The 57,671-nt window shown below is 47.3% G+C and carries 46 protein-coding genes, 1 pseudogene and 1 riboswitch (2 of these 48 running past the window's edge); of the genes and pseudogenes, 34 read left to right on the top strand and 13 right to left on the bottom strand.

Features of this window, described 5'->3' with window-relative positions; genetic code table 11:
• From G8759_RS01440 to G8759_RS01430, 3 genes are all read right to left on the bottom strand, one after another.
• Nucleotides 1–1,647, bottom strand: partial view of a xanthine dehydrogenase family protein molybdopterin-binding subunit gene (locus G8759_RS01440; protein ID WP_167204536.1) — the 5' portion only. It extends 573 nt beyond the left edge of the window; the window shows 1,647 of its 2,220 coding nt (coding positions 1–1,647); it begins with the start codon at nucleotides 1,645–1,647; the stop codon falls past the left edge of the window.
• Nucleotides 1,644–2,150: a (2Fe-2S)-binding protein gene (locus G8759_RS01435; protein WP_162385814.1), complete on the bottom strand. Its 507-nt coding sequence runs from the start codon at nucleotides 2,148–2,150 to the stop codon at nucleotides 1,644–1,646. The genes G8759_RS01440 and G8759_RS01435 overlap by 4 nt, the downstream gene beginning before the upstream one ends.
• Nucleotides 2,151–2,263: 113 nt before the next feature.
• The gene (locus tag G8759_RS01430; RefSeq protein WP_167204533.1) at nucleotides 2,264–3,958 is read right to left on the bottom strand and encodes a carboxylesterase family protein; all 1,695 of its coding nucleotides are present in this window, start codon (nucleotides 3,956–3,958) and stop codon (nucleotides 2,264–2,266) included.
• Nucleotides 3,959–4,101: 143 nt separating this feature from the next.
• On the opposite strand from G8759_RS01430, the gene G8759_RS01425 reads away from it, so the two are divergent.
• The 4 genes from G8759_RS01425 (at nucleotide 4,102) to nagB (ending at nucleotide 8,755) form a co-directional block, all read left to right on the top strand.
• Nucleotides 4,102–4,869, top strand: coding sequence for an NUDIX hydrolase (locus G8759_RS01425; protein ID WP_167204531.1), 768 nt, complete (start codon nucleotides 4,102–4,104; stop codon nucleotides 4,867–4,869).
• A 41-nt stretch (nucleotides 4,870–4,910) separates the two neighbouring features.
• Entirely contained in the window at nucleotides 4,911–5,396 is a 486-nt protein-coding gene (locus tag G8759_RS01420; RefSeq protein ID WP_167204529.1) for an NUDIX domain-containing protein, read from the top strand.
• Nucleotides 5,397–5,475: 79 nt separating this feature from the next.
• Nucleotides 5,476–6,618: a Gfo/Idh/MocA family protein gene (locus tag G8759_RS01415; RefSeq protein WP_167204527.1), complete on the top strand. Its 1,143-nt coding sequence runs from the start codon at nucleotides 5,476–5,478 to the stop codon at nucleotides 6,616–6,618.
• A gap of 133 nt (nucleotides 6,619–6,751) precedes the next feature.
• Nucleotides 6,752–8,755 (top strand): glucosamine-6-phosphate deaminase, encoded by a 2,004-nt coding sequence (nagB, locus tag G8759_RS01410; RefSeq protein ID WP_167204525.1) that lies wholly within the window; start codon nucleotides 6,752–6,754, stop codon nucleotides 8,753–8,755.
• Between the two features lie 64 nt (nucleotides 8,756–8,819).
• On the opposite strand, the gene G8759_RS01405 is transcribed toward nagB, so the two are convergent.
• Nucleotides 8,820–9,407 (bottom strand): DUF7010 family protein, encoded by a 588-nt coding sequence (locus G8759_RS01405; RefSeq protein WP_167204523.1) that lies wholly within the window; start codon nucleotides 9,405–9,407, stop codon nucleotides 8,820–8,822.
• Nucleotides 9,408–9,677: 270 nt separating this feature from the next.
• Here G8759_RS01405 and G8759_RS01400 point away from each other — a divergent pair, with 270 nt between their 5' ends.
• From G8759_RS01400 to G8759_RS01360, 9 genes are all read left to right on the top strand, one after another.
• The gene (locus G8759_RS01400; RefSeq protein ID WP_167204521.1) at nucleotides 9,678–10,451 is read left to right on the top strand and encodes a hypothetical protein; all 774 of its coding nucleotides are present in this window, start codon (nucleotides 9,678–9,680) and stop codon (nucleotides 10,449–10,451) included.
• Nucleotides 10,452–10,516: 65 nt separating this feature from the next.
• Nucleotides 10,517–11,674 (top strand): acyltransferase family protein, encoded by a 1,158-nt coding sequence (locus G8759_RS01395; RefSeq protein ID WP_167204519.1) that lies wholly within the window; start codon nucleotides 10,517–10,519, stop codon nucleotides 11,672–11,674.
• The gene (locus G8759_RS01390) at nucleotides 11,671–12,066 is read left to right on the top strand and encodes a hypothetical protein (protein WP_167204517.1); all 396 of its coding nucleotides are present in this window, start codon (nucleotides 11,671–11,673) and stop codon (nucleotides 12,064–12,066) included. Before G8759_RS01395 ends, G8759_RS01390 begins: the two co-directional genes overlap by 4 nt.
• Before the next feature lie 73 nt (nucleotides 12,067–12,139).
• Nucleotides 12,140–14,974 carry a M16 family metallopeptidase gene (locus G8759_RS01385; RefSeq protein WP_167204515.1) on the top strand — a complete coding sequence of 945 codons (2,835 nt, stop codon included), beginning with the start codon at nucleotides 12,140–12,142 and terminating at the stop codon, nucleotides 14,972–14,974.
• A gap of 724 nt (nucleotides 14,975–15,698) precedes the next feature.
• Nucleotides 15,699–16,667, top strand: coding sequence for a ScyD/ScyE family protein (locus G8759_RS01380; protein WP_232074096.1), 969 nt, complete (start codon nucleotides 15,699–15,701; stop codon nucleotides 16,665–16,667).
• A gap of 272 nt (nucleotides 16,668–16,939) precedes the next feature.
• Nucleotides 16,940–17,042: riboswitch (TPP riboswitch) on the top strand.
• A 47-nt stretch (nucleotides 17,043–17,089) separates the two neighbouring features.
• A complete protein-coding gene (gene thiM / locus G8759_RS01375; RefSeq protein ID WP_167204511.1) occupies nucleotides 17,090–17,896 on the top strand; it encodes a hydroxyethylthiazole kinase in 807 nt (268 codons plus the stop codon).
• Nucleotides 17,893–18,513, top strand: coding sequence for a thiamine phosphate synthase (gene thiE, locus G8759_RS01370; RefSeq protein ID WP_167204509.1), 621 nt, complete (start codon nucleotides 17,893–17,895; stop codon nucleotides 18,511–18,513). Before thiM ends, thiE begins: the two co-directional genes overlap by 4 nt.
• A gap of 12 nt (nucleotides 18,514–18,525) precedes the next feature.
• Entirely contained in the window at nucleotides 18,526–19,332 is an 807-nt protein-coding gene (gene thiD / locus G8759_RS01365) for a bifunctional hydroxymethylpyrimidine kinase/phosphomethylpyrimidine kinase (RefSeq protein ID WP_167204506.1), read from the top strand.
• Nucleotides 19,333–19,338: 6 nt separating this feature from the next.
• Complete coding sequence (locus G8759_RS01360) at nucleotides 19,339–19,989, top strand: TenA family protein (protein WP_167204504.1); 651 nt, start codon at nucleotides 19,339–19,341, stop codon at nucleotides 19,987–19,989.
• 389 nt (nucleotides 19,990–20,378) lie between these two features.
• Here G8759_RS01360 and G8759_RS01355 read toward each other — a convergent pair whose 3' ends face one another.
• Nucleotides 20,379–20,615 (bottom strand): hypothetical protein, encoded by a 237-nt coding sequence (locus tag G8759_RS01355; RefSeq protein WP_167204502.1) that lies wholly within the window; start codon nucleotides 20,613–20,615, stop codon nucleotides 20,379–20,381.
• 67 nt (nucleotides 20,616–20,682) lie between these two features.
• Nucleotides 20,683–21,990: an IS110 family RNA-guided transposase gene (locus G8759_RS01350; RefSeq protein ID WP_167218617.1), complete on the bottom strand. Its 1,308-nt coding sequence runs from the start codon at nucleotides 21,988–21,990 to the stop codon at nucleotides 20,683–20,685.
• A gap of 412 nt (nucleotides 21,991–22,402) precedes the next feature.
• Here G8759_RS01350 and G8759_RS01345 point away from each other — a divergent pair, with 412 nt between their 5' ends.
• The 11 genes and pseudogenes from G8759_RS01345 (at nucleotide 22,403) to G8759_RS01295 (ending at nucleotide 37,377) form a co-directional block, all read left to right on the top strand.
• Complete coding sequence (locus tag G8759_RS01345) at nucleotides 22,403–23,230, top strand: transposase (protein WP_232074095.1); 828 nt, start codon at nucleotides 22,403–22,405, stop codon at nucleotides 23,228–23,230.
• A 448-nt stretch (nucleotides 23,231–23,678) separates the two neighbouring features.
• Complete coding sequence (locus tag G8759_RS01340; protein WP_167204500.1) at nucleotides 23,679–24,290, top strand: RNA polymerase sigma factor; 612 nt, start codon at nucleotides 23,679–23,681, stop codon at nucleotides 24,288–24,290.
• 81 nt (nucleotides 24,291–24,371) lie between these two features.
• A complete protein-coding gene (locus tag G8759_RS01335; RefSeq protein ID WP_167204498.1) occupies nucleotides 24,372–25,445 on the top strand; it encodes a FecR family protein in 1,074 nt (357 codons plus the stop codon).
• A 196-nt stretch (nucleotides 25,446–25,641) separates the two neighbouring features.
• Nucleotides 25,642–29,250 (top strand): TonB-dependent receptor, encoded by a 3,609-nt coding sequence (locus G8759_RS01330; protein WP_167204496.1) that lies wholly within the window; start codon nucleotides 25,642–25,644, stop codon nucleotides 29,248–29,250.
• 15 nt (nucleotides 29,251–29,265) lie between these two features.
• A complete protein-coding gene (locus G8759_RS01325; protein ID WP_167204494.1) occupies nucleotides 29,266–29,565 on the top strand; it encodes a hypothetical protein in 300 nt (99 codons plus the stop codon).
• Entirely contained in the window at nucleotides 29,565–31,040 is a 1,476-nt protein-coding gene (locus G8759_RS01320) for a RagB/SusD family nutrient uptake outer membrane protein (RefSeq protein WP_167204492.1), read from the top strand. The genes G8759_RS01325 and G8759_RS01320 overlap by 1 nt, the downstream gene beginning before the upstream one ends.
• 95 nt (nucleotides 31,041–31,135) lie before the next feature.
• Nucleotides 31,136–33,271: an outer membrane protein assembly factor BamB family protein gene (locus G8759_RS01315; RefSeq protein ID WP_167204490.1), complete on the top strand. Its 2,136-nt coding sequence runs from the start codon at nucleotides 31,136–31,138 to the stop codon at nucleotides 33,269–33,271.
• Nucleotides 33,272–33,529: 258 nt separating this feature from the next.
• Nucleotides 33,530–33,658, top strand: a pseudogene (locus G8759_RS01310) (IS256 family transposase); the annotation flags it as partial.
• A gap of 1,478 nt (nucleotides 33,659–35,136) precedes the next feature.
• Nucleotides 35,137–35,733, top strand: coding sequence for a cupin domain-containing protein (locus tag G8759_RS01305; protein WP_232074094.1), 597 nt, complete (start codon nucleotides 35,137–35,139; stop codon nucleotides 35,731–35,733).
• Nucleotides 35,734–35,811: 78 nt separating this feature from the next.
• Complete coding sequence (locus G8759_RS01300; protein WP_167204486.1) at nucleotides 35,812–36,654, top strand: helix-turn-helix domain-containing protein; 843 nt, start codon at nucleotides 35,812–35,814, stop codon at nucleotides 36,652–36,654.
• A gap of 186 nt (nucleotides 36,655–36,840) precedes the next feature.
• Nucleotides 36,841–37,377 carry a pyridoxamine 5'-phosphate oxidase family protein gene (locus G8759_RS01295; RefSeq protein WP_167204484.1) on the top strand — a complete coding sequence of 179 codons (537 nt, stop codon included), beginning with the start codon at nucleotides 36,841–36,843 and terminating at the stop codon, nucleotides 37,375–37,377.
• A 234-nt stretch (nucleotides 37,378–37,611) separates the two neighbouring features.
• Here the strand turns inward: G8759_RS01295 and G8759_RS01290 are convergent, their stop codons facing one another.
• Entirely contained in the window at nucleotides 37,612–38,712 is a 1,101-nt protein-coding gene (locus G8759_RS01290; protein WP_167204482.1) for an MBL fold metallo-hydrolase, read from the bottom strand.
• Between the two features lie 320 nt (nucleotides 38,713–39,032).
• Entirely contained in the window at nucleotides 39,033–39,239 is a 207-nt protein-coding gene (locus G8759_RS01285) for a DUF4287 domain-containing protein (RefSeq protein ID WP_167204480.1), read from the bottom strand.
• 136 nt (nucleotides 39,240–39,375) lie between these two features.
• Between G8759_RS01285 and G8759_RS01280 the strand changes: the two genes are divergently transcribed.
• The gene (locus tag G8759_RS01280) at nucleotides 39,376–40,365 is read left to right on the top strand and encodes a 3-hydroxyacyl-CoA dehydrogenase family protein (RefSeq protein ID WP_167204478.1); all 990 of its coding nucleotides are present in this window, start codon (nucleotides 39,376–39,378) and stop codon (nucleotides 40,363–40,365) included.
• A gap of 55 nt (nucleotides 40,366–40,420) precedes the next feature.
• On the opposite strand, the gene G8759_RS01275 is transcribed toward G8759_RS01280, so the two are convergent.
• Nucleotides 40,421–40,771: an MmcQ/YjbR family DNA-binding protein gene (locus G8759_RS01275; protein ID WP_167204476.1), complete on the bottom strand. Its 351-nt coding sequence runs from the start codon at nucleotides 40,769–40,771 to the stop codon at nucleotides 40,421–40,423.
• Between the two features lie 262 nt (nucleotides 40,772–41,033).
• Here G8759_RS01275 and G8759_RS01270 point away from each other — a divergent pair, with 262 nt between their 5' ends.
• Nucleotides 41,034–41,633, top strand: coding sequence for a YbhB/YbcL family Raf kinase inhibitor-like protein (locus G8759_RS01270; RefSeq protein WP_167204474.1), 600 nt, complete (start codon nucleotides 41,034–41,036; stop codon nucleotides 41,631–41,633).
• A 116-nt stretch (nucleotides 41,634–41,749) separates the two neighbouring features.
• Here the strand turns inward: G8759_RS01270 and G8759_RS01265 are convergent, their stop codons facing one another.
• Nucleotides 41,750–43,693: a histidinol-phosphatase gene (locus G8759_RS01265; protein ID WP_167204472.1), complete on the bottom strand. Its 1,944-nt coding sequence runs from the start codon at nucleotides 43,691–43,693 to the stop codon at nucleotides 41,750–41,752.
• 133 nt (nucleotides 43,694–43,826) lie between these two features.
• A complete protein-coding gene (locus tag G8759_RS01260) occupies nucleotides 43,827–44,651 on the bottom strand; it encodes a siderophore-interacting protein (protein ID WP_167204470.1) in 825 nt (274 codons plus the stop codon).
• Between the two features lie 302 nt (nucleotides 44,652–44,953).
• On the opposite strand from G8759_RS01260, the gene G8759_RS01255 reads away from it, so the two are divergent.
• From G8759_RS01255 to G8759_RS01240, 4 genes are all read left to right on the top strand, one after another.
• Nucleotides 44,954–45,751 (top strand): HipA family kinase, encoded by a 798-nt coding sequence (locus G8759_RS01255; RefSeq protein ID WP_167204468.1) that lies wholly within the window; start codon nucleotides 44,954–44,956, stop codon nucleotides 45,749–45,751.
• Nucleotides 45,738–46,112, top strand: a complete 375-nt coding sequence (locus tag G8759_RS01250; RefSeq protein ID WP_167204466.1) for a DUF3037 domain-containing protein — start codon at nucleotides 45,738–45,740, stop codon at nucleotides 46,110–46,112. The genes G8759_RS01255 and G8759_RS01250 overlap by 14 nt, the downstream gene beginning before the upstream one ends.
• Before the next feature lie 16 nt (nucleotides 46,113–46,128).
• Nucleotides 46,129–47,430, top strand: a complete 1,302-nt coding sequence (locus tag G8759_RS01245) for a serine hydrolase (protein WP_232074093.1) — start codon at nucleotides 46,129–46,131, stop codon at nucleotides 47,428–47,430.
• Between the two features lie 218 nt (nucleotides 47,431–47,648).
• Nucleotides 47,649–49,748, top strand: a complete 2,100-nt coding sequence (locus G8759_RS01240) for an alpha-galactosidase (RefSeq protein WP_232074343.1) — start codon at nucleotides 47,649–47,651, stop codon at nucleotides 49,746–49,748.
• A gap of 48 nt (nucleotides 49,749–49,796) precedes the next feature.
• On the opposite strand, the gene G8759_RS01235 is transcribed toward G8759_RS01240, so the two are convergent.
• The gene (locus G8759_RS01235) at nucleotides 49,797–51,890 is read right to left on the bottom strand and encodes a ComEA family DNA-binding protein (RefSeq protein ID WP_167204464.1); all 2,094 of its coding nucleotides are present in this window, start codon (nucleotides 51,888–51,890) and stop codon (nucleotides 49,797–49,799) included.
• A 130-nt stretch (nucleotides 51,891–52,020) separates the two neighbouring features.
• Entirely contained in the window at nucleotides 52,021–53,316 is a 1,296-nt protein-coding gene (locus G8759_RS01230; RefSeq protein WP_167204462.1) for a hypothetical protein, read from the bottom strand.
• A gap of 166 nt (nucleotides 53,317–53,482) precedes the next feature.
• On the opposite strand from G8759_RS01230, the gene G8759_RS01225 reads away from it, so the two are divergent.
• From G8759_RS01225 to G8759_RS01210, 4 genes are all read left to right on the top strand, one after another.
• Entirely contained in the window at nucleotides 53,483–54,112 is a 630-nt protein-coding gene (locus tag G8759_RS01225; RefSeq protein ID WP_167204460.1) for a thymidine kinase, read from the top strand.
• A gap of 10 nt (nucleotides 54,113–54,122) precedes the next feature.
• The gene (gene porZ, locus G8759_RS01220; protein ID WP_232074092.1) at nucleotides 54,123–56,381 is read left to right on the top strand and encodes a type IX secretion system anionic LPS delivery protein PorZ; all 2,259 of its coding nucleotides are present in this window, start codon (nucleotides 54,123–54,125) and stop codon (nucleotides 56,379–56,381) included.
• Between the two features lie 80 nt (nucleotides 56,382–56,461).
• Nucleotides 56,462–57,490, top strand: coding sequence for a phosphotransferase (locus G8759_RS01215; RefSeq protein ID WP_232074091.1), 1,029 nt, complete (start codon nucleotides 56,462–56,464; stop codon nucleotides 57,488–57,490).
• Between the two features lie 114 nt (nucleotides 57,491–57,604).
• Nucleotides 57,605–57,671, top strand: the start of a protein-coding gene (locus G8759_RS01210; protein ID WP_167204458.1) for a nucleoside hydrolase. It continues 890 nt past the right edge of the window; the window shows 67 of its 957 coding nt (coding positions 1–67); its start codon is at nucleotides 57,605–57,607; the stop codon falls past the right edge of the window.

The raw sequence follows: 57,671 nt of genomic DNA, 5'->3' as shown, positions 1-57,671 counted from the left end.
AAAACACTCGTGCGAGAAGGCCAGCGTCGAACTCGTCACCGAACGCCAGTAGGTGAGCGGAATGTGAACCTCAGCATGCACATAACGTGTGTTCACATTCGGAATCTCGTATTTCTGCTCGTTCGTACCTTCAAGCATGGTGCCATCGGGCTTGGCTTTATCATATTTGCCCGTTTCGCCCATCGTTGCATCAATGGAGGGCGAAATGACCTTATGTTGAAGAGCCACCGCCTGCCCATCACTCGACAATGCTCCGCGCAAAGCCGAATAGGTCATCGGGCGAAAAGGACCGAGCGTTGTATCATCTTCACGCGTCCAAACGACCTTAACCGGCTTCCCAATTGTTTTGGAAAGCAAAGCTGCTTCGCTGGCAAAGTCCTGGGTTAGCCGCCGGCCAAAGCCTCCGCCATTGAACAGCACGTGCACTTTTACGTTACTGGCGGGCACCTTAAGCACCCTGGCAACTTCGTCGATAACCAGGTCACCACCCTGCGATGAAACCCATAGCTCAACCTTGTCGCCGGGCTGATAATGGGCCAGAGCATTCATTGGCTCCATTGTCGAATGACTGACAATGGGTGTTTCATAGAGTGCTTCCAGCTTAACCGGAGCCTCGGAGTAGGCTTTATCGAAGTCGCCCAGACTATGGCCGACAACACCATCGGTTTTGGCTAGTTCACGGAGCGAATTGTCAAAATCAGTTGAATTGAATGTGTCGTGTCCTTGATGATCCCACTTAACTTTAAGTGCTTTTCTTCCTTTTAAGGCAGCCCAGTAATTTGTGGCAATAACAGCTACGCCTTCATATCGGTTTTTGCCAACGACCCTTTCCACCTTCACGGCTTGCTGCACGCCTTTGACTTTCAATGCCTGAGTGGCATCAAAGCTAACCAGTTTGCTGCCAAGCACCGGGCAACGTTCGATCGATGCATATACCATTCCCGGCGTTTTAGCATCGATACCAAACTGTGCCTGTCCCGTAACTTTGAGAGGTGTATCAGGGCGCGGTGCCGATTTGCCCAGAATTTTAAAATCCTTTGGATCTTTTAACGCCGGTGTTTTCGGAACGTCGAGTTTTGACGCTATTTCCGCCAATTCGCCATACGACGTTTTTTTGCCCGATGGTCGATGGATGATTTTCGCGTCTTCCGCGTAGCATTCCTCGATCGGTACATTCCATTGCTGACTAGCGGCTTTAATAAGCATTTCGCGGGCCGAGGCCCCTACTTTACGCATCTGCGTATAGCCGCCCCGGATGGAACCGCTACCACCCACTGCCTGCGACCATAAACCACCGAATTTGCTTTCGCCACCAGTTTGTTTGATCACAACCTTATCCAGCGAAACTTCCAGTTCTTCGGCAATGAGCGCTGGAACCGACTGGAATGTTCCCTGACCAATTTCGGGTCGGGGATTCATGAACGTAATTCGCCCCGATTTTTCGATAATGATAAACGGAGTCAGTTCGACCGATTCAAGCAGGGTTACTCCAGGCTGGGCCAATCCTGGCCGGGCGCTAAGATTCAATACAGGACCTGCAGTGGCTTCAGTTGATGAGAGCCCTAAGGCAAAGGCCGTACCCGTCAAACCGACTGCTTTCAGAAAGCCCCGGCGGTCAATGGCTGTTTGAGTTGGTTTCGCGCTCATCGTTTGCCGATTTTAGGAGTTGACTTAGGTACTTTCGGGGCCGACGCCATATCGGCAGAAGCGGTGTGAATAGCCTGCCTGATGCGATTATAGGTACCACAACGGCAAATGTTACCCTGCATAGCCGCGTCGATATCGTCGTCGGTGGGTTTGGGCGTATGTTTCAACAAGGCAACCGCCGACATGATCTGTCCTGACTGACAATAGCCGCACTGTGGTACCTGATGCTCAATCCAGGCTTTCTGAATAGGATGGTCGCCATTTTTAGAGATGCCTTCGATGGTTGTTATCTTATGACCTACCGCTGCCGAAACGGGTAAACTACAGGAGCGAGTGGGGCTACCATCCAGATGAACGGTACAGGCACCACACTGCGCTATACCGCAGCCGAATTTAGTGCCGGTTAACCCGACCACATCGCGGATGGCCCATAACAGGGGCATGTCGGCATCGACATCCAGAGTATGGGGCTGATTATTGATGGTCAATTTTACAGAAGACATAACCTAAACAGAATAGGATAAAGAGCGATTTCTGCCCGCTATGTTGCGCTGACGGGCAAAAAAACGCAACGAAAGTTAAGCAATTAAGCCCGAAGAACCACCTTGCTTCTTAATTACTTAGTTGATACGATGGGGCCAGCATTTACCGTTACAACGCCAGTTTCGGTGAGTGCTTTGGCCTCGGCATCGGGCACATGCCATGAATGATCAAAATAGCCGGATACAATCGGCGTTTTACTGGATTCTTTAAACAAAACGAAGTCTTTGAAGCCATTGATTGCATCAAGAGCCCGATTGGTGAAATAATTTGGGGTTTCAGTGCCTGCCCACCACGGTTGTCCGGAACTGATGGCTACATAGTGATTATTCATCGGGAAGATGTAAAATAAGCCGTAATCACTGGCCGCTGACGATAGCTGCATGGGCAATCGATCGCTGTATTGGTTCACCAGCTTGTTGGTTTCTTTGGTGCCAAATAGAATCAGATTTGAACTTTCCAGATCGCTTGGCCGAACATCTTTATCGGCCACAACATGCGGAAATACCATAATACGCCCTAGAAACTCCCCTCGATAGGTAGCCCAGTTGGCCGCCTGAGTCGCAATTTCCTGTCGTGTTTTCAGTACATCGGCCGATGGGTTATCGGCTGTGCCATAAACATACAGATGCCGACCGGCAATTGCGGCACTGATAGGCCCTTCTGCCCCTGCGTGTTTAGCTGTAGGCGTGGGTTGGTAAATACCCGCTTCCCAGCCTCCTTCACGTTTGACGAGGGTAAGCGAGTCACTTACCTGAGCACTTATAGCTTTACCATCAATAACGACATCGACTGGCCGTTTCGCTTTGAAGCTAGGATGCCCTGTCAGCTTAAGTGTTAATGCCCCCAGATTTGTCGTCGTGATATCGATGTGGTTGGCTCCAGAAAATTTTGCGTCGACATTGGCTAGCATACCAGGTGTTAGCTGGTCAATTCGAACCCAATAAGCTGATGGATATTTGTATTGCCGGGTCGTAAAGCGTACTCGCTCAGGAAAACGGTTCCGCTTAAACTGATTGAACCAGCCGAAGATAAACTCGTTCTCATAGGCCTGTACCCAACTGTCGTGTTTAACGCCGGGATATTCTTTATAGGTTACGTTGACGCCTAAATCCTGGAAACGTTTCACCCATTGCCGGGTGCCTTCTGGTTTCACCGCCGGATCGGCATCCCCCTGAAATAGATGCACCGGGAAATTGGTTGCATTCGCTGCCAGGTCGTCGGTGCCTCTGGGAGGGGCCGGGCAAACCGGCGCAATAGCCGCCCAAATATCAGGACGACTTAGCCCAATCCAGAGCGTACCGCCCCCGCCCATCGACAGGCCAGTTAGGTAGGTGCGGTCTTCATCGATGTTAAAGCGTTTTTTGACATCCGCTACGACGTCATAAACATCTTTTTCGGGAATTCCCTGATAGCCAGCGGTGCCACGCGCAAAAGGGGAGGCAACAATATAATTCACGTCGGCCCATTCCGGGAAATAGCGGGTGGCTTCGATATCGGTTTCGCCCTGTGCGTTACTCTTGCCAAATACGCGCCGGAGCGACAGCCGATGATTCGAGCCTGCACCGTGGAGCATGATAACAAGCGGGTATTTTTTCCTGGGGTTATAATTCTTGGGGACATATAATCCATAAGGCTGTTCAGTATCATCAACATCCGAAAAGAAGGTTACTACCTGAGGGCCAGCGGGCAGTTTTTGGCTGTAGGACGTTCGTGGTAAAGCCAATGTAGCTGCCAGCGAGAGCATTGTCAAAGACCGAATGAATGGCATTAGGAAGGCGATTTAGGAGAAAACAATTGCAAAGGGTACAAGGAGAATAGCTGATTTCTATTGATTAAACCAGAAATTACAGGTAATTATACATGATTGTCTTATTATGTCATAATAACATAAAGGGAAATTTATATTTTTACATGACCTATTCTGAACAGCTGAATGCCTTTTATAAAATGGTGTCCGATGAATGCGTACAGGGTGTATCGCTCGACTGCGTAATCTTTGGTTTTCATGATACACGCCTGAAAGTGCTGCTCTTACGATGGAAAAACACTCAGGAATGGTGTTTGCCCGGCGGCTTCATTTATAAAACAGAATCCGTCGATGTGGCGGCCGAACGAGTGTTACGTGAGCGGACCGGTTTAGATCAGTTGTTTTTACAACAATTTCATCTGTTTGGTGATGCTGTCCGATATAACCGGGAGGATACCTGGCAAAGGCAGAAAATGCCAATGCCTTTTGAGAGTGGTGGATGGCCCGAGCGTACACTATCAATTGGTTATTATGCAGTGGTCGATCAGACAAAGGTGATGCCAACGGCTGATTTTATGACGGATGAATGCCGTTGGTGGGAAGTAAGCGATTTGCCTTCCCTGCTCTATGATCACCAGCATATTGTGGAAGTAGCATTGCAAACGCTTCGGCTACAGCTTAGCTGGCAGCCAATTGGCCTGAACCTGATGCCAGAAAAATTTACGATTCCTGAATTGCAACGGCTCTATGAAGCTGTACTGGGAAGATTGCTGGATGCCCGAAATTTTCACAAAAAAATCATGGGGCTACATATACTAACCCGATTAGATGAACGCCGAACCGGTAAAGCGCATAAATCGCCCTATCTATACCAGTTTGATCGGGAAAATTACCAGAAAGCCCTTATCAGTGGTAATTTGAGCTTTGTTTAGCCGGCTACTTAATAAGCCTCCGGATACCTGATCTCCTCATCATGGCTCAAATGAATTATTGCCCTCAGTGTGCCAGCCCCTTAGTTTCGGGAATGGCTGGCGGGCGAGAACGCCTTATCTGCTCCAAACCTTGTGGTTACGTACACTGGAACAATCCACTGCCTGTTGTTGGCGCTATTGTTGAATATGATAATGATACCGTTATCCTTATTCAGAATAAAGGCTGGCCTGCCGAATGGTTCGGACTGGTAACGGGATTTCTCGAAAAAGATGAAGAACCCGATGAAGCCATACTGAGGGAGTTGAAAGAAGAGTTAGAATTGGACGGGCAGGTGATTGACCGGGTAGGAATTTATACATTTCATCAGCGAAATGAACTCATTATAACGTACCACGTTCGGGCAACGGGCGAAATCAGGATGGATGAAGATGAGTTACAGGCCTATAAAATCGTATCCATCAGCGAGCTTCAACCTTGGCCTTTTGGTACAGGAAAAGCCGTAAAAGAATGGTTGGCCAACAGGTGATCATTATTCAGCAATCCAGTTTTATGCCAACATAAAGGCTGTTCCAGCGGTTGTCTCTATGGATACAACTCGCAATACTATGGAAACAACCGCGCCAAAAGAACGCGAAATCGGGATCGGAGTCATTGGAATGGGTGGTTTTGGCCTGTTTGCCGTTCAGCAATTTGTACAGACACCACACACTAGACTGGTAGCTATTGCCGGGTCGAAACGCGAAGAAGCTATTCGGACGGCCAAACGCTTCGGTGCTGAGCAATTAGCCAGTCTTGAGGAGTTAGTCAATCATCCGGATGTCGATGTCGTCTACATCGCTACACCGCCCTTTCTGCACTATGAGCAGGCCATGCTGGCGCTGAATGCCGGTAAACACGTTATCTGCGAAAAGCCACTGGCAATGAATCCCGAACAAGGCCGGGAGATGATCGAGACCGCCCGGCAAAAGGGCTTGCTGATGGTTACGAACCTGATGCAGCGGTACAACCCCATGTTTGCCCGAATCAAACACCTGATCGATAAAAAACTGCTCGGTGAATTTCTGCACGGCTATTTTGAAAACTACGCTGGCGATGAAGGGCTCTCGCCCGAACACTGGTTCTGGGATCGTAGTAAAAGCGGAGGTATTTTCATTGAACACGGGGTTCACTTCTTCGATATGTTCGCAGGCTGGCTTGGTGAAGGAACAGTTAAAGCCGCCCAGATAGTGAAGCGGCCAGATAGCAATGATATTGAGGATCAGGTGCAGGCAACTGTTGAGTATGGCGATGATGTTACGGGCCGAAAGCTGGTCAATTTTTATCATGGTTTCACACAAACCGGCCGGATGGATCGCCAGGAAATGCGGTTGCTTTTTGAACGCGGTGACGTTACCCTTTTTGAATGGGTACCTACCCGGATGGTTTTACGATGTGTTGCCGATGAAGAAACAACCCGTGCCCTGATGGACCTTTTCCCGGGTGCCCAGCTAAACGTGACTGCCAACATTGGCGGTAAGGATCAGCCTTTACGCGGACGTCACAAAGAATTTGAGGCTTATCAGCAAATCGAGATACGATTCGGTTTTGAGACTGAAAAGCAGCACCTCTACAGTGAATTGCTCCGGCTCATGTTTCGGGATCAGGCTGGCGCTATTCACTACCCGGATAAACACCGGATCATCCGGGAGGAAAATGGATTACAATCGCTGCAAACAGCCGCTGATGCCGATCAGTTAGCCCGGCAGTAATCGCATTCCTGTGCACACGTTTGCATATTTATAAAAAAATTTAAAAATATGGCCAACTGAACGGCACATAGCATGCGAACTCCCTGATTTTTTGCGACATTTGCGGAGTCTTACTAATCCCTTCGCATAGCGCATGATCTCGGAGTCACAACTATTCGACAATCCAGACGGGCAATTGCCAGGCGAGCCCACGCTGGGCGAATCTACGCTCGGCCTATCCGCCACCGGTGGTCCGATCCAGTCGGCCATCACTTATGAAAAAATTCCTACGCACATCTACGCTGACGCAAAAGATGCGTCTAGGGCGGTAGCACAGGAAATCGCCGAGCTGATTCGGCAGAAACAACGTGAGGGCAAACCTTGCGTATTAGGGCTGGCAACTGGCTCATCGCCTAAAACGGTTTATGCCGAACTGATTCGGATGCACCGCGAAGAAGGCCTGAGTTTCCACAATGTTATTTCGTTCAACCTGGACGAATACTACCCAATGGAGCCTGATTCGCTGCAAAGTTATTGGCGATTCATGCGGGAGCAACTGTTCGACCATGTCGACATTCCTCAGGGAAATTACCATGTTCCCGACGGAACGCTGTCAGTCGATAAAGTTGCCGAATTTACGAAGCAGTACGAAGCCGCCATTGAAGCCGCTGGCGGCCTTGATTTTCAGTTGCTTGGTATTGGTGGTAACGGCCATATCGGATTTAACGAACCGGGCTCACTGATCAACTCGCATACCCGGCTGATGATGCTCGATAACTCGACTCGGGCTGCTGCTGCTGCCGATTTCGGTGGGCTTCCTAAAACTCCGCGTAAGGCCATCACTATGGGCGTTTCCAGTATTTTAGGAGCCCGTCGTGTCGTTCTGCTGGCCTGGGGTGAGCGGAAAGCGCCTGTTATTCGTGGTGCGGTCGAAGGCCTTGTTACTGAGCTTAATCCGGCGTCGTATTTACAAACGCATCCAAACGCGTTGTTTGTAATTGACCAGGCAGCTGCTTCGGAGTTGACCCGTATAAAAACACCCTGGCTGGTAGATTCAGTCATATGGGACAACAATATGAAGAAGAAGGCGGTCACCTACCTGTCGGTAGCACTTGGCAAGCCAATTCTGAAATTGACTGACCGTGATTATAATGACAACGGTATGAGCGATCTGCTGGCTCAATACGGACAGTCGTATGACATCAATATTGACGTTTTCAACCAGCTTCAGCACACCATTACGGGCTGGCCAGGCGGCAAACCGAATGCTGACGATACCAACCGGCCTGAGCGTGCTCAACCGGCTAAAAAACGCTGCCTGATCTTTAGCCCCCATCCCGACGACGACATAATTTCGATGGGTGGTACATTCCAGCGTCTTGTCGATCAGGGCCATGAAGTACACATAGGGTATCAAACCTCTGGCAATATTGCCGTGGCTGATGATGAAGCATTACGCTTTGCCGATTACGTAGTTGATTTCAATACGAAGTTTGGTATTGACAGCCCCGAAGCTACCCGGATTTTCCAGGACGCTGCCGCTTCGTTGCGAGAGAAGAAGGATAGTGAAATGGACACCGTTGAAGTACGGTATGTGAAGGGGCTGATTCGGATGGGTGAAGCCAAATCGACCTGCCGCTTTGTCGGTATTCCGGTTTCGAATGCTCATTTCATGAATATGCCCTTCTACGAAACAGGGAAAGTAGCTAAAAAGCCCCTGAGCGAAGAAGATATCAGGATTACAATGTCCCTGATCGAAGAAGTTAAGCCACATCAGATCTATGCGGCTGGTGACCTTGCCGATCCGCATGGTACGCATAAAGTCTGTTTAGATGCTGTTCTGGAAGCCGTTCGTCGGTTGAAACAGGCCGACTTTATGAAAGACTGCTGGATATGGCTTTATCGTGGTGCCTGGGCTGAGTGGGATATTCACGAAATAGAGATGGCCGTACCAATGTCACCCGATCAGGTGACGAAAAAGAGATTAGGTATCTTTAAGCACCAGTCTCAGAAAGACGGCGTGGTCTATCAGGGCACCGATTCACGGGAGTTCTGGCAGCGTGCCGAAGAGCGTAACCGGGGAACAGCTGAACTCTATAACCGATTAGGTTTAGCCGAATATGAAGCCATGGAAGCGTTTGTGCGCTGGCGGTTCTAAAAAATAGTTGTTACTAAAAAAGCCCTGTATGTTACTCTTGCAGGGCTTTTTTGTAGTCAGCGCTTCAGGCGTTCACCAGCGTTGATTCCGAGCGGAGAACACGTTGTTCCCGAACTTTGGTGACCTCCCACTGTAGCCCCAGAACCGTTAGGGTGTAAACGCCGGAAACAACTAGAGGCAAGACTGTAAAGCGATAATTAGGAAGTAGATACCAGCAGGCAACTACGAGTAAAGCCCGGATTAAGGCGTGCAACTGGCATACTTTACTATCATAAATCCAGCCAATGATGGGCCAGTGGATGCTCATCCCGATGGCGAGGCAAAGCGGTGCCAATGATTTATCGAGACTACTGGCCGGAACGGTAATGGCCCAGCTCAGCATCATCGAAAAAAGTGCATAGGGTATAAGACTTGATAAAGGCGTTTTCACCATCAGGTTTGATTTGAACGGCTTTTGTAGAGCCATCCCCAGCGGAAACAATAAACCACTTGTGCAAAAAGCCAGCAGCATCCAGTAACCGGGTTTTAAATAAAAGCCCGCTATACCCAGAATAGCCCAGTAAATAGTGCCGGCTACAGGTAACGAGAGCCCTGCATTGGCATCCACAAAATAATTCCGTTTCTGATTCGTAAGTGCCTGATCGAAATCCATGATTAGAAGGTTGATAGTGGTTATTAAGAGGATGAGCCAAAAGTAGTTACGCTAAAGCCGGAGTCAGCGCAGAATCTGATGAAGCACGAAAAATGCTGTATAGACTTCCGGCTAAAGCCGACGAAATACCTGTGTGGCAAATTTGATTTTGCTTCGGGAATTGGTCCATAGTCATTAAAATGTCAAATAATTGTTTATTGTAATATAGATTTTAGATATAATTGCACTGATATATAATAGTTGTATTATAATTGGCCCTTTGTCAACAAGATGACGCGACAAAATAAGCAGAGAACGCTCCGACTATTTGCACTCCATGAGTTTATTCAGGATCACTTCACGAAGTCTGACTGGATCAAAGTAGCCTACCTGACCGACAGCCTTGAACTGATCGAAGATCATCCCCGATTGTTGCGCAGTCTGGATTTTAAAGATGATGATTATGAGGGAAATAGCCTTCAGGTTTTATCAAAATTAATCAGCGAAAGCAGCAGCAATCTGTATGAAATTGAGCGCTTCGTCGAAACAAAAAAAGCAACGATGAATCGATCGATCCGGGAAGCACCTGATTTTATTTCTACCGTTCAGGCCGTTGCTCCCGAACGCGTTATTACGTTTGCGCCGGATGTTTTTCGTATTCCGGATAAAGTCGTTGAGTCGAATGTGCTTTCTGTGATGATGCCGTTCGAGGGCAGATTTGCCGGAACCTACGCGGCTATTCGCACCGTGTGTGCTAAACTTGGTATCGAGTGTAAACGAGCTGACGACATTTGGGATAACAGCATTTTAATTCAGGATGTATTCGACTTAATTTATACCTCAAAAGCTGTTATCACCGATTTTACGGATCGAAATCCGAACGTCTTTTACGAAACGGGAGTCGCGCACACACTTGGTAAGATTGTGATTCCTATTACACAATCCGTCGGCGACATTCCGTTCGATTTACGTCATCATCGGGCATTGACCTATCTACCCAATGCTGAAGGTTTATTGAAATTAGAGACGGATTTAGAAAAAAAGCTGGCGAAAGTATTCCGTTAAACTTTTAGCCCTACTTGTTGTATCTTCGGGAAACCCTTCGCTTCGGCGATCCGCCCCGGCTTTTTATGCAATCATTTGTCTCAACAAGTACGGCTAAGTTCCAGAGTATTCCGGTTGCATCCGGACGGTTGCTCTCGCTCGATTTCTTTCGGGGCCTGACTGTCGCAGCCATGATTCTGGTCAACAATCCTGGCGACTGGGGCCACATCTATGCCCCGTTGGAACATGCGCCCTGGCATGGCTGGACACCCACCGACCTTATTTTTCCGTTCTTCCTGTTTATTGTTGGTGTATCGATAACGTTTGCCCTGGGGCGGCCCGATGGGGCCAGGGAAGGAGTGATCATTAAGATCGTAAAGCGAAGTGCAACGCTTTTTCTGCTGGGCCTGTTTTTGAATTTTTTCCCCAGGTTTGACATCTCGATCGTACGAATTCCCGGCGTATTGCAGCGCATTGCTCTGGTGTATCTGGCCTGTTCACTTATTTTCCTGAAAACAACGCCACGGCAGCAAATCACACTTCTCGTTATACTCCTCATAGGATATTGTCTTTTGCTTACAGTCATTCCGGTTCCGGGTGTTGGGTATGCCAACCTTGAGCCCGAAACAAATCTGGCGGCCTGGTTCGATCGGACGTTTATTACGCCGGCTCACGTTTACAAACCCGCTAAAGTCTGGGATCCGGAAGGGCTGCTGAGTACGTTACCTGCTATTGGTACGGGTTTACTGGGCTTGCTGACCGGGACCTGGCTACGTTCCAATCGTTCGGCTGCGGAGAAAATAGCCTGGCTTTTTACCGCCGGCTGTCTAAGCACGCTAGCTGGGTTGATCTGGAATGGATTTTTTCCAATTAACAAAGCCCTATGGACCAGTTCGTTCGTGCTGGTGGCAGGTGGTTTGGCCATGCTCGGGTTGGCGCTAAGTTATTGGCTGATCGATGTTAAAGGCTATCGGCGGGGTGTGCTCCCTTTTGTGGCGTTTGGGGTGAATGCGATCACTGTATTCTTCCTGTCAGGGCTGATTCCGCGGATCATGAACATGATTCATGTTGCTCAGGCTGATGGTACCGAAGTGGGGCTGAAAGAATACCTCTATCGATCATTCATTGTCCCTCTTTTTGGCAATCCTGTCAATGCGTCGCTGGCGGGTGCTCTGACGTTCGTGCTGATCTGGTTTGGGATTTTGTGGTGGATGTATCGAAAAAATGTTATTATTAAGGTGTGAATCAGCACACTACTGATCTTAAATATCAAATTGAACGCATTCTGCTGTGGGAGCCATCGTCGCACTGGCGATCGCAGGATTTTGTACGCTTGAGTGAGCATGTGTTTACCTATACGCAGCGACAAGTAGATGCGCAGCATTTAGAGGCATTCTGGCGAACCTCTGCTATAAAATCACCTGACTTGCTGGATACGCTCGCCCGTTTTGTTGATTACATCGATTGGGATGACTTTTGTGTCCGTAATTTTTATGGTGTCGTTGAAGTTGATGAAGAAACCCAACTGACGCATCCGCCGATGTGGGAAATCCCGATGCGATGGGTAATTATTATTTGCTGGTTTTCTGTTATCGTGTCAATAGCAGTGGCAATTTTGTTAGTATGGAAGCGATAGACGTTTCAACTCTCCTCAGCGTTATTATCCCATAATTCAGTTTCAGATCTATTAACCCAACCCAAACGACCGAATGGTACGTTTTTCGCTCACACTGAGCGCATTGTTCAGTGTTACGCTGGTGCTGGCGCAATCTGCGCCCAAATCATCAGCAGTTAAAGTGGCTACTACAACGCTTAGTAGTCTAATTCCGACTGATCCGGCAGTAAAAGTGGGTAAATTGCCCAACGGCCTGACGTATTATATCCGGAAAAATGCCGAACCGAAAAATAGGGCTGAACTGCGGCTGGTTATCCGGGCGGGTTCGGTACTGGAAAATGACAATCAACAGGGGCTGGCGCACTTCATGGAACATATGGAGTTTAACGGCACAAAGAATTTCCCGAAAAACGAGCTGGTTAATTTCCTGCAATCTGCCGGCGTTCGTTTTGGAGCCGATTTAAATGCCTATACGGGCTTCGACGAAACGGTCTATCAGTTACCCGTTCCGACTGATTCGGTCAAGGTATTTCGGCAAGCATTCCAGATTCTGGAAGACTGGGCTCATAATGCCACCATCGACCCAACTGAAGTAGACAAGGAGCGCGGTGTTATTCTGGAAGAACGACGACTCGGGCGCGGGGCAGGTCAGCGACTGCGCGATCAATACTTTCCGATACTGCTCAATAACTCGCAGTATGCCAGGCGATTGCCAATTGGCACCGAGCAGGTGCTGACTACGTTTAAGACCGAAACGCTGCGGCAGTTTTATCAGGATTGGTATCGGCCCGATCTGATGGCAGTCATTGCCGTTGGCGATTTCGATACGAAAGAAGTAGAAGGGATCATTCGCGAGAAGTTCGGGCGAATTCCGGCGGTTAAAACGCCCAAACCTCGTACAGAATACGAAATTCCTCCCCACAAAGACACGAAAGTTGTCATTCTGACGGACCCCGAACAACCGAACACGGTGGTACAGGTTATTTACAAACGACCTGAAATCAAAGAAAAAACTCTGAATGATCTGCGGGAAAGCATCAAGCGTGGTTTGTTCAATACCATGCTTGGCAACCGGATTCAGGAGCTGACTCAGCGTGCCGACCCACCATTTCTGGGTGGATACAGTAATTACAGCGATTTTCTGGGGAATCTGGACGCATTTACGTCCATTGCCGTTGCCAAAGAAGGAAACGTAGAAAAGGCCATTCGGGCCGTGCTCGACGAGAATGCCCGCGTAAAACAGTTTGGCTTTACATCGACCGAATTGGATCGGGCCAAGCGGGAGTTCATGACAAATGTGGAACAGGCCTACAGTGAACGCGACAAAACCCGATCGGCCAATTATGTTAATGAATACGTTCAGAATTTTACGGACAAAGAACCATACACGAGTATTGAGTTTTATTACAATTTTCTCAAGAAAGAACAGGATGGTATCAAATTGGCCGAAGTGAATACACTGGTCGACCAATTTATTCATAATGATAACCGGGCGGTTATTGTTCTGGCTCCTGAAAAAGACAAAGCAAAATTGCCTACCGTTGAGCAGATCCTGGGCTACGTAGACAATGCGGGTAAGGGCCTGACCGCTTATGAAGACAAAACACTTGACAGCCCCTTGTTAGCAAAGCTGCCAACTGGTTCGCCGGTGGTGAACGAAAAACAAATCAAGGATATTGGCGTGACTGAGTGGCGACTTAAAAACGGAGTTCGGGTAGTACTGAAGCCGACCAATTTTAAAAACGACCAGATTCTGTTTTCGGGTAGTAGTTTCGGTGGCACGTCGCTCTATGATCTGACTGATTTCATGTCGGCCCGGTTTTCGTCTACGCTCGTGGCTATGGGCGGGACTGGCGACTATAACCAGATTCAGTTGGGCAAGTTTCTGTCAGGCAAACAGGTAAGCGTTTTTCCATTTGTGGGCGAATTGAGCGAAGGCATTAATGGTAGCGCAGCTCCCAAAGATCTGGAAACCGCACTTCAACTGCTTTATAGCTATTTTACCCAGCCTCGGAAGGATGTTGATGTCGTAAAAGGGTTCCTGTCGAACCAGCGAAGCGCTTTGCAGAACCAGATCAATACGCCAACGCCAGCACGTGTATTTCAGGACACGGTACAGGTAACGCTAGGGGCCAACAACCCCCGGCGGCAACCGCTTAAACCCGAAGATCTTGACAAAATAGATCTGGACAGAGCGGTGAAAATCTATCAGGAGCGGTTTGCCAATGGGGGCGATTTTATATTCTATTTTGTCGGTAATTTTAAAGAAGATCAGCTAAAGCCGTTGGTTGAGAAGTACCTCGGGGGTTTGCCAGCGACCGAAGCAACCGAGAAATTTAAAGACCTGGGTATTCGTATTCCATCGGGGCAGATCAGCAAGACTGTTTATCGGGGAGTCGATCCGAAAGCTTCCGTTCAACTGGTATATAGTGGCGATTTAAACTGGTCGTCGGAAACGACAACGCAATTGGACGCGCTGGCCGAAGTACTCGAAATCAAACTCATCGAAAAATTACGGGAAGAGGAAAGCGGTGTTTATGGTGTTGGGGCCAGTGCGGCCTACAGTAAATACCCAGTATCGCGGTATACGTTCCGGATTAGCTTCGGTTGCGCACCGCAAAACGTCGAAAAGCTCATTGCTAAAACGCAGGAGTTGATCAATGATCTGAAGGAGAAAGGGGCATTGCCCGCCGATATTGCCAAATTTAAGGCCGAAACCCGCCGTGAAACCGAAGTGCAGTTGAAAGATAACCAGTTCTGGCTTGGCTATCTCCAAAACCAATACTACAATGGCGACGCTCCGGATGAGGTATTGCATGAAAATGAACAACTGGATAAAGTAACCGTCGAAAGTACCAAAGCCGCAGCCAATCTATGCTTCGGGCCGAACTTTATTCGGTTAGTGCTTTTGCCGGAAAAGAAGCAGTAATCAAACAGGAGAAATAATCGATAGTCGTTGGCGAACGGTGCTTTAATCGGGTATCGTTGGCTGACGACTTTTTTGATTTCAGGTGCCCGGCCGAGTAAATTAGAATGCCATAAAACGCATAGAACCGATTCAGAAACAGGGTCCTGCTTTCACCATTTACTAAATTTCGGCTTTCGAATTTCTGGCGAAATAAAGATATTATTCAAGTAATTGATTATCGGAAATCACCGTTGGCTAAGCCGTTGATTCTATATAAATAAGAACTTATTACATTCACAAACTGGTTTGTATGCCCTTTTTTTCTAGCTCAACGCCCATGAGCGCTGTTTGGGAAATGATTCTTAGAGTTTGATTTATCAAAGAAATGCAGAGTAAGATTTTTAGGGATTAAATTACCCTTTACTCAATATGTTCGTTTACATTAATTACAGTTTATAACTTTCTGATAAACAATAAGTGCCTGATTAATCGGCAGTTGATCGTCACGATCAACTATGGAGGCCATTGATCGATTTAAATAATTACTGACGTTGAGCTGAATAAGCCTTGCCTTAATCAATGATTCATTCGTCAGACAGTGCGTAGTATGCAGTATTAACTTATCAGGATACAACCATTATTGCCAGAAAATAGACTTAAATATTCCTTGTTCACCTTTAACTATTCCTGTCAAATGATTTACAACATTACTCGCTCAATTTGTATACTGGCACTTTTTCTCGTTATGAGTTGTCAGGATCACATTATTCCCGCTCCCCCCGCTCCCGCGTTAACACCCCGAACATTAGCCACCAATCTGGTTGCTCCAATTAGTGTTGAGACGGATGCCAGCGGACGAGTTTTTGTGGCTGAGCAGGGCACTGGTCATAATGACGGTAGTGTATCCGAGATCACACAAGATGGTGTACGGCATCCAATTATTACCAACATTTATTCGGTAACCAACACGGAGGGGGATCTTGATGCCGTCGATCATTTGCTGGTCGTTGAGGGAACGCTTTATTTTTTGAATCCGAAGGGGCTTTATAAGTTTGATCTCTCCACTTACAAAACAGGCGCATCGCCCATTATGGCTTCCAGTCTGATCCCTGAAGACATTCGCAAATTTGTGCTCGCCTATAATTTTACGAACGACACCGGTGAGTCACACCTATACAATTTGACCCAAGGTCCTGATGGTGCCCTGTACATTACCGACGCAGCAGCCAATGCCATCATCCGCCGATCAAAAACCGGCGAATTGAGTGTAGTTACTGAAGTTCCGGGCATTGTAAATCCAAATCCGGCGGGCCCACCTCCAGGCCCACCCTTCATTCAGGCTGTACCAACCAGCATTACGCACGATGGTCGCCAGTTTCTGATCACTACATTGCTGGGCTTCCCTTTCCCGGCTGGGCGGTCAATCGTTTATCAAATGGACCTTTCTGGAAAACTCACAATTTATCAGCAAACGTTCAACAGCCTGGTCGATGTAGAGAACGATGGCAATGGCAAACCGCTGGTGCTTGAGTTCGCTCTATTTGGACCAATGGGCTTTACGCCAAATACAGGCCGATTGTTACGGGCAAATGGAACGAGCAGTACGGTTTTACTCGATAAACTGAACATGCCGACAGATCTGAAAATAAGCAATACCCATACCGCTTACATAACAAGCATGGGTGATGGAGCGCTGTTGAAAATTACGTTCTAAAAATGTAGCTTTTACCGGTTTCCGGCATTCGGGGTTAGCGTTGGTTTCAGTCAGGCCATTGCTAACCCCTAATTCGTTTTATGTTGGCGTTCAATATAAAATGAATTTTGTTTGAATAAGCGGCTCAATCTCACAGTGATAAATTAGAAAATACCTAAAATGCCGGTATCGATTAACTTATAGTTTTGCCGAATTGAAGACATCTTGAAATTGTCACAGTAAAAACTAATCAACTAGCTCATATTGTAAAGGAGGAATGGTATACCTTTGCCAGACAACTTTAGGGGTGTCTGTCCCGAAACAGGATAGACTGAGAGAATACCCTCATTACCTGATGCCGTTTATACTGCCGTAGGGAAAAGTTAGCGTCTAGTCGTTCGCTCTCCTCTAAAGTTGCTGATTATTACCTTATTAACAGCAACATGTCTCAGGAAGCCCAACTGATCTGGACCGACGTCGAGCAAATTCGCGCTCAGGCTCCGCTTGTCCACAATATTACCAACTTCGTAGTGATGAATAATACTGCCAATGCACTGCTGGCGTTGGGGGCATCGCCCGCTATGGTTCATGCGCCGGAAGAAGTAGAGGATTTTGTGTCTATTTCAAACGCTCTGGTCGTTAATATCGGTACACTCGATGCTACGTTTGTGGCAGGAATGAAGCTCGCCATGCATCGGGCGAAAGCATTAGGTAAACCCATCGTGTTCGATCCGGTCGGGGTTGGCGCAACGGCCTATCGGAACAGGGTTAGCGAAGAGTTATTGGAGTTAGCCGCTCCTACAATCATTCGGGGAAATGCTTCTGAAATTATGGCACTCGCTGGCCTGAACGCACAAACCAAAGGTGTTGATAGTCTTTATGGCTCAGAGGCTGCCGTTGAGGCTGCCCAGCGGCTAAGTTTGGTATGGGGCTCGGTGGTGGTCATTAGTGGGGCTACCGATTATGTAATTCTGGGTGAACGGGTTGCTACTATCAAAAATGGGCATCCACTTATGACGAAAGTAACGGGCATGGGCTGCACCGCCACCGCTTTGACCGGCGCGTTTTCAGCCATAAATGCCGATTATTTCCAGGCAGCTACGCATGCTATGGCTGTTATGGGTATTGCTGGTGAAATTGCCGTTGAAAAGGATCCGGCTCCTGGTAGCCTACAGGTCAACTTTCTTAATTCGCTTTATGAATTATTAGAAGCGGCTATAACAAATCGGCTTCAGCTAACGCAATCGTGAGCGGACTCTATTTAGTGACTGATAGCGAAGTCGCCCAGGCAGCAGGTCATACATTGCCTTTTGTGGTTGAAGAAGCCTGCCGGGCAGGAGTGAAGTGGGTGCAACTACGCGAAAAGGCGTTATCCACCCGCACTTTTATTGCACTTGGCGTTAAGTTGAAACGCATTACTCAGGCTCACGGTGCCCGGCTGATCGTCAATGATCGGGCCGATGTTGCGCTAGCCATTGATGCCGACGGCGTTCACGTCGGTCAGGACGATATACCGTATCAACTGGTCCGATCGCTGATTGGCCCTGATAAAATCATTGGGCTGTCTATCAATAGTTTAATTGAATTACAGGCTGCGGCTGGTGCAGATGTAGACTATTTCGGCATTGCAACCATATTTCCAACCGGAACCAAGCAGGATACCTCCAGTTTACTTGGATTGGAGGGGCTTCGGCAAATTTGCACCCAGACAAATTTGCTAACATTCGCAATAGGTGGTATAAAAGCCAGCAACATTCAGGACGTCATTCGGGCCGGTGCATCGGGAGTAGCAGTTGTATCAGCTATTTGTGGCCATCCGTCACCGTACGAAGCCACCCGCGAACTGATCCAACTTATTAGTATTTAGAGTTTTGTAAAAATGAAAAGATACATCAGGGCTTTAACGATTGCCGGTTCTGACAGTGGGGGAGGAGCTGGCATTCAGGCCGACCTTAAAACGTTTTCGGCACTCGGCTGCTACGGTATGTCGGTGCTAACAGCGCTCACCGCTCAGAATACAAAAGCGGTAACGGAAATACTATCCGTTCCGCCCGCCTTTATCGCCGAGCAATTGAAAGCTGTTTTGAATGATATTGGTACCGATGCCGTTAAAATCGGGATGCTTCACTCACCGGAAGTTATTGAGCAGGTCGCCAGAACGTTAACGGAATTTGGCGTAACAACTATTGTGCTCGATCCCGTAATGGTAGCCAAAAGTGGCGATAAACTCTTGCAGGATGAAGCTATCGATGCCCTGAAAACTTACCTTCTGCCTATGGCGATGGTGATTACCCCCAATCTACCTGAAGCCAGTGTACTATTGGGTAGACCAGTAGAAACAGCAGCAGATATGCTACCGGCCGCTGTTGAGCTGGCAAAGCTATGTACAGGAGCCATTCTGGTAAAAGGCGGCCATTTGAATACCGCTGAGAGTACAGACTTGCTTTATATTTCTGCCGAAGAACAGCATTGGTTTCCAACAGAGCGGATAAAAACAGAAAATTCGCACGGAACAGGCTGCACACTTTCGTCGGCCATTGCTGCCGGATTAGCCAAAGGATTGTCTATCGTAGAAGCAGTAGCTGCCGCCAAAGTATATCTGACGCAGGCACTTCAGGCTGGAGCCGTTTATCGTCTGGGACATGGACACGGGCCCGTTCATCATTTTTTTAACGTTTGGCAATAGACGCGAATGAAATTTACGGAACAGCTTTGGGAGGATATTAAGCCTGTTTATGATGCCATACTTCAACATGGCTTTGTAGCAGAACTGATGGCAGGTAACTTGCCGGCCGCCACATTTCAGTATTATATTCAACAGGATGCGCTCTACCTGGCCGATTTCAGTCGAGCGCTAAATCAATTGGCTGCGCGTTCGGTCAGGCCGGACGATATGTTGCAATTCACACAGTTTGCTCAGAATGCCATTCTGGTTGAACGGGCTTTGCATGAGACGTATTTTGTGTTGTATGCTATTCAGCCAGAAACGAAAAAAATGCCATCCTGCTTTGCCTATACGAACTACCTGCTGGCAACCACCTCGCTCCAGTCCCTTGCAGTAGGAGCGGCTGCCGTTCTGCCCTGCTTCTGGATTTATCGGCAGGTGGGCAAATTCATCTACCAGCGCGCCATTCAGGAAAATCCATACCGGGCCTGGATCGACACCTATGCCGGTGATGCATTCGATCAGTCGGTCACACAAATGCTTGCCTTAACCGATCAGTTTGCCGAATTAGCGAGCCCATCGGAACTGGTTGCTATGCGGGAGGCTTTTCGCTTATCGAGTCGGCTGGAATGGTACTTCTGGAATGATGCTTATACTCAGAATCGGTGGCTTGTTTGAGTGACTCGTCCTAAATTGTGTTGATCGTTTATTGGCTATCCATCTTTTTATTAACCAGTAATTTAAACTCTATTTTCAGCATTCACCAGACTAGATACCTGCTTTGGTGGATAGTAAGTTCCCATCTCCACTTTAGCTTTTTTTTCGTTGTGTGCCTGATCCGGTACCAGTATAGCGCAACCGCGACGACAGACCGTTTGATGTGGTGGCTTATAGTTGTAAAGGAAAACAGCTTGATCAAGCATCGGTCACCAACGGGATGTACAGACATTCGCACTGGGTAAACCAACAGATGATGTGCGATACCCACAACTGCTCGGGTCTTTTCACTATTAACTCTTCGATCAGGTTAGGATATTTTACGGCAATGATGATCTGAAAGGTAGGCTTTATTGCCTAGTTATCCATCTGATTGATAGTATTTTAGCTGTTTTTGGCTTAAAGAGGGCATCCCGTCCCGTCCTCATTTCCCTTTCCAAGGGCTTGTTTACCAGCATACTGTATTGCTTTCGTCCTCCAATAGGCAGATAATCCTGCCGTAGTTGCTCAGCATAAACCGGATGGCCTGGTAACGGGCGGGGCACGGCGGCCACGATCTGGCGCATGACAGGTTTAGACTGTTTCATGTGTAGTCTAACCAGTCTGCCCATAAATTGGTTATTTATGGTCAATGTTTTTCTATACAACAATCAATTAAATGGCTGACGTAGAATGACTTGCAAATAGTCTAATTAACTCATCTTGACTCAAATCAAGTGCCTTCAAACGCCGTTGCACTTGTCGTAAACCGGCTTCCTTGGCTTTTTGAGCCGTGTCTATAACCTGAGCTTTCTTATAAGGCTCCATCTTGGTAATCATGTTCCAAATAATCACCGCCAGCTTGCGGGCGGTGGCCGTAATGGCAGCGACTCGACCTTTCTTGTAGGCAATTCGCTTGAAGAAGCCGCTTAACTGGTGATTGGCCTGATTGCCAATCGAGTTGGCCGCCTGCCGTAAGGCAATAGCGATAGGAGATTTGCCCGAGGGCGTACGATGAGAAAGGATGCGACCACCACTGATTTTATTATTGGGTACTAACCTTAGCCAACTGGCGAAGCTTTTGGCGGTGGCAAACTTATGAATATCATTTCCTAACGTGGTTAATAAGCACAGAACGGTACTATGTCCCATGCCAGGGATGGCAAACAAGTCGGTTTGAAAATAACTCAGCGCAATCTGGGAGACATCAAAGGCAGGCGTGTTCTTGTTGGTTTTCTTTCGAGTGGCGACTTGGCCAGGTTCGGCTGATGTTGAAATAGACTCCTTCACCGAACGACGTAAAGCCTTTTCAATGACTCCGTCACACTCTAGCAGCGCTTTCTGGTAGAGTTTATAAAATTCTAAAGCCGCCTTCAATTCAAACAACTGTTCCGCTCGCCACCAACCCTGTAGCGATTGGGCGATCTCCTCTTTAGTTTTTTTCATGCGAATGTCCACCAAGGAGGCTAATTCATGCGGATCGCGATTGCCATTCAGAATCGCTTCGATGATGGCCAAGCCGGATTTACCAGTGATGTCCCGAATGGCTATGTCCAGGCGAACATTCATCAATCGGAGTGCTTTCTGCATTTTACGGGTATAGGTGGCTAATTGTTCGATTAAGTGCTGGCGATGATAGTAGTAGGTGCGCAGTTCCTGGAGCGTATCGCTCAGCAAAAAACAACCTGACAATAATCCCAACGAATGGAGCCGCTGAATCCACAGACAATCAATCACGTCTGTTTTGCGGCCCTGTACATTCTTCGTTTGGCTACCGCCTACTAGTAGCACGGCAAAGCCTGCTTGCTGTAAAGCATTGAACAGGGTTTGCCAGTAACTACCCGTGCTTTCCATGGCCACCGTCGTAATACCATACTGCCGTAGATGATCGATGAGAAGTTGGTGGTCACACGTGTAAACCCCAAATGACTGGACGTTTTCCTTATTCTGATCGACGGCTACCCAATGGTTACGGGAGCCGATCCGGGGCGCCCTTTAGGTTTGTGAGCTGGTAAAATTCCAAGATTTGGTCTTTTGCCAGTAATCAACCAGAGTGGGGTACGCTAACGGGCCGCCAAGGAACCAGACCTATGCACCGATTCAGTCCCCACTCTGTTTTAATTGCCTAAGACTCGAATAGAAAATAGGGTTCGCGGCCCACGAAAGGGTTCGAGTAAAAGCAATTTGTTGATTACTCACCAAAACTAAACAGCAACATGGACTTTCGCTATTTCATTGGTATTGACATTGCCAAGGACACACTGGATTGGGCCGTGTTTACTCAGCAACACGGCATCGTGCTGAGCGACCACACTGACAACTCAAAGGCATCAAGGAGGCTCTAGCTCAGTTAAAAGCACTACCAGGCTGGAACTCAGCCCAGGCCGTGTTTTGTATGGAGCATACCGGAATTTATAATGCTCATCTGTTAGAGCTGCTCAATGACTTGAAGCTATCTATCTGGTTGGAGTCATCTCTTCAAATCAAGCAGGCGGGTGGGATGCAACGGGGCAAAACGGATAAAGTCGACGCTCAGCGAATCGCTCAATATGCCTATCGCTTCCGTGATCAGGTCCGACTGTGGACGCCACCTCGCCAGGTGCTGCAGAAATTGGCCTTTTTAAGCGCAACTCGTCAACGACTTAATCAGGCTTACAACTTACTGGCAGTTCCAGTTACCGAGCAGGAAACGTTCATCAGCAAGTCGCTCCAGAAGACCCTTAAAGGCAATGTTAAAAAGTCTTTATCCGCTCTCAAGGAAGAACAAAAAGCGATTGAGGTGCAGATTCATAACCTGATCCAAGCGGATGCTCACCTGAAAGAGTTGTTTGATTTGATGGTCTCTGTACCCGGCGTTGGCCCCGTCATTGCTACTGAATTACTGTTGGCCACCAACGAAATGCAGGCGATCAATGATCCCAAAAAATTGGCTTGTCATGCGGGTGTAGCTCCTTTTGAGTATCGCTCCGGCAGTAGCATCCGAGGCCGCACAAAGGTGAGTCATCAGGCTCGTAAACGGCTGAAAGCCTTGGTCCACTTGGGTACTATGTCGGCGATTCAGATAGCGGGAGACCTTCAAGACTACTACGTTCGCAAGATCAATGAAGGCAAGCCGCCGATGCTAGTCATTAATGCCGCCCGTAACAAGTTGATTCACCGCGTTTGTGCTGTTGTGCGCCGGGGTGAAAAATATGACAAAAATTATGCACCAGCCCTTGCTTAACCCATAGAAATCGGTGCGATCAATTCCGGCAGCATGAGGATTGACGATTGGCAAGTCTACAGTTGGCTTTCCCATGGTTTTGGCTGATTAAAAGCACAAACTGACTTCAGGGAATGGATGAGTGAATCAAGATTTTACTATACGGGATTCTCGCTGAGAGATCACCAGTGAATTCAACAAGTACCTCTTTAGGAGGCATTATCCATTCCAGCCCAGATTTCAGGAAGGACTGATACGTACCATTTATAGGTTGATGAGCTTGGTTCTGAAGTCAAAACAAGGTAAGTAAAAAGCATCAAGCTGCCTACTCCAGTTGTCCTGGGTATTCAATGGTACCCGCACAATCGAGCGATTTCAGGACAAGTCAATAGTGGAGGTTAGTAAACTGTTTTCGTATTGCTCCGATGCATTAGAAGTATATTAGGGAAAAATCGCATTATTTTGTGGCGTGAAAGATATTGGAGCATCTGATCAGGAAGATCGACTCTATTGGAATCGTTTCAGGAATGGTGAGGAGGTCGCTTTCGCCTGGATCTATCAACGCTATGTTCGCGTGTTGTATAGTTATGGCATGAAAATTAACCGCGATTCGACCGTGGTTGAAGATGCCATCCAGGATATGTTTACTGATCTATGGCGTACCCGTTCTCAACTGGCTGAAGCCAAGTCCGTTCGATTTTACTTATTCCGTTCATTGCGACGTAAAATTCATCGATCGCTCCGTCCCGAAGAGGAATTCACCCAGCCATTTAATCCAGAAACCGACTATAGGCAACCTGCGCTAGCCTCGGTTGAAGCAGATATAATTTCCGAGGAAGAAATTGAGATACAAACCGCTCAGCTTAAATCCTGGCTGACCTGTTTACCTGCTCGCCAATATGAGGCTCTACTTCTACGCTATTACCAGGATTTTAGTTATGCCGAGATAGCTGCCATCATGAATATTAGCGAACAGGGAGCTCGTAATATGATCCAAAAATCATTGCATACCCTGCGACGACTAGCACTCATGGTTTGCCTTTTAGGGATTAGCTGGGGGCTTAAATTTTTTTTTAGTTAAATAGGTTTAAAACGAGTTAAAGCAGTCTCTTTCTTAGTGGGTTGAAATAATACAATAATCTCGCTAAAAAGAACTGTTTTAATGTACCAGAATTTTTCGACTGATGATTTTTTGCAGGATCCTGCTTTTCGTAAGTGGGTGCTGCAGGGAACGCCCAGTGACGATGCTTTCTGGGCGGACGTATTGCTAAACTTTCCCCATCAACGGGTTACTATTCGGCAGGCACGGGAATTTCTACTTACTTTACACGACCAGGCCGAGGCCGATTTCCCATCGGAACAGCAAGTTGATTCGATCTACAAACAAATTTTAGAAAATAGCCAGGAAACGCCTGTTCGACCGTTACATCGATGGTCGGGTTGGTGGGTAGCTGCCTCCGTTGGTCTACTGATTGCTATAGGTGGCTGGTGGTTTATGCAGAAAAATACCCCCCGAATCGCCTATTTTGATGCATCAAGGCCGCTTGATTCCAGGCTGTTTGAACAGGTCATTAATACGTCTGCCACCGTTCAGATAGTCAACTTGCCTGATGGAAGCCAGGCGTCACTGGAACCCCGTTCACAACTTCAGTATCGAAAAGCATTTGCCGATACCATCAGAGAGGTTTTCCTGGTTGGAGAAGCTTTTTTTGAGGTACAAAAAAATCCCGATAAACCCTTTCTGGTTCGTGCGAATGCAATTACGACAAAAGTATTGGGCACCAGTTTTCGCGTGAGCGCCTATGAACAGGATCAGCAAATCAAGGTGATGGTGAAAACGGGGCGAGTATCTGTTTTCCCGACCCAAAGCCAAAAACATCCTGACCCTGAACAGGACGGACTCATTCTGACTCCTAATCAGCAAGCCGATTTTACGAAGACGGACGCTCATTTTACCCGCTCGCTCATCGACAAACCAATCCCGATTATTCCGCAAACCGAGTTGCTGCAGTTCTCATTTCGGAATGCACGCCTGCCTGAGATTTTTCAGGCCATTGAAAAAACGTATGGGGTAGAGCTCATCTTCGACGAACAACAGTTGAGCAATTGCCGACTGACAACCTCGCTCGAAAACGAAAACCTATTTGAAAAAATGGATATACTCTGCGAAGCGATTGGAGCCACTTATAAACTAGTAGATGCCCAAATTATTATCAACAGTAAAGGCTGTGACTAATCCAATTATGAACGCATGTAAAAACCACCTGCCTATGGCACTATAGCTCAATTAGTTTATGCATTAAAAAAACCGGTAACGGTTCCAGCGTTACCGGCTTCTAAATGACCTTCTCTACTAACACAAGCAGTATCCCGTTCCAGCGGGTGTGAAGGTTCGTTTTTGTGTCTTTCACTTACAAAAACCTGTCAAATCAATGAAAAAAACAGTACGAATCAAAAAAAAACTGATTCACCTCATGAAACTATCGCTCCTGCATATTTCGATAGCGATCATGTTCGCAGGGGTGTCTTTGGCTCGGGAAGTTACAGCCCAGGAACTCTTGGATCGAAAAATAAACATACGGATCACTAACCAGGACTTTATCAGTGTCCTGAGCAGTATTGAGAAGCAGGCGGATGTAAAGTTTACCTACCGACCAAAACTCGTGATGGCCACCCAACGGATGACGCTCACGGTCGTCAATGAATCCTTAGGGCAGGTTCTTGATAGGCTACTTCACCCCTTACAAATCAAATACAAAGTCATTAAGAATCAGATTATTTTATCGCCCTTAACAACGCAATCCGATGAAGTAAGGATGCAGTATCAATCAGATTCCCCGACCGAATCCCTGGCGGATATAACTGTTGCCGGGACGGTTACAGATGAAAAAGGCGAACCACTACCCGGTGTCACGGTGGTGGTTAAAGGAACTGCCCGGGGCACAACAACTGACGCGCACGGTGTTTACCGGATTAGTGTTCCCGATGCGAACTCGATTTTACTGGTCAGCTTCGTCGGCTATACGACAAAGGAGGTTTCGCTTGGTAACCGAACCGAAATCAATGTTCAACTGGAAGCGAGTAATAATCAGCTCACCGAAGTAGTCGTCACAGGTTATACCACCCAGCAGAAAAAAGACATCATTGGGGCCGTATCCGTCGTGAAAGCCAGCGACCTAACTGCTACACCATCTGCCAATCTGGTCGCCCAATTACAGGGGAGAGCCGCCGGGGTTACGGTTAGCAGTACGGGCGATCCTGGTAGCTCGGCCTCTATCCGTATCCGTGGCTTTGCCTCCTATGGAAACAACAACCCACTCTACGTAATCGACGGTGTTCCAACAACCGATGCCTCGCGAATTAATCCGCAGGATGTAGAATCGATTCAGGTGCTGAAGGATGCGTCCTCGGCATCGATCTATGGGGCCAGAGCTGCCAATGGCGTCATCATTATAACGACAAAAGGCGGAAAAATGGGCAAAACGACCCTTACCTACGATACCTATTATGGTGTCCAGTCGACCCCGCTCAACCGAATTCCCAAGCTATTAAACACGAGTGAATTACTAACGTATCTGGATAAAACGACCGCAACCACGTTTGTGGACCCAATTTTTGGCCAGCATGGCTCGTTTGCCATTCCTGATCGTTACATCGTTAGCAATGGATTTAAAGGGGGCGTCTCGGCGAGTGATCCCCGCGCGAATCCAGATCTATATACAATCGCTGATTATACGAATCCTTACCAGATTTTTCAGACCAGTCCAGGCACCAACTGGTTCGATGCCATGTCACAAAAGGGCATCATTCAGAGTCATCAGCTAACGGCTAGCGGTGGCAACGATAAATCGACCTTTTCGCTGGGCATGAATTATTTTAATCAGCAGGGCACTTTTAAAAACACGGGCTACGATCGCTATTCGCTACGACTTAATTCCAGCTTTAGCCCCACATCTTTTTTAACCGTGGGCGAAAACCTTCAGGTATCGTACGACAACCGGCGGGGCGATGCTACCGTAATTGGCGAAACCAGTGCCTGGGCGTATGCGCTCCGAAGTGCGTCGTTTATACCTGTTTATGACATTAAGGGTGGCTATGGAGGATCGCTGGTGGGTGGAACTGCCGGTGTTGGCTATAATCCGGTATCGTATCTGGAGCGTCGGAAAGACTGGACCAACCAAAATCTAAGAGCATTCGGGAATGTCTTTGCACAGGTGAACATCAACAAAGACCTGGCCCTGCGAACATCTATCGGTATTGATGCGCGCAATGGAACGCTTCAGCGGGCCTTTTTAAAAGAGTACGAGGCCAGCCAGTCACGACGAGTGACCCAGTTGACCGAGGCTTCGAATAATTACCTGAGCTGGACGTGGAGTAACACGCTGACGTACCAGAAAAAGATTGCTCAGTTGCACGACATAAAGGTTTTGCTCGGTACCGAAGCCATTAAAAATACGGGTCGCGGTTTGTTTGGGGCCAAGAGTAACTATGATTTTGAATCCAACAATTTCCTTTCGCTCAATACGGGTTTGCCGCAGTCGCTGGGCGATGTTAGTGCTAATGACGCTGATATTAACCGGAATACGCTACTGTTCAGTAATTCGCTTTTTTCCTATTTCGGTCGGCTCGATTATATCTTAAAAGATAAGTATTTGTTTAATGCTACCTTTCGCCGGGATGGTTCATCGCTCTTTGGCCCAGCTGTGCGCTATGCCAATTTCCCATCTCTTGGGGTCGGCTGGCGCATTTCCGACGAAGCATTCCTGAAATCGGTTAGCTGGCTCAATGAATTAAAACTACGCGCTGGCTGGGGGCAGATGGGCAGTATTTCCAACGTACCCGCCTTCAATCAGTATTCAACCTACAGCGCTGCGCCGGGTAGTAACTACTACGATATTAATGGCACCAACATCGGCTCAACGCAGGGCTACGGGGCTAGTTCTCAGGGTAATTTGCAAACCAAGTGGGAAACCACAGAAACCACCAATATTGGTCTGGATGCCAACATTCTGCAAGGCAAATGGAGTTTCGCGGTCGACGTCTATACAAAAAACACGCGCGACTTACTGGTGCCGAGTCTGCGAAATGGACTGGAATTACTGGTAACCAAGCCATTGGTCAATTTGGGAACCATGCGTAACACGGGTATCGACCTGCAGATAACGAATCAGGGACGTATTACATCGGAGTTGAAATATGATGCAACCCTGACATTTACCCATTACAAAAACCAGTTGACCAAACTCAACGACGAGAATACCGCGCAGCTGGTAGCCGCTAGCCGGATAACCAATGCCCTGATTACAACACAGGGGCAGGCTGTCTCATCCTTTTACGGGTATCAACTGGATGGTTTTTATAATAATCAGGAGGAGGTCAATGCTGGTCCTAAAATCAATGGAGCGCCGGGTGTTGTAGGTTCCTGGAAATACAAAGACGTGAACGGAGATGGTAACATCACTACTGCCGACCGAACTGTACTCGGATCTCCTCATCCCAATTTTCAAATGGGACTGAACCTTGGCTTCAGTTGGAAGGGTTTTGATCTGAGCACTTTTGTGTTCTGGAACCAGGGAAATCAACTTTATAATTACACCAAGTATTTCACCTATATGGGCGTATTAGGCGGTTCTGTAGCTTCCGGGAAATTACATGATGCCTGGACACCCGAAACTGCCGCTACCGCCAGGACACCCCAATTGGGTGTAGGAGCCACCAATGGCTATACGGCCTTCGTGACGGGTAATTCGAGTTCATTTTATGTAGAAAATGGGTCGTACCTGCGGGGTAAAACCATCCAGTTGGGCTACAGCTTTCCCAAAACGTTGCTGAAAACCATCAAACTGAGTAACCTTCGTATCTACGCGCAGGCGCAGAATTTCTTCACCATTACCAAATACACCGGAGCCGATCCCGACTTAGGACTCGTATCGGGCGCATCAGTTGAACAAACGGCCAGCAGCGACCAGAATCTGGGCGTTGACTACTCCGGCTATCCCAATCCGCGTCAGTTTTTATTGGGCCTAAACGTATCCTTTTAACTCCGCCATTCCGCTATGAAACCGATTCTAACTTATACGGCACTCACCTTACTGCTTTCCCTGGCTACACTTTCGGCCTGCAAGCAGCAATTTCTTGACCTGGGGCCCCAGGGTGTTTATAATGAAAGTGATTTGCTCAGCAAAAAAGGTATCGATGGTTTTTTAATCGATGCTTATGCTACGCTGGATGGGAACTTGTCGGCCAATTTCCTGGGTCTGAGTGGAACATACAACTGGATATGGGGAAGTATAACCGGGGGAGATGCGTATAAGGGGGCACTAATTTCACCGACCAAAGCGAAATTAACCAGGTGATGCAGTATGCAACTCCCACCACAAACTCACAATTACTGGCCCGCTGGAATGGTATTTTTGACGGTATTGGCCGGGCCAATATCGTCTTGAAAGAACTGGCCAAAGCAACCGATCCCGCTCTGACGGATGTCCTGAAAAAACAGATCGAGGGCGAGGCTCGTTTCCTCCGTGCTTTCCATCATTTTGAGGGGAAGAAGATCTTCGGCAACATTCCCTTCGTGGATGAAAAAGCTACCGACTACAAAATCCCGAATACCGATGCGAGTGGTAACTATGTCAACATCTGGCCCCAACTGGAAACCGATTTTAAATTCGCTTACGATAATCTGGACGAAGTAAAAACGGGAAAAGGCCGGGTCAACAAATGGACCGCCGGTGCGTATCTGGCTAAGGCGTATTTGTATCAGAATAAATTTACGGAGGCCAAGGTGTTATTTGACATCATCATTGGCCAGGGCAAAACCAGTCAGGGCGTAAAGCTGGACTTAACGACGGGCTTTGGCGAGAATTTTCGCATCGCGACGCAAAACAGTAAAGAGTCGATGCTGGAGGTACAAAGTGCCATTGGTGATGGGGCCAGCGACAATACGAACGGGTTTCGGGAAGCGATCCTTTGTTACCCGAACGGTATTGCGGGTGGCACGAACTCCTGGTTTTATCGACCATCGCAGAATCTGGTCAACGCGTTCCGCACCGACGAAAATGGCCTACCCCTGCTGGATACGTATAATGATGTAGATGTTACCTCGAATGAGACGGTTCCGGACGCCAGCCCGTTCACACCCTATGCGGGTAATCTTGACCCTCGTTTAGATCATACCGTTGGGCGCCGGGGTATTCCCTACCTGGATTGGGGTATGATGACGGGTGTAGCTTTCACGGCCCCTCCTGGCGAGTCGATTACCAATGGTGGACCCTTCACAGGCAAGAAGCACGTTTTCTCCTCAGTCGAGTATAGTTCGGGGCAGGTCGTTCGGGCTAGTTTTGGCATTGCCAGCGCCTTGAATTATGATCTGATGCGGTTTGCCGATGTATTGTTGATGGCGGCTGAATGTGAAGTAGAAGTCGGTAGCCTGGATAAAGCGCGTGAATATGTCAATCGTGTTCGTGCCCGCGCTGCGGCTTCTCCCATCAAAACGCTTGACGGAACTGCTAATGCCGCCAAGTATGTGATTAGTCCCTATGCTACGGCCTGGGCCAGCAAAGATGTTGCCCGAAAAGCCGTTCGTTTTGAACGAAGAATCGAGTTAGGAATGGAGGGGCACCGCTTCTTCGATCTGGTTCGCTGGGGCATTGCCGATCAGGTAATTAACAGCGAGTATTTACCTAAGGAAAGCGTGCGTCGTTCGCTGGCGTTGGGCAGCGGGGTTAAGTTTACAAAAAACAAAAGTGAATATCAGCCCATTCCAGATTATGCCATCACGCAAAGCTTTGTTAATGGCCAACCGACCCTGAAGCAAAATCCTGGTTATTGAGCCGCTTTGTATCAAAACCGTATGGGTAAGGGTAGTTTATTGCTGAGCTACCCTTACCAATAGGTTCTTCCAGAATTCACTAGTTTATCAGCGTAATGAAACGTAGTATTCTTCCTGTTCTTTTTTTATTCGCCATTATCTTAACGGCTGCCCAACTGACCTATATACCTGGTGAACCCGAGTCAGCTACCGACTGGCCGGAGTATCTGGGAGGGGCAGACCGGAATCATTATTCAACGCTAACTCAGCTCAATACAGATAACGTTCGTCAGCTTAAGGTTGCCTGGGAGTATCATTCCCGAGACTCGGGACAGGTACAGTGCAACCCGATTATTGTAGATGGTACGCTCTTTGGTGTAACGGCATCGAATCAGATTTTTGCGCTCGATGCCGCTACGGGTCAGCAGAAGTGGCGTTATGTAGAACCAGATGCCAAAACGTTCAATACCAACCGGGGCGTTACGTATTGGAAAAGTACTAACAGCGGAGACACCGAACCCGCACGACTTTTGTATGCCTATGGCTCCTGGCTCTATGCGATCAATGCCCAGACTGGACAACCGATTCCCGGCTTTGGCGAGAATGGCCGGGTTAGTCTTAAAGTCGGATTAGGGGAATCGGCGAAGGATAAATTTGTGATTTCGAATACGCCGGGTACACTCTTTGAGGATCTATTAGTCATGCCGCTACGCGTTTCGGAAGGAGCGGATGCGGTCCCTGGTTCGATTCAGGCGTTTAATGTCCGGACGGGAAAATTGGTCTGGGTCTTTCATACCATTCCGCATCCAGGCGAATATGGGTATGAAACCTGGCCTAAAGAAGTTTATAAAAATACCGAAGTGGGAGCTGCCAATAACTGGGCAGGCATGGCGGTCGATCGTAAGCGCGGAATTTTGTACGTACCGACGGGTTCGGCTGGGTTTGATTTTTATGGCGGAAATCGCAAAGGCCAGAACCTGTTCGCCAATTGCTTACTGGCACTGGACGCCCGGACTGGCAAACGAATCTGGCATTATCAACTGGTTCATCATGACATCTGGGATCGCGATTTACCAGCTCCGCCCAACCTGATTACCCTTCACCAGCATGGAAAAGCAATTGATGCTGTAGCACAGGTAACCAAGAGTGCCCATGTCTTTATTTTTGATCGCGTAACGGGAAAACCACTTTTCCCGATTCGGGAGATGCCCGTTCCTAAATCGTCCTTGCCTGATGAAATGGCCTGGCCAACGCAACCCATTCCAACTTTGCCAGCCCCTTTTGCCCGGCAAACCATTGCCGAAACGGAGTTAAGTCCCTATGCTACCAATCGTGATTCGCTGATAGCGCAGTATCGACGGGCAAAAAAAGGACCGTTCCAGCCGTTAAGTAAAACGCCTACGCTACTCTTGCCTGGTGCCGACGGTGGGCCGGAATGGGGCGGTGCTGCCGTTGATCCCGAGGGCATTCTGTATGTCAATGCCAACGAGATGGCCTGGATGTTCAGCCTTAGTGCTACGCCTAAAGTGGACGAACTGGCTCATTTAAGTCCCGGTAATCGACTCTATACAACCTATTGTGTGGCCTGTCATGGGTCGGACCGAAAAGGGAATCCGTCAAGTGGTTATCCATCCTTAGTGAACATCGGTCAACGGCGCGACCGGGAGTATGTTGCAAAACTGATTACCAGCGGTAAAGGAATGATGCCCGGCTTTTCAGTGATAACGACCGCACAAAAGCAGGAACTACTTGCGTTTTTATTTAACGATGAGAAAGTGGAAACAGTAGCTACGACCTCTGGTATGGCCGCTAAACCTGGTCCCTACGTTCCTTATCGTTTCAATGGATACACGAAATTTTTAGATAGTAAAGGTTACCCTGCCATCAAGCCACCCTGGGGTACATTAACCGCTATCAACCTCAATACAGGTCATCAGATTTGGCAAAAGACGCTGGGCGAGTTTCCCGAACTGACTAAACAGGGTATTCTGCCAACAGGCACCGAAAACTACGGTGGTCCTGTCATTACAAAGGGAGGTTTACTATTTATTGCGGCTACCAAAGATGGGATGTTTCGGGCCTATGATAAGAAAACTGGTCAATTGATATGGCAAACCCAACTGCCAGCGGCTGGCTTTGCCACGCCCAGCACTTACGAAGTGAATGGGAAACAATATGTCGTGGTTGCCTGCGGAGGTACCAAGCTAGGCACCCCCAAAGGGGATAGTTACATTGCCTTTGCGTTGCCCTGAAATGAATTGCCCTGCTATCGATTTTACTTAAACAAATTCAAATAAGAAAGAGCTTTTTATCTTAGGATTAAGGATGGTTCATAAAGCCCCGGTGGGATGTCTGCCGGGAGTTTTATTTTTAACTGAGAAAGATTCAAGAATTATGTCTTGCCCTAAATATCAATTGGAGGTTTAACTGAACGGTTTTGATAGCTGATTACGACAAGTTCAGTTAATGATGTTATCTGGCCTTTTAGTAAATGATAACTTATGAATCCAAAGCTGGGCTATCTGACCATCCAGAGCTTGCAGATTAAGTGGTCGTCTCCCACTTATAACTGGAAAGAGATCATTAATCAGTTCAGTATTATCTTTGAGGAACGCATCAAATCCCATCGCTTCGAGTAAAACCCTGCTGACACAGTTCAGCGAGCACTTCCCACAGTAAAAGAATAATAAAGTTATATCGACTCGGTAGTTTCCTACTGAGCCATTGATTCGTAGTGGTATTGGCTCGCCGATTTCTTGCTTGCCTATGCTACTACTATTTAAAGTCGGCCGTAACTGTTGCATAATGCTAATAGCCTACTATTGATCAAGCTGGCTATCTCAAAGGTTGGCAGGCAAAAACACACGGCTCACCAATATTGACTCACGGTTCAATAACTCGCTTTCTACGCTAACAATAACCTATTTTTATCTTTCCAGGAGCTATTACAGATCTATTGAAAACTATTCATCGATTAGAATGGGGGTTTCATCTATGTTGAAGAAGCAACGGTCTATTATGAATAATGCTAGGCGAGTAAGATTCTATCTTTATAGTATTCCTAGTTTCTTCATAAGTTCAGGAATAGGTTTTAGGGTTATAAAGCGGTCTGATACTATCAAGCCGCTTTATTGTTTTTACCCTTGGAACACGTTTGGGAGTTATGTTTGATGAACGAGTTAATGCCATTGTAGCATGATCTGAATGGTGGCTAAATAAAGCCAGTTAACCGAAGATGATACCGCAACGACAGACCAAATTGACAACCGGTTCGTAACAGCCACAGCAGGATATTAAGCATTTGCCGCAGATCATGTTTTCGTTTAAGATTGAAAAAATGAGAAGTTGCGATCCATTGCGGGTCGGTCCGTGGCTACCAGTGTTTGCCGGGCCGCCGGGCGGTCATGACTCTGTAGTTTGGCGACTACAAGTTGGCACGATTCTCCACCTTTCTCCATTCCCAAACAGGTTCTTAATATAGTATGAAGGGCATCTAGTGCTGCGATCAGTAGCTAAAAAAAATAAGTAGGTAAGTCTTTTCCTCGTGCGAACGTTCTTCCATTCATTTGAAGGTTCACTTAATTTAGTTATCAAGCTTACATGCTCTTCTGTCATTCGGGCATGAAAACTAATTGAGTTTTTAAATTTTCGTTACGTTCTATGACTGTTTCTGATGGTAATCTTTCATCAGGGACTAACTTCGGCTTGAGGGTCCTCATCCCTTCTCTCATTAACTCAATCTAGCTTTCATAGTATTTTGCAGATTAAATCGACTATGTTGAGCTATTCCAATAGTCGTAACCATTTTTTCTTGAGCTTTTAGGTAAGAAACATTATCATTTAGTAGGCATTTGGAAAGGAGAGTCAATAGTTGGAAGTAAACTGTCTTCAACATGTTGTGGAGTAGGATTAGCCATTGAGACATACTTGTCTCAATGGCTAATCCTACTCCATATCTGCAATCTTTTTAGCCGACTTATTCCGCTTCAGCTCTTGCTTAATCTGTTTTAGTTGCTCATCATACACCAAATATGCATTCTGAAAATGGCCGATTTTTACCACCAAACAATCTGATCCGCACTAAAACTTTGCATGACGATTTTAAACAGAATGAGTTATGCAACGTAGGAAGTTTTTAACCCATGCCATGACGGCCGCATCCACGGTGGCCGCATCCACGGTGGCCGCATCCTCTTTGTCGGCTTCGGCCCTGGCTGCTCCGCCTGAATTGGGCACCATCACTGATACTCCGAAGCCTTTCGTGGTGAAAACAGGCGATGCCCGCTTTGGAGTACATACGCCTTATCGAGGCATAAATGTCAACGATGTGAAAATATCAGGTAAAGATACAAACGGTCAATTGGCTGTTTTTGAGTACATTGGTAAAGAAAAGATTGGGCCTGTACTGCACGTCCATCATGACCAGGATGAACTATTTTCCATTATCGAAGGAGAGTACCTCTTTCAGGTTGGTGATGAGAAATTTACGGTAAAAGCGGGTGATACTGTATTTGCTCCACGCGGCATACCGCACACCTGGATTCAATTGTCAGATCATGGCAAGCAGATCTATATGGTACAACCTGCGGGTCAGTTGGAAGATTTTTTTCTGAAATTCACCGAATTAAAAGGACCACCTACAGAGGAATTGATTCAGAAAATACATCAGTCGCATGGAATGGCCGTTGTGGGTCCACCGCTGGCGTTGAAATAAAATGATGTAAAATGTAAGGCGTTAAGTATCTGATAATCAATATTTTTTTGCCATTTATTAGCCATATTGCCTACTGGAATGGACGCCATTTTCGACTACCGACTCCCCAGTCCTGCCCTTCGCGACTACGTGAGGACATTACAGATTGTGGGCTGTTCATTCCCGTCATCGATGGCAGTTTTGCCCGTTAAATCCTACTGGCCTCGGGCTGAAAACACGCTGGCATTTTATCCGAAAGATCCCGAAAAGCATGAATACGGTTTTAACGGAAACGTGCTTGGAAAGCCATGTTCCACACTCAATGGTCAATATTCGATTGTGACTAACCGACACGTTGGGCGCGATTTCATGGTTTTTCAGGTTCAGTTTCAGCCGGGTGCCTTATTTCAGCTAACAGGTATTCCGATCAACGAACTCACCAATACGTTTTTGGATGCTGAAGCTGTATTCTCTACCGAAATTAGTCGGGTAAATGAACGGTTGAGCTATACGAAGCATTATACCGAGATGATTCCGATTGTTGAAAATTTTCTGCTTTACCTGATCAATAGGGCAAAGGCAAGACATATACGCCCGATTGACAAAGTGAGTCGGTTTCTGCTGCAACATCAGTCGGTCGTTTCGCTGGATTGGCTGGCCGATCAGGCGTGTTTATCGCAACGGCAATTTTATCGGCAATTTGTAGAACGAGAAGGAGTTAGCCCCAAATTGTACACCCGTATTGCCCGTTTCGAGAACGCCATGAAACTAAAAAACGCACGGCCTTCTCTCGACTGGCTGAGCGTGGCCGTTGAGTTGGGATATTACGATTATCAGCATCTGGTTCGGGACTTTAAAGAATTTACCCAGCTGACGCCCAATGCTTTTTTAGACGCCGATACCAAATCGCCGGAACGGGTATTTGGCGTTACAGAGACCTAGGTTTTCATGCGATCTTTCGTCAATCGAGTTTGCCAATAGAAAGTATTGTAGATGAGCGAGCATTTGGCAATGCCAGGATATACCGTAACCTAACGAAATGACATCTCTTCGATTCGATAAAAGAGGGTTGCCCAAATTTTTTGTTGATTATCAAAAGAGTATTTATGTCGTAATCAACAAAACGTTATGGACAGTATCAATCAACAGCAACCCGAAGAAAATCACAAAGATCTGACGGGTATTGAAGCCGGGAAAAAAATCAAAGAACTCGTTGGTAAAAGCAGTACGTGTTATTTCTGCACAAAGATTACGACCGGAGAGCCGTTGAAAACAAGGCCCATGTCGGTACAGAAGGTAGACGACGAAGGTAACTTCTGGTTTTTAAGTGCCAGCGATAGCCACAAAAATGCGGATATACAGGCCGATAGTCAGGTCCATCTCTTATTTCAGGGCTCTGATTATTCCGATTTTTTAAGCGTATACGGGGCCGCATCGCTATCTAAAGACAAAGTGCTCATCAAAGAACTTTGGGAGCCAATCCTTAAAACGTGGTTTACCGAAGGTATTGATGATCCGCGTATTACGGTGATAAAAGTAGAATCTCAGGAGGGCTATTACTGGGACAATAAACACGGTAATGCCGTGGCGTTTGTAAAGATGGCCGCCGGTGCTCTCATGGGCAAAACCTTAGATGATTCCATCGAGGGTAAGCTAACCGTATAATGAGTGGCTCTGGCGCGGATCTGCAATGCAGATAGAGCGAATCCGATGGCAAAAATTGAACCGTGTTGCCTGGCAGGCTTTGTGTTAATCTGTCAGGCAACACGGTTCAATTTTTGCCAATGAAAGTAGCATAAATAAAAGGCATTGCTCAACAAGTATGTCGATGGTTTATGTTCAAAATCTATACAATTGCAGGAGTATAATCCGCAAGAGGACAGGTCCTAAAACTGAAGTTTATAAGGCAAATTGAAGCAAATCCTTTCCAACTATAATAGTTCCTGAAAACGTACTGCCTACAGCCTTTGTCCATACCTCGTCGGTCAGGCTCTTGTCATCAGGAGGCACAAAATGATTTAAAATGAGATTTTTGGCATTGGCGGCTTTCGCAATCTTTCCTACGTCTTCGGCTAAAGTGTGATGCGACAGTATACTTGCTTTTAATTTAGTTGCATTTGGACGCCTTTTCACCATCTCATCAACCGCTGGGCCATACATAACTTCATGAATAAGATAGTCGGCACCCGACGCAAATGTGGCAAGAGCGGGAAAATAAGTCGTATCCCCTGAAAAAACGACAACCTTTTCCCCAAGTTTAAATTTTAAGGCATAGCTCTCTTCAATGGGTGGATGGCGATTTCTCAGCGATTTAACGTCAAAATCTGAATTTGATACGAGTGTTCCTTCCGAATATTCGTGGCTTACGACAAGGAGTCGTATATCAGGCCGACCTTCGTCTTTAATACGTGTGTCAATATCAAAACGATTCGATTCCCAATAAGCGCTTAGAAGTGATTTTAGCCCAGCCGGTGCATATACATGAATTGGCTCTGCCAAGCCAGATAGCCACGCATTATACAATAGTGGGCCGAGTTCGAGGTTATGGTCGGAGTGGTGATGGGTAATAAAAATATATTTCAGGGATGATAGCTTGATACCCGCTTCTAATAGCTTGAATGTCACGCCATAACCCGTATCAATAACGAAGAGTATATTTTTATAAACGATAAGATTAGCCGAAGGGGTCTGTTTGTAGGAACGAATGAAGGGGCCGCCCTGAGTCCCTAAAAGAACTAACCGGTCACCGCTCTGGCTAATGGAATTGTTGTCATTTAAACCCGATGATCCAGTTAGTCCTACTGTGCCAGTAAGTAAAAATGATTTTCGAATGAATTCTCTACGGCTACTTGACATACCTGGTGAATTAATGAAAATGACTACTATTAATTCATAGAATTCCCAAAGAACCAGATTAAGATAAATTCCATTGGTAACCTCTACATGCCTACCTGCAAGAGTTTTATTTGTAAATGCTCTGGTAATCTGTATGTTGTACAAACTTTAGATTGAAGATACTCTTTATCATAGTCCGAGTATCATGTTTATTAGTTAAAGGTAATTTGTCATACTACTATAAAAAGAAGCGCGAAGAATTATTGACAAATGAGTTGAATCATAAGTGTTGTAAATTCACGTCGAGCCGTGCCACGGTTTGCTTTCTCTCCATTAGTAACCGTGGCACGGCTCGACGTGAATGCCCTACTGTTGTAAATCAGTTTTTTGTGCGAAAATGGCTGGCTTGCCAAATGTCTCTATGTATGTGGTATATGGTATGATAACCAGGGCTTTGTGGCTACTTAAAAGCATAGCGTAATGATCTAGAGCAGACCTGAGTCCTTAAATACTTTATAGATAGCCATTGAATGTCCGTGCCCCAGGTCAAAGTCTTCTTTGAGCCAGGCTACAATGGCCCCTGCTTTTGTGCCAGTTTTCAGTAAGCCTTTTGCTTCGGCCAGTTGTTTGAAATCGTCCGGCCCTTTGCCGGTCTTAGCTCTGATGTTGTCGATATATGCTTGAAAAGACATGTTGCTTCTGCATCTAAAAGGACCTAAATATATAAAAATCGGGCAGACAACATTAAAAGTCAGTCATGTGGTTCTTATCGTAGTTGCCAGAATAGAATTAGCCAGTAGATAGGCGTAAACTACCATGAACCAGCCAATGAATCCAGAAAAAATACCCGTGGGCGTAGTCGGTTTGGGGCTAATGGGATGCAGCATCACAACCTGCCTCCTGCTATCGGGGCATCCGGTAGTGGCCGTTGCTCCACTATCGGTCGATATGGAAACCGCCGAAACCCGGATTCGGGAGCACTTGGCAAAAGCGTTTCAGGAAGGTATGCTCACCAAAAGCCCGGATTCTTACCTTCAGCAACTCCTGATTACGGAAGATTACAACTTGCTGAAAAACAGCAGGGTTGTCATGGAATGCACGTTAGAAAACATCGCGATTAAAAAATCGGTCTATGATCGAATTGAAGCCGTTGTTGCCGAGGACGCACTGATTACCAGCAATACCTCTGCCATTCCGATCAGTATTCTCCAGCGCGAAGTTCAGTTGCCCGCGCGGTTTGTGGGATTGCACTGGTCCGAACCATCGCATACAACCCGCTTTCTGGAAATCATTTGTGGAGACCTGAGCGATATAGCTGCCGCTGAGTGGCTCTACGAACTATCGCATCTGTGGGGGAAAGAACCGACATTAGTCCGTAAAGATATTCGAGGGTTTATAACCAACCGCCTGATGTATGCTATGTATCGGGAAGCCTTTAATCTGGTCGAAAACGGTTATGCGACAGTCGAGGACGTTGATCGGGCCTGTCGGAACAATGCAGGCTACTGGATGACACTGGTGGGCGTTTTTCGGTGGATGGACTTAACGGGAGTGCCTGCCTATCATACCGTTATGAAGGATTTATTCCCGACCCTGAGCAATCAAACGGAAGTTCCCAAATTGATCGACGATATTGTGAAAGCAGGCGGTAAAGGGGTTTTGAACGCACAGGGATTTTATGACTACACCCCCGAAGAAGCTAAACTCTGGAAGGAAACGTATGAAGAGTTCAGCTACGACATTCGTCGGCTAGCCCTGAAATACCCGGCTGACGTTGTAAAAAAGAAGCTAGCTACCGATGAAGAAGCTGCAGGTTAAGTCATTGATCAGACCATTCGGCCGGAATTGCAGGCCTATTGCACTTAGGCTGGGTTTATTCATACCGGCTTTGTTTGACCATGAATGCCAGTTTTTTGGGTGCTACCTCACAATAGGCCATTGTTAATGCGTCGACTAATGTCTCTTCAAGAACTTTATTTAAGTTGATAAGTGTCCAACCTTGTTTGCCCCACTTGTTCGGAACGGGATAAATAATGGAGGAGTCGAATGACGAAAAAACATCCTGATCTATTTCGGATAACTTAACACAAACTCGATTATGCGGACCGTTGTAGGTAGCAAATATCTTTTTGCCGATTTTAAATGAAGGCTTTTCAAAATGAGGTTGTTCTGTCGTTTCGGGAAACGATAAGGCTACTTTTCGAATCAGATCCAGGCCAATCATTATCTGTTGTTTCTATCTAGGGATTTCGCTTCGAGCCATGCTGCGGTTACTAATATGCGTAATCAAATCGTAACACGGCCCGAAGCCTTTAATATACAAATTTTTCAGGGCGTTATTGAAATCTGACCGTGTCGAAATGTAAGATGATTCTGTTCACGACAGAGCACAATACAGTTTTTTCAGTTGACCAATTAGCGGCACTCTGACCGATTACAGTAACAGAAGGGTACAATTGGGCTTTTTAACCAAACGTAGAGATAAAATGAAACGATTATCCATTGCCTTTACACTTCTGATCAGCGCCATTACAGTAACCTTCGCTCAGCAGCCTTCAGCTCCGGCATCGTCGACAGCTCCAGCTATGCGTCTGACAACCACCGCATTCCCGGATGGAGGGATAATCCCGATCAAGTTTAGCCAGGCGGCTCCCGGAGCCGCTCCCGGTGGTGGCACTTCGCCAGCGTTAAGCTGGACCAATGTACCGGCAGGTACGCAAAGTTTTGTTCTTCATATGCATGATGTCGATGTAAGTCGTAACAAAAGCACAGACGATAACCTGCATTGGCTGGTCTGGAACATTCCACCCACGCTCACGAGCTTGCCCGAAGGAGTTCCAGCCGGTGCACAACTCGCCGATGGCAGCTACCAAATGAATGTATTCACACCCGCCTATCGCGGCCCCGGCGCGGCAGCTTCGGGACCTCTGCATCATTACGTATTCGAAATTTATGCCTTAGATACTAAACTGGACGTGAAACCCAGTTCGGAAGGCTCAGCAACGCGGGTGAACGTATTAAAAGCAATAGAAGGACATGTGTTGGGAAAGGCTGCGTATGTCGGGTTGTTTAAGCGCCCGCAGTAAGCGGATTCCTGGTTGATGTAATTTCTATGGGGCTATTCGGCGTGATTGTTCCGGTTTTTCGTCTGCAGTAAGCTACTTGCCTTCACAATTGTTGTAGAATATCCAGATCCTGTCATTCATTTGCTACCAGGCTTCAACCGAAAATCCCGTACCAGCTCCAGTTGGTCGGTACTGAGAAAATCTACGCCTGCTTCGCGAAGCTTAGTCCAGACTATGGGGTCTTCCGGACTGGCCCAAAGCCGTAGTTTTTTCCCTTCCCGATGAGCCCGATCAGCCAGTTGACGCAGTTTCTGGAAATCTTCCGATGGCATATCGCCCTTACCACGCCAGGTTAGCTGATTTGGATAAGCATCGCTGATGATCGGCATTACGGCCTGGTTATATCCCTTGCCCAGATCAGCTGGGCGACCATCGACCGATAGCAGGCGTCCTTTGGCGTTGACTATTGTCTGTATGGGTCTATTGCCCGACAAGACAATGGTTATGACGCCTGCCGGGTTTTTGGGCCGGTTACCATTGGCCAATATCGAGCGATAGCGTTGCAGTAATTTATCCAAAGCCTGGTATGTGCTGTCAGCTTGTGTTTTAGCGTCAATCATCAGGTAAAAAGGTCCCTGATAACCGGTTAATACCTGACCATTGTTCTGGCGTATTCGCTCCGTCAATGGTTTGAGGTATAGATTTTCGAGAGTAGAGGCCGCGGTTTTAATGCTAGGCCGGTCATGAGCCACATATAGAGTATCGTCAATCAGATGGACATCCGCTTCGACACTGGTAAACCCATTATCCAGCGCATCCCAAAGTGGTCGTGATTGCTCATAATCATTATGGGCGTGTGCGTTGGGCAAGGCCACCACACCAGTAAGGGGCTGTGGTGCCTGCCATTGGGCAATGGGTTGGGTCCAGGCGGTTTCGACGTCGCCCGGCATAAAAGGGTTGTATTTGGGTTTGTTGGAGATGACCTTAGCCCGAGCCAGTAAGATATCATCCGTCAGTGAATAGGTTGCTACGGTATCGGCCACTTCGCGGAGTAGTTCAGCCTGTTGATTACCCTTTCGAACGCCGAAAAACTGGATTCGATACGTTACATTAGGTTCGGTTTTGACCTGTATCGTCAGCCTATTGCCAGCCTGAGGCAACTGCTTCAGTGTAACGCCTGAACTTGCATAGAATCGACCTGCCTCCATTGCATCGATTAAGGCTTTAGGAGTTAATTCTGGCGCATTGACCATGACCCATCCCCGTCCTGAATTGCTAAATTCCGGCCCGAAAAAGTAATAATGATGGCTATCGTCGGTGCCTAATCCATACATCAGTGGTCGTCCCTGCTGAAGAAAATGGAGGTTAATTTTATCCCACATCGACTCGGTGCCTTCGCGGGTACTATCGCCGTAATTGTTCACTAATGGATGGCCATTGAACACCTCAAAAAATCGCTCGTGCCGGAGCTTCATCAGATCCTGAGCCGTAATGGCATTATAAAAGTTAGGGTGGTTAATGTGCGGAAACATAGGCTTGCCTGTCAGCCGTCGTTGGGCAACCACCATATCAATATTGTTTTGCATTACCTCGGCTACGCTGTTACCCGGTAGCGGCCTGATCAGGTTCTGTACATTCGTAACATTGATATGAATGGGTTTGCCCTGATACCCAGTCGAGAGTTCTTCGCTTTTGATAATCAGAAATTTCCCTGATTCTTCAAAATAGCTTCGATACTCGTCCAGTTTTTTAAGACGAACCTTAAGCGAATCATTTGAGCCTTTGCGGTAGATAACCCAATCGGGGCCGAAGGTGCGCAGGTAGCGATCAAATGTTCGACGCCTGTCTCTCTGATGGGGTACGTTAATCCACTTTTCGACCTCCTGCAAAATGTTATGATCCGATAAGCCAACAAATTGATAACCATTGGCTTTATACCAATCCATAATCATTTCCGGATAATCATCGCCATCGCTCCATAGTGAGTGGGTGTGTAAATTTCCTTTATACCACTGTTGCGCCTGTATGAGGGAAGTAGTCAGACAAGTCAGCAGTATACTCAGGCAAGCAATCTTTTTCATAAAGCCAGGTGGGTTTGTTCGACGCCGTAACTTCTCCCTCAAGTTATCCACTTATAGGGATCTTATGAAGGATAAAAGGCCAATACAAACAAAACTACCTTGTACAAATAGAAGATGTACACCAAATTGTGGACTATTGTTCTGCCTCCCGGTGGCGCAGTTCGTGATAGGCTTCTTCGCTCATGCCGAGTTTCCAGTAAGCCGCTACGTGTAATTCATGGTTGGCAAGCTGGTGTTTGATGCGTAGATAATCGCGGATTTGTTTGGCCGCCAATACTTCGGTTGCGACCCAGATAAAGCGTGTTTCAGTACGGCCATTTGGTATGGTTGCCGTGTGTATGGCCTCATGCAAAACCTCACTTTTTCCCGCTTCAACACCGTTTCTATGTAGCCAGCGGACCTGAATGTCAGCGTCAAATTCAAGCTCTTGTTCCTCCGATTCATCAGGAATCTCAATAAAGGCCAGACCTTTAGCCGTAGCTGGTAAAAGCTCAAGAATGGCACTGATCGCCGGGAGAGCGGTTTGGTCACCCGCCAGCAGATACCAGTCAGCTTCACGATAGGAGATGCCTGGCCGCAGGGCAACGCCCAGATAGTTACCAACTGCTACCTGAGTTGCCCAGGCTGAGGCAGGCCCTTCGTCGCCGTGAAGTACAAAATCGATCGCTAATTCGCCAGTTATCGGTTCGAACGAACGGACCGTATAGGTTCGCACTGCTGGAAGTCCTTCTTCGGGTGGTGGTAGAGGCTGCCCATTTGCGTCGAATGTAGGCAAAATGGGTTTCTCCTGACCAGGCTGGGGCAGCAAAAGTTTAAGATGAATTCCAGGCATTAGACCTTCTACCCCAATCAACTCGTCGCTCCTGACAATAATTCGGCGCATATGCGGGGTTATGTCCGTAAACTGAACAACTTGCACCAACTCAAGTATGATCGACCGACGTGGTCTTGTATTCATGATCTAAGTTATGTTAAAGAGAACGGTATGCCAAATGGTATTTATTTAGAATAAATCTAAACGAATGTAGCAGATAAAATCGGAAACTTTCCTGCGCAGTCGCTGAAAAATAGCTGAACCGTTTTCGAGAGGTTGATAAGTGCATCAAGCCAACCAAGAGTGAAATATCCTGTTAATTCGGTCTATTAAGCCGTTTGAACCTGATATGTGTAAAAAACGGCTTAAATTTCCCGGAGATTTCTGCTGAATTTAGGTGTGGGCTCTGTAGCGTGAATGTTGATTCAAAATTGAACTTTGTACTAGTGAGTGATACGAAACCTGAGCTCCGAACCGTCAATGTGACACGTTACGGCAAACCGTTGCGTGAGGGAGGCTCCCTGCCTGCCCTTGTTGAGGCCGATGATGATTTTTTGTATGTATTGAAATTTCGTGGGGCTGGTCAGGGCACTAATGCCCTCATTGCCGAACTGGTAGCTGGGGAGATTGCCAGAACCCTTGGCTTGCGCGTGCCGGAAATTGTGTTCGCCAACCTTGATTCGGCTTTTGGCCGTACGGAACCAGACGAAGAAATTCAGGATCTGCTCCGTGCCAGTGAAGGTCTTAATCTGGCACTTCACTACCTTTCTGGCTCTATCACATTTGACCCCATTCTGAATGTGGTCGATGCGCGTTTAGCTTCGCAGATTGTCTGGCTCGATGCGTTTGTGATGAATGTAGATCGCACCGCCCGAAATACCAATATGTTGATGTGGCATAAGGAACTGTGGCTGATTGATCACGGAGCAGCCTTATATGTTCATCACACAGGGCCCAATTGGCCTGAGCAGAGCCTGCGTCCGTTTTTGCAGATCAAGGACCACGTCTTACTACCCCAGGCTACAGACCTCGATGCGGTCGATGTCGATTTTAAGCAGATTCTGACCGCTGATCGTATTCGGTCAATTGTTGCGTTAATTCCCGATGAATGGCTGACGAACCAGTCGATAACCGAATCGGCCGATGAGCAGCGGGAGGTTTATGCCCAATTTTTGGAGACGCGGGTCGCCCGATCAGAAATTTTTGTCAACGCAGCAAAGGAGGCCCGAAATGCACGTGTATGAGTACGCCGTAATCCGGGTGATGCCGCGGGTTGACCGCGATGAGTTTCTCAACGTCGGTGTTATTTTATATTGTCGCGGGCAGGGTTTCCTGCAAACGATGTTTGAACTGAATGGTGAGCGGCTTCGCGCTTTTTCAACCGAGCTGGATCTACAGGAGCTTGACGAACGGCTTCGCGCCTTTCAACGAATTTGTGCTGGTCGTGCCGAAGGTGGAACAATTGGTAATCTTCCGATTGCTGAACGGTTTCGGTGGCTGACGGCCACGCGCAGTACGGTTGTGCAAACCTCGCCGGTTCATCCCGGTTTGTGTGCCGATGCGGCTGAAACACTCGCCCGCTTATTCGCTCAGCAGGTTCTGTAGACTAGTAGACATACATATGAAACAATCAATGAAAGCCTTCATCAGGGTTCTACTCTTTTGTTTGCCGATATCCGTCAGCTACGCCCAGCCACGAACAGATGCTGTACTGATGAATCTGTTTGCGACCAATCAAAGTCCTATTTTTCTGGAAGTTATTCGAAATCCGGACACCTGCCGGCTCCAGATTATTTACACCCAGATCAATCGAGATAAGAACAATAACCCTACGTTTAAAAATTATTATTTCAACGTAGATAGTACAAACTACTTCAACCCTGCGTCGACAGTAAAACTGCCACTTGCCCTGCTCTCGCTGGAAAAACTGAACGGCCTTAAAGCTCAGCAGGTGACAAAGTTTACTGCCATGCAGTTTGATAGCGCCTATAGCAAGCAAACGAAAGAATGGCGGGATGAAACCTCCGAAACTGGATATCCATCTATTGCCCATTTCATCAAAAAAGCATTTCTGGTCAGCGATAACGATGCTTATAGCCGCATGTATGAGTTTGTGGGTCAAAGCGCGATCAATCGTACGTTGCACGCAAAAGGATATCTGGATACCCGTATCACGCACCGGTTCGTTCGCATGACCGCCGACGAAAATCGCCATACAAACCCCATCCGATTTATTCAGAAAAACGGTACGTTGATCTACGCACAACCCGCTGCTAACAATACCGATCCATTCGATTTTCGGCGGGTTGCGAAACATGGGAAAGGATTCTACCTGAAAGATAGCCTGGTTAATCAGCCATTTGATTTCACCGAGCGAAACAAATTCCCACTTGAAGCATTCCAGCAGGTTTTGCAATCCGTGTTGTTTCCGTTATCTGTTCCGGCCAAACAGCGGTTCAACCTGACGGCCGATGATTATAGATTTTTATATCAATATCTGTCGCAATATCCCGGCGAAACCAATTATCCCAAATACGATGCGAAACAGTATTACGACAGCTACGTAAAGTTCTTTTTTATGGATAGTCTCCACCATCAGATGCCCGAAGGGGTGAGGGTATTCAATAAGGTTGGCTGGGCCTATGGTTTTCTGACCGATGCATCCTACGTAGCAGACTTTAAAAATAAGGTCGAGTATATGCTGACGGCGACGATCTACGTCAACCGCGACGGTATATTGAACGATGATAAGTATGAATATAATAGTGTTGGGCATCCATTCATGTATCAGCTCGGCCAGACGATTTACAGCTATGAATTAAAGCGCAAGCGGCAGTATACTCCTGATTTGAGCCCGTTTCGGCTTACCTATGAAAAACGAAATAACGATAATCGACCCCCGGTGAAGGATGTTGATAATTGAGTCGGGCGACAATTTTTTGTGGACGATGCAACGGTTGGGTAAATCGTTACCGATCATTGGCTTTCATGCCTATGACTCGTCAAAATATGCTGGCCCGGCTTAGTCATCTAATCGTGGAGGGAAAAAGATACGGCCTTTTCGCCCTGATCATTAGCCGTAATTTACTACTGGGCTATACTGGGTTCGCACAGATCCAAACATTGCCCGTTTACCAGCCAATGACTTTCAATGGCGACTGGCTTATTACGCCTGTTGCGCAAAAGGCCGCTATCTATCAGGCAAATGGTGGTAAGGATCTGGTTATGTCAAATGGGCTGATAACCAGACGATTTCGAATCAGCCCAAATCTGGCAACGGTCGATTTCCAGAATCTGACAACGGGCGAGCAGTTTGTCCGATCAATCCGCCCGGAAGCCATGTTGGTACTCGATGGGAAAACATACCGGGTTGGCGGTTTATACGGTCAGAAGGAACATGCCTACCTGCGTGAAGAATGGATTGACCACTTTACCGCTGGCCCAGATGATTTTCAGTTCAAATCCTTTACTGTTTCTCCTATAAAACCAGTCATTAACTGGCAATCCCGGACCTGGGCTTCTACCCGCAATCAGTCAACAGGCCAGGAATTAACACTCTTATTCGCTACTAATCAGCCTGAGCTACAAGGTATTGACGTTGCAGTGCATTATACAATTTATGACGGTATTCCAGCCCTGTGCAAATGGGTAACGGTTCAAAATAAGAGCCCGAAAAAAGTACATATCAACCAGGTTATCAGTGAGAATCTGGCGATGCCCGAGGAGGAGTCGGCTGTGGTCGGGAAACCCGAACAGATGAAGAAACCACAACGGATTTACATTGAAAATAACTATGCGTTCAATAATTCGATGCGCTATGACCTGTCCGATCAGGCAACGCATTGGAAGACCGACTCACTCTACACATCGCAGGTAAACTACAACTACGAAACGCCCTGCGTGCTGGAAGTATACCCCACTGTTGGGGTTGGCATTGATCTGGAACCTCAGCAGACATATACGTCGATCCGTACACATGAACTATTGCTCGATTCGTATGATCGGGAGCGAAATGGTCTTGCCCGCAGACGGTTTTACCGAACCGTAGCGCCCTGGACGACGCAGAATCCAATATTTATGCACCTCATCAGCACCGATCCGGAAGCAGTAAAGCGTGCCGTTGACCAATGTGTCGAAACGGGATACGAGATGATTATTCTTAGTTTCGGCAGTGGCCTGAATATGGAAGATACAAGTGCCACTAACATCCGAAAGTTTAAAGAGTTAGCTGATTACGCCCATGCTAAAGGTATTTTATTGGGCGGCTATTCGCTGTTCAGTAGCCGCCGGATCGATGATGACACCGATGTAATTGATCCTAAAACTGGTTTGCCAGATAAAGGAGCATTTTTTGGCCACGCGCCCTGCCTGGCTAGTCGCTGGGGAATCAATTACCTCAACAGTCTGAAGCGATTTATTATAGAAACAGGCTTTGACCTACTGGAGCATGACGGTCCTTATCCTGGCGATGTCTGTGCTTCGACAAAACACCCTGGTCATAAAGGGCTCGATGATTCACAGTGGGTGCAAATGGAGATGCAGAAAGGGTTCTACCGATTTCTAAACGAGAAAGGGGTTTACATCAACGCGCCTGACTGGTATTTTATGGATGGTACCAACAAGATTGCCTTGGGTTACCGGGAGGTGAATTTTTCGTTATCACGGGAGCAGCAGAAAATCCTGAACCGGCAAAATATCTTTGATGGAACCTGGGAAAAAACACCCGCGATGGGCTGGGGATTTGTCCCATTGACAAAATACCAGGGGGGCGGTCCAGAAGCTGTATTCGAACCACTTAGTGAACACCTGACCGACTACGAACAGCTTATGATGCAGTATTATGGATCTGGTGTACAGGCCTGTTACCGGGGACCACGGCTTTACGATACCGAACAAACGAAGCAGACGGTTAAACGGGTCATTGGTTGGTACAAAAAGTACCGCCAGCTTTTAAACGCCGATCTTATTCATCTTCGGCGACCGGATGGGCGTGACTGGGATGGAATTATGCACGTCGATCCTTCTCTAAAGGAAAAAGGATTAGTGATGCTTTTCAACCCATTGAAAACAAAAATTACCCGGATCATAAAACTGCCGCTTTATTACACCGGCCTTGATAAAGTGGCCACGATTAAACAGGATGGCGGAAAGGGTAAAGTTTATAGCTTAAACAGGAAGTATGAGGTGGAGTTACGGGTAGAAATTGAGCCGGAGAATTATACATGGTTGTTAATCGAGTAATTATCGAAAAGATTCTAACAGAAATGGTTACTAAAAATGTTGATCTGATTAGAATTGCCACCGCGCCTGGATTTTCAGTTCCGATTTGTGGGAAGCATTGATCTGGTCGAGGTCTGAGCCAACTGTAGTTTGATCGGTAAAGTCGGTACGAGCCCAACGAACCCAAATCGCGACATGTCTGGTGAGGTTATAGTGTGCCATCAGGTAATGCCGCACACCGTGGTTGAAATAGGCCGGGAAAGAGAATGCATACAGAACATCACGCTCATAGACGTATTGACGGCTGTCGTTAGTGTCCGTTCCGAATAGAGCCACCCGGCTGCTTAAACTTAGCCGACGAATAACCCACGTAGCATCCTGCACCAGAACAAAACCAGTTGAAGGCGATCGTCCTGCATAAACAAAACTCCCCCATTGTATGCGCGATCGTAAGGATAATCCACGCGTAGGTATATACTCCGCATTCAAAGCTAGGTTCCTGCGTATTGTGCCGACCGTGACTTTAGGATCGCTATCAGGCAGGTTATTCTCTTTGTGCTCTTCATGAACAACGAGATAGAAAGCCGTTTTTCGATTTGGCGTGTATCGGGCCTGTACTAAATAGTCAAAACCGTGGGATGGTTTATCGACCAGAAATTTAAGCCATGGGAAACGAAAATAATCTACAAAACCTCCTAGCGTTAGCTTTCTGTAAAGGGTGTATTTCAAACCCAGATACGCACCTGATTCATTACTATTACGGCTACTTTCACTGAAAGCATTGCCATAAAAGCTATGAAAATTTCGGTCGTAGTGCCGGAGCACAACAGCTACGTCCAGCTTTTTTGTCAAACTGGCCAATGTGCCAGCCACTGCCCCAATACCACCCGAATTATTTTCTGAACCACTGCTACGGGCTATTTCGCCGAAAAAATTCCAGTTATGCCAGACATAACCACCATGAAAACCAACAACAAGGTTTTGATTACCAGAAAATTCGTACCGATTGTAAGGCAAATTACGTCGCTGATAAAATTTATCGAACGATGTTCTTAGCGCTGTTAATCCCAACTGTAAACTTTTTTTGTTGTGATAAAGCAAATGTGTTCCAATCGTTGTTTCAAGTAAGCTTCCCTGATCGTCTAGTTCCGATTGGGTACGATGTAAGCCTGATGTTTGTAAGGATGTAGCTATAGATTCTTGACCTGTGGGATCTATTGCCGTGTTGGCGTCACGCGGGAAACTGGAAACTAACAGCGTAAGGTCAAGTTTGGGGCATATTGCATAGGTAGCCGTTCCACCTCGAAAGTAGCCATACTCGGTTAATGAAGTGTACGGCCGTGCTCCTAAAGTTGGACGTCGGACGGTTTGTACGGTCTCCGCGTTTTTGCCCAGGACAAATCCTGCCGATAGCACTAACCCCTGCCCAATCTGCAACTGATAATCCCCAAGCAGGATGTTCCGCCATCGACCGCGGTTTTGTAGCTGTGCATGAAACGAAACATAATCGAACCCATACCGCCGGGCCGACGGTTGCCAGCCCATTGTTTCACCAGGGTCTTTCTCTATCGTCAGGCCAATGCTAAAAGCTCGCGGTCGACTATACCGATAGCGGGCATACCATTGTTGAGAATTACCGAGATAACGGGCGGAGAGTTTACCGTTTTTGTCAGGCACGGACTCTGAAAAGCCTTTCTGTTGCTCCAGAGTTTGCTCATAGCGTACGACTAGGTAATTGTCAGTTGGCGTAGGTAAAGTGCCCAATAGCCGGGGATTACCAGTCACCGTTACAAACGGAATTAACCGTCGGATCGTTAGCAGATCGAAGTCGGGGACGGCCTGAAGTTCATAGATAGACAACAAATCACCGAAAGCCATGCGATAAGCTTCCAGACTACTTAGCTGACGTTCGGTAAGCAGATAAGTAGTTTCCAACTCGTCGCGGGTAGCCGTATTCAGGTCGAGTGGATTGGCATAGAGTTGGGTAAGTGCTTCATAAATTGATTGATAATCAATTCCTTCGGCTTGCACAGAAAACAAGTCCTGCAAAGAGCGGGTCACTACATCGGAGCTGTCGGCATCCCGATTTGGCTGATTCTGTTGGGCAACAGCGGAGACAGTGATAAGCCAACTGCCTATAATGAACAGGTAGATAGAACGCACAATTGTCTGAACAGTTGGATAACTTATGCACTTATAGAACCTAATCAGGTTACTTTATTGGACGTGACTCCTTAAGGTAAGTAACCAAATGGATTCGTATAAATACAATGGCGCACCTACTGTTCAGCCATTAGGAGAATCGGCGTTTTAGAATTTCAACCAGTTCACTAACCTCATCGCTGCTCATATCCCAAAGATACTGTGACGCATACCGATACGAAATGAGATCGAGCGCCTGCCCGTAATTGTTCAGCGTATCGATTTCCTCGATAGCTTGATTATAAGCACTAGAGTTACCGTTAAAGAGCTGGTTAATGAAACGAAATTTTTGATTGAGCGAAATGCTGCGCGAAATACTCTCGATGGGTGCCCGATGGAATGTTTCGGCAACCGTAGCTGGCTCGGCCGGAGAGGCTCCGCGTAATGTTTCGTTCAGAGTAGGCACTGTTTCGTCGGATCGAATCGGCGAGTTGGTCTGAACCATAGAAGGCTGCGAAATAGTGTCGGTCTGTACTTGCGATGGCTGGCTAATTGGATCAACAGGTTCTGGGCCAGCAGAGCTACCGTCGAGAAACATTGGCCCGCCTGTATCAGAATCATCCACTAATTCCGGTTTGGGTACCGGGTCCGGCTCGGGTGGTGACGCTGGCGGAACTGTAGAAGCTGATAAATTTGCGTCTGCAGTGCCGATTGGTGCCGTATTATCTATCGGTACTAACGGGGCAGGTGGAACCGATGATTCTATCGCGGTATCGAAAAATGACCGGCCCGGTGCTACAGGAATAGTGTCGGGTACGTGGCTGCGCAATAGAGCCGATACATTCATCGGCACTTTTTCCGAAAACAAAGTAACAAACTTGTCGTAATGTTCCAGCTCATGACCCCGTTGCGTTAGGGCTTCATCCAGATACCCCAGGGCCTGATTGACGTACACAAAAGGTTTCCCATTCATCCGTTGGGTAATATGAGCCGGAATGAACTGATTAATTTTTGTGTAGCGTGTAATTTGCTTTAAGGCCGGAGCCGTAAGGGTAAATTCAGGCTGACTGCGCAGGATATCGTCAAAATAAGCCCTCGGGTCGAAAATCATGGTAATCGTCCGGCGAGTGGCATCGGCAAGCAGCGGTTCCAGGTGTTCGCGCCGAACAGAAATATATTGTGACACAACATTCATGAAATTCTGCAGGGCTTCCTGTACGTCAGCGCTTGAGAAATCAAAATACGGACTGCGAAACTTCTCGGCGTCGGCCTGCCATTTATCCGACAAGCTGCTGATGACGAACAGGTTAATCTGGCTGATGGGCGTCAGCGACAGAATTTGCTGACCGGTGATGGTTGAGTGATGCTGGTAAAAGTCGGAGGCTGTCCGACGGGCGTAGGACTTGCTATATTCAGTGAGCGCGTTGGCGTTAAACTTGTTCGACATCGGGAAAAGCCTTTGTTTTGTAAAGATAAAGTTTTCGGACACAAACCGCTTTTGGCCCGTAAATAATTTAAAAAAAGTGGTTTATGTCCTAAATTAAGCCAACGATCGAAAACTCGACTTGTTCGATCAATAATTATCTATCGGCTTCTACAACGACCGACACCAAATGTTTATTGAACCCACTCGACGACGTGAACCACCCCATCTCCGAACCGGCTGGATCGAGGTGATTTGTGGCTCAATGTTTTCCGGAAAAACCGAAGAACTGATCCGGCGGCTGACTCGTGCCCGCATTGCTAAACTAAATGTCCGGATATTTAAACCGGCTCTCGACACGCGCTATGACGAGGTAAATATTGTTTCGCATTCGGCTCTGACAATTCACTCAACACCTGTGCAAACAGCGGGCCAGATTTTAGCGCTGGCGGGCGATTGCGATGTAGTTGGTATCGATGAAGCTCAGTTTTTCGACAAAGAAATCATAGACGTGTGCCGCGCCCTGGCCGACCAGGGCCAACGGGTGGTCGTGGCAGGCCTGGATATGGATTTTTCGGGTCAGCCTTTTGGTTGTATGCCTCAGTTGATGTCTACCGCCGAATACGTAACCAAAGTTCACGCCATTTGTGTTGTTTGTGGCGATATTGCCCAATATTCGTATCGGCTTGTGCCTTCGCAGGAGCGTGTATTACTAGGTGAAACGGATAGTTACGAAGCCCGTTGCCGTCGTTGTTACAACCTGGGCGAGGACGCTGGCCAGAAAGAATGGGCTTACGAAGATGCTCATAATGATGAGTGATGAACAATTCATGTATAGGACAAAAACTGGGCGGCTGTGGTTGCTTAGCATAGTCGTATCATTTATTATTCATCATTCATCATTTTCTCAGATCGGCAGCTGGCAGTCGCACGCCAGTTATCGGTCGGGTCAGACCGTTGCCATAACGGCCAATACGGTTTATGCGGCCACTAAGAATGGGTTTTTCTACGTCGATAAAGCCACGAATCAAACGGTCACGCTGTCGAAGAAAGATGGACTCAGCGATGTTGGTATCAGTCGTTTATTCTATCTGGCGGATCAGAAACGGCTGTTGATCGCTTATCAGAATGGTAATCTGGATTTTCTGTCATTATCAGACGCTGGTGAGCCGGTTGGTGTCGTAAACGTAAACACGATTCTTACGGCTACGAATCTACCCATCTCCCGTACGATCAACCACATTAACCGTGTTGGTACAAATGCTTACCTCAGCACTGATTTTGGTCTTGTCTTGCTGGATGTGGTTAAGAACGAAATCCGGGATACATACTTTAGCCAACGGTCCGATGGCTCAGCGCTACCTATTTATCAGACCACTACGACCGCTGATAGTCTCTATGCCCTAACGGCCCCTTTACTCTCTGCCGAATCCGGGCGACGAATCCGGGCTGTGCGTTTTGCGGCAAATGTCAATATTGCTGATCCGGCCAACTGGAAAATTGTTCCAGAACCTGGGTCTCAACTCGAATCCATCGTTACCAATCAGGGGCGGTTATCCGTAACGGTTAACGGACAGGGCATTTACGAACGGCAAACCGGTCGGTGGGTACTCACGCAATCGCTTTCGAATCCACTTATTCGACAGTTTCCGGCTGCAGCTGGCCTTATTCTGGCAACGGATAAGGCCGTAACATTACCTGGTTCTGGTTCAGTTACCAGCGCTTTACTGGCTAATCCACGCGAAATTATGCTGGATGGGAGTACTATCTGGATTGCCGATACACAGAGTGGGTTACTATCTGGAAGTGCAGGCGTATTGCAACGGGTTTCTCCCGAAGGGCCAACTCAGGATCTGTTTGCCGCGCTGTATGCCTATTCACAAACGCTTGTTGCTTTACCTAATGGGCCGCAGGATGCCACCCAATTAAATCCCAGTCAGCCCCCGGCTGAACTATTGTCTATACCTAATGAGCGGTGGCTGACGAATTCGACCAGTGGCCCCGCTCAGGGATTTAATTCGGCGGTTTATCTGTCAACTGAGCAGAAGTTATTTATGGGTAGCTACGGTGGTGGATTGTGGAGCCGTTCTGATGATCAGACGCTTAACGCTGTTACGTTGCCAGCCACTATTGGTGCCTATATCAGCAGTCTGGCAACTGACGTCGATGGTAATCTATGGATAGCAACGGCTGGACCTAATGCCCAGCAGGCTACCTTACATGTTCGGCGGCCGGATGGGCAATTTCAGTCGTTTTCGACAGTTAATCACCCTGGCATTGCGCAGGTTGTTCCGGACGATAATGGCTTTTTATGGCTTCGGTTAAGCTCTGGGGGCATTCTGGTTTTTGATCCACAGGCGAATCGGAGCCGATATTTGACAACGTTGACCGGTCAGGGTGGATTATTGACAAACTCAATACAAACATTGGTAAAGGATCGTAATGGTGCCATATGGGTAGGAACCGATCTTGGCCCTACGGTCTTCGATAACCCATACGGCGCCTTTGATGTCAGTATCGATGCGCAGCCACCCCTGCTTAACCGACGCCGGTTGCTGGCGAATGTGCCCATTACGGCCATTGCAGTCGATGGGGGTAATCGTAAATGGATCGGAACACGTGATGGACTTTACCACGTTGCGCCTGACGGGTCTCAATTGCTCGACACTTTTACGGCTGATACAAGCCCATTACCGGCTAATTACGTTCAGGCACTGGCTATTGAGCCGATAAGCGGAACTGTATTTATTGAAACCGGAATGCCTAGCCAGTCTACGGGTATAATCTCTTATCGGGGCCCGGCCACCGAACCTGCCAGCGTATTGAATAGCCTCACTATTTTTCCCAACCCTGTCCGGCCTGATTTTACAGGAACGGTTGGTATGAATGGGCTGACTGAAAACTCGACCGTTAAAATTTTGGATGCGGGCGGGCAATTGGTCTATGAGACCCGTTCGCAGGGAGGAACCGCTACCTGGAATCTGCGCGATTATCGGGGCCGGTCGGCGCAAACGGGTATCTATCTGGTCGTCGTCGTTACGGCCGATGGAACCGAAAGTCTGGCCGGGAAATTGGCTGTTGTCCGATAGCCTGAACAGATTGATCGGGAATAAGTTGTCAATCTATTTGCCTGTAGATAACGTATAGTTTATTCCTTAACCGATCAGATATGCTGCACCTTGACGCTCAAAAAATTGATATTCTACAAGATTACCTCCGTCGACGTGGCTGGCTCGATACTGAAGAAATAATCTCATCAGTCGAAAAACCAGGCGAAGGGAATATGAACTATACGCTGCGTGTTACAACACCCAATCGGACGCTGATTGTCAAGCAGTCACGGGATTATGTGGAGAAGTATCCAACGATTCCGGCTCCGGCTAACCGGGCGGTTATTGAAGGACGGTTCTATCAGAAAACGCAGCCAATCCCAATGCTGGCAAGTTATATGCCACAGCTTCTGGGTGCCGACGACGAAAATAATATTCTTGTCCTTCAGGATTTAGGCGATTCCAGCGACTACACATTTTTGTACCAGCCCGGCCAGCTCCTGAATGAGTCCGATACGCTGGCCCTCACAGAGTATTTATCCGAACTGCACCACCAGTTTTCGGTTGAAGCCCCCGACCCGATCTTTGCTAATCATGACATGCGGGCGCTCAATCACGAGCACATTTTCAACTATCCATTTCTGGAAGATAACGGATTCGATCTGAATACGATTCAGCCAGGTTTACAGAAATTAGCTATGCCATATAAGCAGGATGCTAAGTTGAAAATGATCGTTGAGCAGCTTGGTGAGATTTATTTATCAGAAAGTCAGCTCTACAGAGGAGGAGTGGCTGCACCCAAAACGCTGTTGCATGGCGACTATTATCCAGGAAGCTGGCTACAAACAACAGTCAATCAGGAATCCAGTATAAAAATAATTGATCCTGAATTCTGCTTCTACGGCCCCCCCGAGTTTGATTTAGGCGTAATGATCGCCCACCTGATGATGGCCCAGCAGCCATTATCCACCTTGAATGCCATTCTGTCGGATTACGAAAAACCAGCTGGGTTTGACGATACGCTGCGTCAGCAATTCACCGGCGTTGAAATTATGCGACGACTGATTGGGCTGGCACAATTGCCACTGAGTTTATCGCTGGAGCAAAAACAGTCACTGCTCACTGAAGCCCGGCATATGCTTCAATAAACTGAATACAGAAACGGCAAGGCTACTTATCTGTTCTTGTTCTTAGTAACCTTCATGCATTTGTTTCAAATAAATGCATGAAATCAAAATAGTCGTCTTTTTCTTTAGTTTCTAATGTTATCTGCTGATTTTGCTCAACCCCTTACTAAGCCCCGCCGGATCTGGCTTGATACTGATATTA

This window comes from Spirosoma aureum (assembly GCF_011604685.1).
In the GTDB taxonomy this organism is placed as follows: domain Bacteria; phylum Bacteroidota; class Bacteroidia; order Cytophagales; family Spirosomataceae; genus Spirosoma; species Spirosoma aureum.
Note: the sequence above shows the minus strand (reverse complement) of the source record. Positions and strands in the feature narration are given on the sequence as shown.

Coding starts and splice junctions, on each gene's coding strand:
- G8759_RS01435 (WP_162385814.1), bottom strand. CDS start 2,150: ATGTCTTCTGTAAAATTGACCATCAATAATCAGCCCCATACTCTGGAT.
- G8759_RS01430 (WP_167204533.1), bottom strand. CDS start 3,958: ATGCCATTCATTCGGTCTTTGACAATGCTCTCGCTGGCAGCTACATTG.
- G8759_RS01425 (WP_167204531.1), top strand. CDS start 4,102: ATGACCTATTCTGAACAGCTGAATGCCTTTTATAAAATGGTGTCCGAT.
- G8759_RS01420 (WP_167204529.1), top strand. CDS start 4,911: ATGGCTCAAATGAATTATTGCCCTCAGTGTGCCAGCCCCTTAGTTTCG.
- G8759_RS01415 (WP_167204527.1), top strand. CDS start 5,476: ATGGAAACAACCGCGCCAAAAGAACGCGAAATCGGGATCGGAGTCATT.
- nagB (WP_167204525.1), top strand. CDS start 6,752: ATGATCTCGGAGTCACAACTATTCGACAATCCAGACGGGCAATTGCCA.
- G8759_RS01405 (WP_167204523.1), bottom strand. CDS start 9,407: ATGGATTTCGATCAGGCACTTACGAATCAGAAACGGAATTATTTTGTG.
- G8759_RS01400 (WP_167204521.1), top strand. CDS start 9,678: ATGACGCGACAAAATAAGCAGAGAACGCTCCGACTATTTGCACTCCAT.
- G8759_RS01395 (WP_167204519.1), top strand. CDS start 10,517: ATGCAATCATTTGTCTCAACAAGTACGGCTAAGTTCCAGAGTATTCCG.
- G8759_RS01385 (WP_167204515.1), top strand. CDS start 12,140: ATGGTACGTTTTTCGCTCACACTGAGCGCATTGTTCAGTGTTACGCTG.
- G8759_RS01380 (WP_232074096.1), top strand. CDS start 15,699: ATGAGTTGTCAGGATCACATTATTCCCGCTCCCCCCGCTCCCGCGTTA.
- thiM (WP_167204511.1), top strand. CDS start 17,090: ATGTCTCAGGAAGCCCAACTGATCTGGACCGACGTCGAGCAAATTCGC.
- thiD (WP_167204506.1), top strand. CDS start 18,526: ATGAAAAGATACATCAGGGCTTTAACGATTGCCGGTTCTGACAGTGGG.
- G8759_RS01360 (WP_167204504.1), top strand. CDS start 19,339: ATGAAATTTACGGAACAGCTTTGGGAGGATATTAAGCCTGTTTATGAT.
- G8759_RS01355 (WP_167204502.1), bottom strand. CDS start 20,615: ATGAAACAGTCTAAACCTGTCATGCGCCAGATCGTGGCCGCCGTGCCC.
- G8759_RS01345 (WP_232074095.1), top strand. CDS start 22,403: ATGGAGCATACCGGAATTTATAATGCTCATCTGTTAGAGCTGCTCAAT.
- G8759_RS01335 (WP_167204498.1), top strand. CDS start 24,372: ATGTACCAGAATTTTTCGACTGATGATTTTTTGCAGGATCCTGCTTTT.
- G8759_RS01330 (WP_167204496.1), top strand. CDS start 25,642: ATGAAAAAAACAGTACGAATCAAAAAAAAACTGATTCACCTCATGAAA.
- G8759_RS01325 (WP_167204494.1), top strand. CDS start 29,266: ATGAAACCGATTCTAACTTATACGGCACTCACCTTACTGCTTTCCCTG.
- G8759_RS01320 (WP_167204492.1), top strand. CDS start 29,565: ATGCAGTATGCAACTCCCACCACAAACTCACAATTACTGGCCCGCTGG.
- G8759_RS01315 (WP_167204490.1), top strand. CDS start 31,136: ATGAAACGTAGTATTCTTCCTGTTCTTTTTTTATTCGCCATTATCTTA.
- G8759_RS01305 (WP_232074094.1), top strand. CDS start 35,137: ATGCAACGTAGGAAGTTTTTAACCCATGCCATGACGGCCGCATCCACG.
- G8759_RS01300 (WP_167204486.1), top strand. CDS start 35,812: ATGGACGCCATTTTCGACTACCGACTCCCCAGTCCTGCCCTTCGCGAC.
- G8759_RS01295 (WP_167204484.1), top strand. CDS start 36,841: ATGGACAGTATCAATCAACAGCAACCCGAAGAAAATCACAAAGATCTG.
- G8759_RS01285 (WP_167204480.1), bottom strand. CDS start 39,239: ATGTCTTTTCAAGCATATATCGACAACATCAGAGCTAAGACCGGCAAA.
- G8759_RS01280 (WP_167204478.1), top strand. CDS start 39,376: ATGAATCCAGAAAAAATACCCGTGGGCGTAGTCGGTTTGGGGCTAATG.
- G8759_RS01275 (WP_167204476.1), bottom strand. CDS start 40,771: ATGATTGGCCTGGATCTGATTCGAAAAGTAGCCTTATCGTTTCCCGAA.
- G8759_RS01270 (WP_167204474.1), top strand. CDS start 41,034: ATGAAACGATTATCCATTGCCTTTACACTTCTGATCAGCGCCATTACA.
- G8759_RS01265 (WP_167204472.1), bottom strand. CDS start 43,693: ATGAAAAAGATTGCTTGCCTGAGTATACTGCTGACTTGTCTGACTACT.
- G8759_RS01260 (WP_167204470.1), bottom strand. CDS start 44,651: ATGAATACAAGACCACGTCGGTCGATCATACTTGAGTTGGTGCAAGTT.
- G8759_RS01250 (WP_167204466.1), top strand. CDS start 45,738: ATGCACGTGTATGAGTACGCCGTAATCCGGGTGATGCCGCGGGTTGAC.
- G8759_RS01245 (WP_232074093.1), top strand. CDS start 46,129: ATGAAACAATCAATGAAAGCCTTCATCAGGGTTCTACTCTTTTGTTTG.
- G8759_RS01240 (WP_232074343.1), top strand. CDS start 47,649: ATGACTTTCAATGGCGACTGGCTTATTACGCCTGTTGCGCAAAAGGCC.
- G8759_RS01230 (WP_167204462.1), bottom strand. CDS start 53,316: ATGTCGAACAAGTTTAACGCCAACGCGCTCACTGAATATAGCAAGTCC.
- G8759_RS01225 (WP_167204460.1), top strand. CDS start 53,483: ATGTTTATTGAACCCACTCGACGACGTGAACCACCCCATCTCCGAACC.
- porZ (WP_232074092.1), top strand. CDS start 54,123: ATGTATAGGACAAAAACTGGGCGGCTGTGGTTGCTTAGCATAGTCGTA.
- G8759_RS01215 (WP_232074091.1), top strand. CDS start 56,462: ATGCTGCACCTTGACGCTCAAAAAATTGATATTCTACAAGATTACCTC.